Here is a 57,400-nt window from a genome sequence, read left to right on the forward strand (position 1 = left end):
TCTCCGGATTGCAGTTGACCATCAGGGTCTCGAAGCCGTCCTCCTTGAGGGCGAACGCGGCCTGCACGCAGCAGTAGTCGAACTCGATGCCCTGGCCGATGCGGTTGGGGCCGCCGCCCAGGATCATGATCTTCCTGCGGTCGCTGCGCCGGGACTCCTGGGTGCCCTCGTAGGTGGAGTAGTAGTACGGGGTGAAGGCCTCGAACTCCGCGCCGCAGGTGTCCACGGTACGGAACCCGGCGAGCACGCCGGCGTTCATGCGCAGAGTCCGGATGTCATCCTCCGGGCGGTCCGAGAGCTCCGCCAGCCGCTTGTCGGAAAAACCCATGTTCTTGACTTCGGCCCAGAACTCCCGGTCTGCCTCCTCGCTTTCACCCAACCGTTGCCGTATCTCACCTTCTTTCTCGATAATGGCCTGTATGTGGTGAAGAAACCAGGGGTCGATGCCGGTCAGCTCGTACAGCCGCGGTACCGTGAAGCCCGTGCGCAGAGCGGCGCCCAGGGTCCAGAGGCGGTCGGAGCGGGGTCGGTGGAGGCGCTCTTCGAGCAAAGCCTCCACGTCGGCTCCGGTCGCACCGGCGGTGCCGGGCAATCCGCCGTTCTGCGGAAGACTTGCCAGGAACTCGGGCTGCTCGAAGCCGTAGCTGTTGGTCTCGAGGGAGCGCATGGCCTTCTGCAGCGCCTCCTTGAAGGTACGCCCCATGGACATGGCCTCACCCACCGACTTCATCTGCGTGGTGAGCACGTCGCGGGTCTGCGGAAACTTTTCGAAGGTGAAGCGCGGCACTTTCACCACCACGTAGTCGATGGTGGGCTCGAAGGAGGCCGGAGTCTCCCGGGTCACGTCGTTGGGGATCTCGTCCAGGGTGTAGCCCACCGCCAGCTTGGCGGCGATCTTGGCGATGGGGAAACCCGTGGCCTTGCTGGCCAGGGCCGAGCTGCGCGACACCCGCGGGTTCATCTCGATGACCACGAGCCGGCCGTTGTCCGGGTTCACCGCGAACTGGATGTTGGAGCCGCCGGTATCCACGCCGATCTCGCGGATGATGCGCAGGGCGGCGTCGCGCATCACCTGGTACTCCTTGTCCGTGAGCGTCTGGGCGGGCGCCACCGTGATGGAATCGCCCGTGTGCACCCCCATGGGGTCGAAGTTCTCGATGGGACACACGATCACCACGTTGTCCTTGTGGTCGCGCATCACCTCAAGCTCGAACTCCTTCCAGCCCAGCACCGACTCTTCTACCAGCACCTCGTGCACCGGGGAGATCTGCAATCCGGAGCGCGCCATCTCGACGTACTCGTCCTCCGTGTACGCGATGTTGGCGCCGCTGCCCCCCAGCGTGCGCGACGGACGGATGATCAGCGGCAGGCTGGCCAACGCCCGCCGGGCCGCCAGGGCCTCGTCCAGCGAATGTACATAAACGCTACGCGGCAGGTCCAGGCCGATCCGCGCCATGGCCTCCTTGAAGCGGTCGCGGTCCTCGGCCTTCTTGATGGCCTCCAGGCGCGCGCCGATCATCTCCACGCCGTGGCGTTCCAGCACGCCCGTCTCCGCCAGCTCGATGGCGAGGTTCAGGGCGGTCTGGCCACCCAGGGTCGGCAACAGCGCGTCCGGACGCTCGGCTTCGATGATCTTGGTGACGACGCCCGCGTCCAGCGGCTCCACGTAGGTGCGGTCCGCGAACTCCGGATCGGTCATGATGGTGGCCGGGTTGGAGTTGACAAGGATGACCCGGTAGCCCTCCTCCCGGAGGGCCTTCAACGCCTGGGTACCGGAGTAGTCGAACTCGCACGCCTGGCCGATGACGATGGGGCCGGAGCCGATGAGCAGGATGGACTCGATGTCGGTGCGCTTGGGCATCTCAGGCTCCGGCCATGAGGCCGCGGAAGCGTTCGAACAGGTAGTCCGCGTCGTGAGGCCCGGGCGACGCCTCGGGATGGTACTGGACCGAGAAGATCGGGTGCTCGCGGTGCCGCAGCCCCTCGACGGTGCGGTCGTTGAGATTCACGTGGGTCACTTCCACCGCGTCCTCGAGGGAGTCGGCGTCCACCGCGAAGCCGTGGTTCTGCGTCGTGATCTCCACCTTTCCGGTGGTGAGGTCCATGACCGGCTGGTTGCCGCCGTGATGGCCGAACTTGAGCTTGAAGGTGCGCCCGCCCAGGGCCAGGCCGAGGATCTGGTGGCCCAGGCAGATGCCGAAGATGGGCCGGCGGCCGACGAGCTTGCGCACGTTCTCCGCGGCATACGCCACCGCCGCCGGGTCCCCGGGACCGTTGGAGAGAAAAATACCGTGGGGCTCCAGCGCCAGCACCTCCTCGGCGGAGGTCCATGCGGGCACCACCGTGACCGCGCAACCGGCCTCCACCAAGCCTCGCAGGATGTTGAACTTGATGCCGTAATCGTACGCCACCACGTGGAATTCCGGCGCGCCGGCGCGGGCGAAGCCGCTGCCCATGCGCCAGCCTCCCTGGTCCCACGTGTAGGGTTCGCGGCAGCTCACGTTCTTCACGAGGTCCCGGCCCTCAAGCCCTCCGAGTCGTTGTGCTTTCTCGGTCAACGCCGCTTGGTCCCGGCTCGCCGTGGAGATGATTCCCTCCTGGGCGCCGCGCTCGCGGATGTGGGTGACCAAGGCGCGCGTGTCCACCCCTTCGATACCGACGATGCCGTGCTCCCGCATGTACTCGTGCAACGCCTGGGTGGCGCGCCAGTTGCTGGGCACCGGGCAGTATTCCTTGACGATGAATCCCTTGACGAACGGCCGGCGCGATTCGTCGTCCTCCGGGTTGACGCCGACGTTGCCGATCTGGGGATAGGTCATGGTGACGAGCTGGCCCTCGTAGGAAGGATCGGTGAGGATCTCCTGGTATCCCGTCATGCTGGTGTTGAAGACGACCTCCCCGGCGGCCTCCCCTTCACTGCCGAAGGAGCGGCCGGTGAACGAGGTCCCGTCGGCCAGGGTGAGAGTGGCTTTCATGTTGCGAACAAAACCGGGTGAAATGTCAGTAGATGAGCATGCCGATGCGCCACCAGCGCAACCGCTCCCCCCAGCCCTTCTCGTCATCCGAGTCCCAGGACCAGTACTTGACGAAGGCCCGGCCGCGCACGTCGTCGATGGGCACGAAGCCCCAGAAGCGGCTGTCGAAGCTTCGGTCCCGGTTGTCGCCCATGACGAACACGTGGCCTTCCGGCACCTTGACGGGACCGAGGTTGTCACGCAGATGACCCGCGCCCAGGGTCATGCCCTGGTCCTCGAAGTGGGCGTGCGGATCCTTCACCGGCTCCCCGTTGATGAAGACCTTCTTGTCCCGGATCAGGACCTCGTCGCCGGGCACCCCCACCACCCGCTTGATGAAGTCCTTGCAGCGGTCCTGCGGGTAGATGAAGACGACCACGTCGCCGCGTTCCGGCGCGTCCCAGTTGACGGCGTGGGAACCTCGTGCCATATCGACGCACCCGGCAAAAGGCAGCCAGTTCAAGTCCGGAAGCCGGATGCCGTAGGACAGCTTGTTGACCAGGATATGGTCGCCGATGACCAGCGTGGGGATCATGGAACCCGAAGGGATCTTGAACGCCTGCACCACGAACGCGCGCAGGAACAGCGCCGCGATCAGGGCGATGACGATGGCTTCCGTGTACTCTCGGAACACGGATTTCCGACGCTTTGAGAATCTGGCCACTCGGGGGTCCTTGATGTCTTTCCGGTTTGGGATGGGTCTAGCGAACCGCTCCTGAATTTAACAGCTTAACCCGCAACTTTGAATCAAACCTTGAGGGCGGCGAGGAACGCCTCCTGCGGGATCTCCACCCGCCCCACCGACTTCATGCGCTTCTTGCCTTCCTTCTGCCGTTCCAGGAGCTTGCGCTTGCGCGTGATGTCGCCGCCGTAGCACTTGGCGGTGACGTTCTTGCGCAGCGCCTTCACCGACTCCCGTGCGATGACGCGGCTGCCGATAGCCGCCTGGATCACCACCTCGAAGAGCTGGCGCGGGATCAGCTCGCGCATGCGCTGGACCATGTCGCGACCGCGCACGTAGGCCTTGTCGCGGTGCACGATCAGCGACATGGCGTCCACGAGGTCGCCGTTGATGCGCACGTCCAGCTTCACCAGCTTGGACGCCCGCATGCCGGCCATCTCGTAGTCCATGGAGGCGTAGCCCCGGCTCAGGGACTTGAGGCGGTCGTAGAAGTCATACACGATCTCGTTCAGCGGCAGCTCGTAGGTGACCATGGCGCGGTTGAGGCCCGCGTAGCGCAACTCCTGCTGGACGCCGCGCTTTTCCTCGCACAGCTTCAGGACCGCTCCGAGGTAGTTCTGCGGCAGATGGATGGTGGCCCGGATGAAGGGCTCCTCGATGGTCTCGATGTCGGCCTCGTTGGGAAAGGCCACCGGGTTGTCGATGGCCAGCACCTCCCCGCCGTGCGTGGTCACCTGGTAGACCACCGTGGGGGCGGTGGTGATGAGGGAGAGGTCGAACTCCCGCTCCACCCGTTCGTGTACGATGTCGAGATGCAACAGGCCGAGGAAGCCGCAGCGAAAGCCGAATCCCAGGGCTTGGGAGGTCTCCGGCTCGTAGGTGAAGGAAGAATCGTTCAGACTGAGCTTCTCCAAGGCGGTCCTTAGGGCCTGGTACTGTCCGGAGTCGGTGGGGTAGAGCCCGCTGAACACCATGGGCTTGAGCGGCCGGAAACCCTCCAGGGGTTCGCCGGCGGAGCCCTTGTGGCTGGTGACGGTGTCGCCGATGCGCGCCTCGCGGATGTTCTTGATGGAGGCCATGAGGAAGCCCACCTCGCCTGGGCCGAGACTCTCCACCTCCACCGGACCCGGCGCGAAGACCCCCAGGCGGTTCACCTCGAAAACGCCGCCCGTGGACATGAGGCGGATGGAATCGCCGGTGCTCACCCTCCCGTCAAACACGCGCAGCAGGATCACCGCGCCGTGGTACGGATCGAACCAACTGTCGAAGATCAGGCCGCGCAACGGCGCCTGCTCCACGCCTTGGGGGGGCGGGAAATTGGCGACGATGCCTTCCAGCACCTCCTCCGTACCCAAACCTTGCTTGGCGCTGGCAAGAATCGCCTGCGAGCTGTCCAGCCCGATGATGTCCTCGATCTCGCCCTTGACCCGCTCCGGGTCCGCGCTCGGCAGGTCGATCTTGTTGATGACCGGGAAGACCTGGAGGTCGTGGTCCAGCGCCAGGTAGACGTTGGCCACGGTCTGGGCCTCGACTCCCTGGGCGGCATCCACCACCAGGATGGCTCCCTCGCAGGCCGCCAGGCTCCGGGAAACCTCGTAGGTGAAGTCCACGTGGCCGGGGGTGTCGATGAGGTTGAGGACGTAGTCCTCGCCGCTCCGGGAGCGGTACTCGAGGCGCACCGGGCTCGCCTTGATGGTGATGCCGCGCTCGCGCTCCAGCTCCATCTTGTCGAGGAACTGGTCGGTCTTCTCGCGCTCGCTCAAGGCGCCGGTGTGCTCCAGCAGCCGATCCGCGAGCGTGGACTTGCCGTGGTCGATGTGGGCGATGATGCAGAAGTTGCGTATGCGGCTGCTATCCACGGCCCCGTCCTATGGAGTAGTAGGTGAAGCCGTGCCGCCGCATCACGGCGGGGTCGTAGAGGTTGCGCCCGTCGAACAGCACGGGTTGGCGCAGCAGCGTCTTCAGGCGCGGGAAGTCGGGACTGCGGAACTCGTTCCATTCCGTCAGCACGAGCACGGCGTCGGCGCCGGCGGCCGCCTCGTAGTTGTTCTCACCGTAGGCGATGCGGTCGCCGTAGCGCTTGCGCGCCTCGGGCATGGCCTCGGGATCGAAGGCGCGCACGCCCGCGCCCGCGTCCAGCAGTCCGTCGATGACGCGGATGGAGGGAGCTTCGCGCATGTCGTCGGTGCGCGCCTTGAAGGCCAGACCCCACACCGCCAGCGTGCGATCCGCCAACGTGCCGTCGAAGTGCTCTGTCACCTTGTCCAGCAGGAGGCCCTTCTGGGTCTCGTTGACCAGGTCCACCGCCCGCAGGAGCGGCATCTCAAGCTCCTCGCCGCCCATGGCGATCATCGCGCGGATGTCCTTGGGCAGGCAGGAGCCGCCGAAGCCGATGCCGGGATAGATGAAGTGCGGGCCGATGCGGTGGTCGAGTCCGACGATGCGCCGCACCTGCTCGATGTCCGCGCCCTCCTTCTCGCACAGGCGCGCGGTCTCGTTGATGAAGGAGATCTTGGTGGCGAGGATGGCGTTGGCGGCGTACTTGCTCATCTCGGCGCTGCGCGAGTCCGTGCGGATGATGGGCTTGCCGGTGCGCACGAAGGGCTCGTAGAGCCGGCTGAGCAACTCCAAGGAGGCGGCGTCCTCGCCGCCCAGCACCACCCGGTCGGGCTTCATGAAGTCTTCCACCGCGGCGCCTTCCTTGAGGAACTCCGGGTTCGACACCACCGCCGCGGGATGTCCCGTGCGCGCTTCGATGATCTCCCGCACGCGTGCCGCCGTGCCCACGGGAACCGTGCTCTTGGTCACCACGATCTTGGCGCCGTTCATGGCCTCGGCGATGCTCTCGGCCACCGCGAACACCTGGCTCAGGTCCGCGCCCCCAGCGGACACCTGAGGGGTGCCCACCGCGATGAAGATGGTTTCCGCGCGCCGGACGGCCTCGGCCAGATCGGTGGAAAAGGAGAGACGGCCCTCCCGCGTGTTGCGTTGGATCAACTCCTCCAGCCCCAGCTCGTAAAACGGCACCCGCCCCTGCTTGAGCTGCGCGATCTTGGCCTCGTCGATGTCCACGCAGACCACGTCGTTCCCGGTCTCGGCGAAGCAGCTTCCCGTGACCAGTCCGACGTAGCCCGTACCGATCATTGCGATGTTCATGCGATCCCGATCGGCATCTCTAGTGAAAGCGGGTCAAGTCCACGAAACGCCGGAAACGCTCGTCGATCTCCGTGCGGTCCAGGGCGATCAGCCGCCGGGGACCGAAATCCTCCACCGTGAAGGAGGCGGTGACGTTGCCGTACACGATGGCCCGGCGCAACGCGTCCTCGCCCCCGGCGTCGGCCGCGGCCAGGCACCCCATGAAGCCGCCGGCGAAGGAATCGCCCGCGCCGGTGGGGTCCAGCACCTCTTCCAGCGGATAGGCCGGCACCACGAAGGTCGCCGCGTCGGAGAACTGGAACACGCCGTACTCGCCGCGCTTGATGAGCACCGCCCGCGGCCCCATCTTGAGAATGGCGCGGGCGGCGCGCACGATGTTGTGCTGCCCGCTGAGCATGCGCGCCTCGGAGTCGTTGATCACCACGGTCTCGACCCGCTCCAGGACCTTGCGCAGCTCCTCCGGCGTCTCGTGGATCCAGTGGTCCATGGTGTCCAGGGCCACCAGCCGGGGCTGCTTCAACCGGGACAGCACCTCCAACTGCGCCGACGGGTGCATGTTGCCAAGAAAGGCGTACTCCGTGTCCTCGTAACCCGCGGGGAGCCGCGGGACGAATTCCTCCAGCACGTTGAGTTGGACCTCCAGGGTGTCGCGCACGTTGAGGTCCTCGTGGTAGCGCCCGTGCCAGTAGAAGGTCTTGCCCGGAGCGCGCTGCAACCCCTCCAGGTCCACCCCGCTGCGCGACAGCGCGGTCAGGTGCTCGTCCGGGAAGTCCTCGCCCACCACGCCGACGATCCGCGCCGGCGCGAAAAAGGCGGCGGCCAGGGCGAAATAGGCCGCGGAGCCCCCCAGGACCCGGTCGGCACGGCCGTGCGGGGTTTCGATGGAATCGAAGGCCATGGAGCCCACCACCAGAACGTTCATGGTCGTCATCCTCGGATGTTCAGAGATACTTGTCCACCAACGGCCCCAGCCTCTTCCGGGCTTCGTCCGGGATCACCGAGCGGTCCGTGACGATGGCCATGGCCAGGGCCGTGGCGCACGGGCAGGCGCGCTCGGGCGACAGACGCTCCGCCGTGCCCCGGACGATACGCTTCGCCACGTCCGCGTTGCGCTGCAGCACCGCGATGACCTCCTCGATATCCACGTCGCCGGCGGCCTCGTTCCAGCAGTCGTAGTCCGTCGACATGGCCATGGTCGCGAAGCAGATCTCCGCTTCCCGCGCCAGCTTGGCTTCCTGCAGATTGGTCATGCCGATGACATCCGCGCCCCAGCTCCGGTGAAGCGCCGACTCCGCCCGGGTGGAGAACTGCGGCCCTTCCATGCACACATAAGTGCCGCGTCCGTGCACCCGGATGTCCTCGCCGGCCGCCGCGTCCGCCACCGTGCCGCGCAGTTCGTTGCAGAACGGGTCCGCGAACTGCACATGGGCCACGATGCCGTCACCGAAGAACGTGCTCGGGCGCCGGTAGGTGCGGTCGATGAACTGGTCCGGCAGCACCATGTGGCCCGGCTCGATCTCCTCCTTGAGGCTGCCCACCGCGCTTACGGAGAGGATGCGCGTCACTCCCAGCTTCTTCATGCCGAAGATGTTGGCGCGGTTGTTGACCTCGGTGGGCAGGAGCCGGTGCCCCTTGCCGTGACGCGGCAGAAAGACCAGGTCCACCCCGCCCAGGGAGCCGGTGACGAAGGAAGCGGAGGGCGCGCCAAACGGGGTCTCCAACTCCACCTCGCGCACCCCGCTCAGTCCCTCCATCTCGTAGAGGCCGGTGCCGCCGATGACGCCCATCTTGGTCTCGTGTTCCATTTCCTCGTCCCGCCTTCTGGGTGTCCCGTGTCACGCCGGGCCGCTTGGGCACCCGCGATCTGCCGTCAGGTCAACCCGGCCGCGGCGTCTGAACGCCCGGCCCTGCTCTCCGCGGCATGGTACAACTGCCCGCAGGCCGCCTGGATGTCCTCACCTCGGGGACGGCGCACGTGAGTCTGTATACCCTGGACCCTCAGCGTCTCCCCGAAACGCTCGATGACGTCCTCCGGCGGCCGGTCGAAACCGCTCCCCTCGTGGGGGTTGAAGGGTATCAGGTTCACCTTGCAGCGGATCCCGCGAAGCCGTTTCGCGAGCTCCGCCGCGTCCGCCGCCAGGTCGTTCACACCGCGCAGGAGCAGGTACTCGAACGTGATGCGCTTGCGCCGAGGCACCGGCAGGGAGCGGCAGCACTCCAACAATTGCGCCACCGGGTACTTCCGGTTGACCGGCATCAGTTCCGAGCGCACATCATCGCGTACGGAATGGAGCGAGATGGCCAGATTCACCCGGGTTTCCTCCATGAGCCGGCGCATTTGCGGCAGCAACCCCACCGTGGAGACCGTGATCTTGCGTGGCGAAATGGCCATGCCGCCGGCGGCATCCGTGATGGTTGCCAGTGCGCCGCGCGTGGCATCGTAGTTGGCCAGGGGCTCGCCCATGCCCATGAACACCAGGTTGGAGATTCGCCGGTCCTCCGGGCACTCGCGCTGCACTTCGAGGATCTGGTCCACGATTTCCGCCTGAGTGAGGTTGCGCTTGAGTCCCATGCGCGCGGTGGCGCAGAACGCGCACGCCAGACCGCATCCCGCCTGCGTCGACACGCACAGCGTCACCCGGTCCTCCTCCGGAATGTACACCGTCTCCACGACGTTGCCGTCGCGCAAGCGCAACAGATATTTGACGGTGCCGTCCTCGGAACGGCTCCGTTGCTGCACCGCCAGGCTGCCGATGACGAACGACCGCGCCAGCGCCTGGCGCAGCTCCCTTGGCACGTCGGTCATGCTCTCGAACGCGGTGGCGTGCTTCTGAAACAGCCAGCGCCGTATCTGGCCGGCGCGATAGGCCGGAAGCCCGCGGGCGTCCAGCCAAGCGCTCAACTCGGCATGGCCGAGGCCTTCGATGGGCGGCCGGGGCTCGTTTGACCCCTCCTCACCCCTGGATTCCCGCCCCCGATCGGGGTCGAGGGCAAGCTTCCGCGGGAATGACGATTCGAGGGGTCCGTGCCTCATAAGCCTTGACTCAGCCTTGAAAGTTTACCCGCGACCCCGTTCGAGGGCGGGAATGGCGGTTCGGGCGGCGGTGCGACTATTCGAATCAATGACGTGCTTGGCGCCTTGAATTGCGCGATGCCTCAGGCGGTGGAGGACTGGATCTCGTCGGCGGCGAAGAAGAATGCGATCTCCGCGGCGGCGGTCTCGGGTGCGTCGGAGCCGTGCACCGCGTTGGCCTCCACGTTGGTGCCCCAGTCTTTCCGGATGGTTCCCGGCGCGGCCTTGGCCGGGTCGGTGGCGCCCATGATCTCGCGGTTCCGGGCGATGGCTCCGTCCCCTTCCAGGACCGACACGAAGATGGGCCCGGTGGACATGTAATCGGTGAGGCTGTTGAAGAACGGGCGCTCCCGGTGCACGGCGTAGAAGGACTCCGCCCGCTGCTTGTCCAGGCGGGTCAGCTTCGCCGCCACCACCTTGAGCCCGGCGCCCTCGAAGCGGCTCAGGATGTCTCCGATGTGGCCGCCCTCCACGGCTTCCGGCTTGACGATCGACAGTGTTCGCTCCATACGGGTTATCCCAACCTCTCCTTCATGGTCCGGCCGATGTCCGCCGGGGTGGGCGCCATGCTGACGCCCGCGGCGCGCAACGCCTCGACCTTCTCCGCGGCGGTGCCCTTGCCGCCTGAAATGATGGCGCCGGCATGGCCCATGCGCTTTCCCGGTGGGGCCGTCTGGCCCACGATGAAGCCCACCACGGGCTTTTTCATGTGCGCCCGGATCCATTCCGCGGCGTCCTGCTCGGCGCTGCCGCCGATCTCGCCGATGAGCACCACCGCCTCGGTCTCGTCGTCCTCGTTGAACAGGGCGAGCACGTCCACGAAGTTGAGTCCCCGGATGGGGTCGCCGCCGATGCCGACGCAGGTGGACTGTCCCATGCCCAGGCGCGTGAGCTGGTCCACCGCCTCGTAGGTCAGGGTGCCGCTACGGGAAATGACGCCGATGCGGCCGCGCTTGTGGATGTGGCCGGGCATGATGCCGATCTTGCACTCGCCCGGCGTGATGACTCCGGGGCAGTTGGGTCCCACGAGCACCGTGCCGCGGTCGGCGAGGTAGCGCTTGACGCGCATCATGTCCTGGACCGGAACGCCCTCGGTGATGCAGATGACCAGCGGCACGCCGGCGGCCGAGGATTCCATCATGGCGTCCGCCGCAAAGGGCGGAGGCACGTAGATGACGCTGGCGTTGGCGCCGGTCTCCCGCACCGCCTCCTCCACGCTGTCGAAGACGGGAATGTCCTCGAAGTCGGTGCCGCCCTTGCCGGGGGTGACGCCGGCCACCATCCGGGTACCGTACTCCTTGCACGTGCGGGTGTGGAACTGGCCGGTGGCGCCGGTGATGCCCTGGGTGAGCACCCGTGTCTCGGCGTTGACGAGGATGCTCATGCGCCCCCCTCCTCCGCCCGCACCGCCTCGACGATCTTCTGAGCGGCGTCCGCGATGGTGTCCGCCGGAATGATGCTCAGGTCGGACTTGGACAGCAGCTCCCGGCCCTGCTCCACGTTGGTGCCCTGGAGGCGCACCACCAGGGGCACGCTGACGCCGATCTCCCGGGCGGCGTCGATGACTCCCGCAGCGATGACGTCGCAGCGCATGATGCCGCCGAAGATGTTCACCAGCACGCCGCGCACCTTGTCGTCGGAGAGCAGCAGGCGGAACGCCTGTCCCACCATCTCCTTGCTGGCGCCGCCGCCCACGTCGAGGAAGTTGGCCGGCATGCCGCCGTACTGCTGGATGATGTCCATGGTGCCCATGGCCAGACCGGCGCCGTTCACCATGCAGCCGATGTTGCCGTCCAGCGCCACGTACGAGATGCCCAGGTCCGAGGCCTTGACCTCCTTGGGGTCTTCCTCGGTGATGTCGCGCAGTTCCGCCACGTCGGCCTGGCGGAAAAGCGCGTTGCCGTCGAAGTTCATCTTGGCGTCGAGGACCAGCAGCCGTCCGTCGTCCAGTTGTGCCAGCGGGTTGATTTCCAGTTGCATGCAGTCGGACTTCAGAAAGGCGTCGTACAGGCTCCTGACAAGCGCTCCGAAGGCCGACACTTCCTTGCCGGTCAACCCCAACCCGGCGGCCACGCGACGGATCTGGAACGGCTGCACGCCCACCAGCGGGTCCACCACCTCGATGATGATGGCGTCGGGCGTCTCCTTGGCCACCTCCTCGATCTCCATGCCGCCTTCGCGGCACGCGATGATGGCGGGGCCGCCGGCGGCGGCGTCGAGCACGATGCTGCAATAGAGCTCACGGGCGATGCGAGAGGCCTCTTCCACCCACACGCGCCGGACGATGCGCCCCTCGGGGCCGGTCTGGTGTGTCACCAGCGGCTTGCCCAGAAGGCCTTCGGCGAATGCCGCCGCCTCGGCCTCGTTGTGGACCACCTTGACGCCACCGGCCTTGCCCCGGCCGCCGGCGTGGATCTGCGCCTTCACGACGCAGGGGAAGCCGATCTCCCGAGCCGTCGCCCGCGCCTCCTTGGCGGTGGCCGCCACCCGACCCTGGGGCACGGGCACGCCGAACCGCGCAAGCCACTGTTTCGCCTGGTATTCGTGGATGTTCATGCGGAGAGTTGGGATGGATGACGGACGGGTTCGAGTTCGCCCGGCATCCGTCCGGTATGAAACCTTAGGCCTGTGCCAGCACCCGGTCCATGGCGCCCACGATCTCCTGCACGTGGGACAGGGACTCGTCGAACTGGGCCTTCTCGCCGGACGAGAGGCCGATCTCGATGACCTGCTCCACGCCGCCGGCGCCGATCAACACCGGCACGCAGAAGTAGTAGCCCTGGACGCCGTACTCGCCTTCGAGCAGGGCGGCGCACGGCAGCACTTCCTTCTTGTCGAGCAGGTAGGCCTCGGCCATGCGCACCGCGGCCGACGCCGGTGCGTAGAACGCCGAGCCGGTCTTCAGGAGCGCGACGATCTCGCCTCCGGCCATGCGCACGCGCTGCTCGATCTCGTCCAGCCGCTCGGATGCGATGAGCCGTTCCACGGGCACGCCGCCCACCTGGCAGGCGCTCCGCACCGGCACCATGTCGTCGCCGTGGCCGCCCAGCACCATGGCGGAAACACTGTCCACCGAGCGGTTCAGTTCCTGGGCGAGAAAGGTGCGGTAGCGCGAGGAATCCAGGATTCCCGACTGCCCCACCACTTGGTTCTTGGGGAAGCCGGTGACCCGCTGGCACAGGGTCACCATGGCGTCCAGCGGGTTGGTGATGACGATGACGAAGGCGTCGGGAGCGTACTTCTTGATGTTCTCCGACACCGACGACATGATCTTGGCGTTGGTGCCCAGGAGGTCGTCCCGGCTCATGCCCGGCTTGCGCGCGATGCCGGCGGTGATGATGCACACGTCGGCGCCGACGATGTCCTCGTAGCTGGTGGTACCGACGATGTCGGCGTCAAAACCCTCCACGGGCGCGGACTGAAGCAGGTCCAGCGCCTTGCCCTGGGGCAGCCCGTCGATGACGTCGAAGAGCACCACGTCGCCCAGCTTCTTCATGGCGCACAGGTGCGCCATGGTGCCGCCGATGTTGCCGCCCCCGATGAGTGCGATCTTGCGTCTCGAAATGCTCATGGTCCGGTAGCGTTTCTCCCTGCGTTACATGTTCGCGACGATGGCGTCGCCGAACTCCGAGCACTTGAGCAGCTTGGCGCCGGTCATGAGGCGCTCGAAATCGTAGGTGACCGTCTTCTGGGCGATGGTTTCCTCGAGGCCCTGGATCACCAGGTCCGCGGCCTCGTCCCAGCCCAGGTGTCGCAGCATCATCTCGCCGGAGAGGATCACCGAACCCGGGTTGACCTTGTCCTGGCCGGCGTACTTGGGCGCTGTGCCGTGGGTGGCCTCGAACAGGGCGTGGCCGCTGTCGTAGTTGATGTTGCCGCCCGGGGCGATGCCGATGCCGCCCACCTGGGCCGCCAGCGCGTCGGAGATCAGGTCGCCGGTGAGGTTCATGGTGGGGATCACGTCGAACTCGTCGGGACGCGTGAGGATCTGCTGCAGGAAGGCGTCGGTGATGGCGTCCTTGATGAGGATCTGGCCTTCCGCGGGCTTGCCGCCGCACTCTTCCCACGACACCACCTTGTCGCCGAACTCGCGCTTGGCGAGGGCGTAGCCCCAGCGCATGAAGGCGCCCTCGGTGTACTTCTGGATATTGCCCTTGTGCACCAGCGTGACGTTGCGCCGGTTGTGCTCCACGGCGTAGCGGATGGCCGCGCGGATCAGCCGCTCCGAGCCCTCGATGGAGATGGGCTTGATGCCGATGCTGGCGGTAACCGGGAAGCGGATGCTCTTCACCCCCATCTCGTCGCGCAGGAACTTGACCATCTTCTCGGCCTCGGCCGTGCCCGTCTCCCACTCGATGCCGGCGTAGATGTCCTCGGTGTTCTCGCGGAAGATCACCATGTCCACCAGGTGAGGCCGCACCACCGGCGACGGCACGCCCTTGAAGTAGCGCACGGGCCGGAGGCAGACGTAGAGGTCGAGGACTTGGCGCAGGGTCACGTTGAGGCTCCGGAAACCCTCGCCCACCGGCGTGGTCAGCGGACCCTTGATGGCCACCAGGTACTCGCGGATGACGTCCACGGTCTCCTGCGGCAGCAGGCTCGGCGGGCAGTCGTCGCCGTAGACGGCCTCGGCCTTCTCACCGGCGTAGACCTCCATCCAGGAGATCTCCTTCTTGCCGCCGTAGGCCTTGGCCACGGCGCCGTCCAGCACCCGTACCGCCGCCGCCCAGATGTCCACCCCGATGCCGTCACCCTCGATGAACGGGATGACGGGATTGTCGGGAACCTGCAGCTTGCCGTCCGAAAGCGTAACCTTTTCGCCCTGTTCCGGCACCTTCACGTGTAGATAGTCTGCCATGGCTCTCCTCTGGTCGATTTATTCCTGACGTTGGATTCCGGTCTCGGAGGCCTGAATCCGGGCGGTGGCCTTGGATTCCGCGGTGCCACCCATCCGGGTCAGGTCATGGAGGGGTTGTGCGCGGGACCGGGTCCCAGCGCACCGACTTGGTAGTCATTAACGAATCTCCGGCGGTGAGTCAAGCAGGACGGGCGAGACATGCGATTTCGGCCTCGACCCGCTATATTCAGGAAGTCATCGGCGCGATTCGCCCCAGCCAGGGTCGGAGGGGCGGCCCTGAGCTGATCACGGAGACTGTATTGAGCGTGCGCATGGACAGCGTGTCGAAGGTTTACGGGTTTCTCTGGGCGCTCCGCGACGTGCGTCTGGAGATCGGCGCCGGGGAATGGGTCGGCCTCTTGGGCGCCAACGGCGCCGGCAAGACGACGCTGCTCAGACTCCTCGCCGCGCTCGCCTACCCCACCGCCGGCGCCGTGGAACTGTTCGGGCAAAACCTCCCCTACGGGAACTCCCCGTTGCGCCGCTCCATCGGGTTCATGGCCTCCGGTGCGCACCTCTACGACAGCCTCACCGTGAGCGAGAACCTCCGCTTCTTCGTCTCGCTTTACCGCAACGACGTCGGCGCCGACGAGAGGACCACGGTCCTGGACGAGGTGGGCCTGCACGCGAAGCGGGACGAGTACGTCTCGGCCCTGTCCCTGGGCATGCGCTGCCGGCTCGCCATCGCCAAGTGGCGCTTGGTGCGGCCACGGCTGCTGCTGGTGGACGAACCCTACGGCTCGCTGGACCCGTCCGGGGTGGACGTGCTCAACCGCTTCCTCGAATCCACCTGCGCGGCGGGCGGCATCGTCGTGCTTGCGACCCACGACGTGCCCCGGCTTCTCGAACGCTGCACCCGGGCGGTGATGCTCGACCAGGGACGGATCGTCTTCGACGAATCCCGGCGGGACCCCTGGGACAGCTTCCACCGCGCCTTCGACGCGCTTCAGTCGCAGGACTCCGGCGGCCCCCGTTGACCGGCGTGCTCCGACAGATCTACTGGCTCCTGTGGAAGGACCTCCTGCTGGAGGCGCGCCGCCGCGACAACCTGTTGTCGATGTTCTTCTTCGGCCTCTCGCTGCTGTTCCTGTTCTCCTTCGCCTTCGAGATCTCCAGCGAGAACGTATCGCGCATGGCCCCCGGCCTCCTGTGGCTGGCGTTCATGTTCAGCGGCACGCTGGCCTTGAACCAGCTCTTTCAGGGGGACCGCGAGAACGACTGCCTCGACGCGCTGCTGCTGGCGCCCCTGGACCGGGGCGCCTACTACCTGGCCAAGGTTTTCTTCAACTTCTCCCTCATGTTTCTCCTGGAACTCTGCATTCTGCCGCTCTTCGGCGTCCTGTTCCGGCTGGACTTCTGGCATCTCCTGCCGAACGTATTGCTCTACACTCTGTTGGGGACGCTGGGCTTCTCCGTGGTGGGGGTCCTGTTCGCCGCCGTGACGTTGCGTGCACGCGCCCGGGCGTTACTGCTGCCGGTGCTGCTCTTCCCGCTGATGATTCCGGTGATCCTCGGCACGGTCCGCACGCTGCAGATCATCCTCGGCGCGGGCGCCGCCGCGGAACTGGCGCCCTGGTTCCGGCTCCTGGTCGGCTTCGACCTGATCTTCATCACCGCCGGCTTCCTGCTGCTGGAGTGGGTGCTGGACGGTTGAGGTCGATTGGGAACCGTTGGGCGCGGGTGCTATCATTGGACACTGGACGCGAACGCCTCACACTATCGTTTTCGCCCCTGCCCCCCACATCGTCATTCCCGCGAAAGCGGGAATCCAGGAGTGGTTGGGGGTCGGGGCGCTCGGTCGCAATCCCCCACCCTGCCCCTGGATTCCCGCTTTCGCGGGAATGACGGTGTGAAGGACGGGGACTACGGTGTGAAGGGTGGTGTGGATGGGAACGACGGAGTAGAGGTGGGCGCGGCACCGTACTCAACTCGATCAGTCCATGGCTCGACGAATACTCGGTACTCTGACACTCATACTCATCCTCACCGGCCTGTATTGGGGCTTGGTGGAGGCCCCGCCCGACGCGCGCCAGGGCGAGACCCAGCGCATCATGTACCTCCACATCCCCAGCATCCTGGTGGCGTACCTGGCGTTCTTCATCGTGTTCGTGGGTAGCTGCCTCTACCTGTGGAAGGGCGAGCGCCGGGACGACAACCTGGCGCACTCGGCGGCGGAGATCGGTGTGCTGTTCACGGCGCTGACCATCATCGAGGGCTCCATCTGGGGCAAGCCCACCTGGGGCGTGTGGTGGACCTGGGACGCGCGCCTCACGCTCACCGCCATCCTGCTGCTGATCTTCTCGGCCTACCTGCTGCTGCGCTCGCTCATCGAGGATCCGCGGCGAGGCGCGGTATCCGGCGCCATCCTGGGCATCATCGGCTTCCTCGACATCCCGCTCATCCACATGTCGGTGTACTGGTGGCGCACCCTGCACCAGCCGCCCTCCATCCTGCGCCCGGACAAGGCGCCGTGGGAGAACATCGACCCGGCGATGCTGTGGCCCCTGGGGATCAACTTCCTGGCGTTTCTCGTGCTGTTCTTCTACCTGCTGTCGCTGCGCATCCACCTGGGGGAGGTGGAGGACCGGGCGCGTCGGAGCCGGCTCTACGCGGCCGGCTGAAAGGCGCTTCGCGGAGGTTTGACATATGGGACAATGGGGCTTCGTCTTCTTGGCCTACGGCATCGTGTGGGGCGCCATCCTGCTCTACGTGGTGCTGCTGAAGCGGCGCATTCGCGCCGCCGTGGCCATGGAGACGCAACACACCGGCAAGGAGGCGCACGGCCATGAAGCGTAGGCGGTTTCTCATCGGCGGCCTGATCATCGTCGGCGCCCTCGCCTATCTCATCTACGGCGCCATGCAGAACGCCGTGGTCTACTTCGTCACGCCGAGCGAGCTCCACGCCGAGACCGGAGCGCCGGACCGCTTCCTGCGAGTGGGCGGCATGGTGCTGCCCGGGTCACTGGAAAAGGACCTGGGGCGACGCACCTTCCGCTTCAGGATCTCCGATGGCCAGGAGTCCATCCCCGTGTTCTTCCAGGGAGTGCCCCCGGACCTCTTCTCGGAGGGCAAGGGCGCCGTGGTGGAAGGACGACTCGGCAAGGATGGAGTGTTCCAGGCCTCCACCGTCATGGCCAAGCACGCCGAGGAGTACAGCCCGCACAAGGAGGGGGAAGATCCCTCCAAGGTGCGCAGCTTCGTGCCCGCCCGGCCCACGGGCGGTTCGTGACCGCGAGCCTGGGACATACCTGCGTCCTGCTGGCCTTCGCGCTGGCGCTCTGGGGCATCGCCGCCCCGGTCCTGCACGCGCGCACCGGCGACGAACGTTTCCACGCCTCCGCCCGCTACGCCATCGCCGGCCAGTTCCTTTTCGTCACCGCCGCCGCCGGGGCGCTGATCTACGCGCTGGTGGCCACCGACTTCTCCATCCGCTACGTGGCCTTCAACACCACCCGGGCGACGCCCGTCTACTACCGCGTCACCGGCCTCTGGGGCGCCCTCGAAGGCTCGCTGCTCCTGTGGGAGTGGATCCTCATCATCTTCTCGGCGCTGGTGGCGTGGTGCTACCGCGCGCGCATGCGCGAATTCATGCCCTGGGTGCTGATGGTCTTCTCCATCGTCTCGGCGTTCTTCCTGGCGGTCATCGCCTTCGCCTCCAACCCCTTCGAGCCCCTGTCGCCGGTACCCGCCGACGGCCGCGGCCTCAACCCGTTGCTGGAAGACGCCAACATGCTGAGCCATCCGCCGCTCCTGTACACGGGGTTCGTGGGGCTCACCGTACCCTTCGCCTTCGCCATCGCCGCGCTCATCCGCGGCCGGCTCGACCAGTCGTGGATCGTCGCCACCCGGCGCTGGACCATCACCGCGTGGTTCTTCCTCACCCTCGGCAACATCGTGGGCGCGTGGTGGTCGTACCACGTGCTCGGCTGGGGCGGCTACTGGGCCTGGGACCCGGTGGAGAACGCCGCTTTCATGCCCTGGCTGCCGGCGACGGCGTTCCTGCACTCGGTGCAGGTGCAGGAACGCCGCGGCATGCTCAAGACCTGGAACCTGCTGTTGATCATCATCGCTTTCAGCCTGACCATCTTCGGCACCTTCCTGACGCGCTCCGGCGTGCTGTCGTCCATCCACGCGTTCTCGTCGGGACCGGTAGGATTCTATTTTCTGGCGGTTCTCGCGTTCGTGCTGATCTCGTCGCTGGGACTGCTGGCTTGGCGCAGCGACCAGCTTCGCGGGCAGCCCGAGCTGGACTCGGTGGTGAGCCGCGAGTCGGCCTTCGTCCTGAACAACGTGGTGTTCGTCTCCGCCCTGTTCACCATCTTCCTGGGCACGGTGTTCCCGCTGCTGTCCGAGGCCGTGGCCGGCGTCCAGGTGAGCGTGGGGGCGCCCTACTTCAATGCCGTCACCGCGCCTCTCTTCCTGCTGCTGGTCTTTCTCATGGGCGTGGGGCCGCTCATTGCCTGGCGCCGGGCTTCCTGGGACAACCTCAAGCGGAACTTCACTTGGCCGGTGGTGGCGTCCCTGGCCGTGGCCGCGGGCCTCTTCGCCGGCGGCATCCGCTCGTTTTTCTCGCTGCTGGGCTTCACGCTGTGCGCCTTCACGGTCTGGACCATGGTGTGCGACACGTGGCTTTCGCTGCGGGCGCGCCGGCGCCAGGCGGGCGAGGGGCCGCTCCGCGGCTTCGCCACTCTGGTGCGGCGCAACCAGCGGCGCTACGGTGGATTCGTGGTGCACCTGGGTGTGGTGCTGGTGGTGCTGGGCATCGCCGGCTCCATGGCCTACAGCATCGAGCGGGAGGCGACCCTGAGCGTCGGCGAGACCCTCACGGCGGGACCCTACCGGGTCTCCTTCGAGGGCCTGCGCGGGTCGCAGCAACCCACCCACTACCGGGTGGAGGGCGCCTTCCAGGTGTCGCGCAACGGTCATGAGCTGGGACGCCTGTCGCCAGCGCTCAAGTTCTTTCCCATCCAGGATTCGCCCATCGGCCGGGCGGTGTTCTACAGCTCGCTCAAGGAGGACGTCTACCTGATCCTCTCGGGATTCAGCGAGGTGGGCCAGAACCGGGCCACGCTCAAGGTGCTGATCCGCCCCCTGGTGCTGTGGATCTGGCTCGGCGGCGTGGTCATGGCCCTGGGCACGCTCCTGGCCATCCTGCCCATGGGTCCGGCCCGGCGGAAGGAAGCATGACTCCGGCGGCGCGCAGACTGCTGCTCACCCTCATGGCGGTGGGCGCCCTGGTGATCCTGCTGGGTTACGGCTTCTACCGCGACCCGCGCTACATCCCCTCGCCGCTGGTGGGAAACACCGCCCCGGATTTCTCCCTGACTTTGTTCGACGGCCGGGAGGTGCACCTGTCGGAGCTGCGCGGCAAGACCGTGATGCTGGATTTCTGGGCCTCGTGGTGCCTGCCCTGCCGGGCGGAAGCGCGGGACCTGGAGGCGGCCTGGAAGCGGCAGGGAGACGACGTGGTCTTCCTCGGCATCAACATCCAGGACAAGGAGGCGGCCGCGCGGAAGTTCATCGAGGAATTCGGCATCACCTTCGCCAACGGGCAGGACCCGGACGGCAAGATCGCGGTGGACTACGGCGTCTGGGGCATTCCCGAAGCCTTCTTCGTAAGCCCCACGGGCAGGATCACCTACAAGCACGTGGGCGCCATTCCGCCGGCGGTGCTGGCGGCCAAGCTGGAGGAAGCCCGCCGCGACCGCGCCAGCGCTGAGAGCGGGCGCGGCGAGCATCAGACGATACGATGAGATTCCTGGGCAAGGACAGGAAGGCTCGGTTGGGAAAACCGGGAGGCCGCCGTGTCCGCGGCGCGGTCGCGGTCATCGGTGCACTGTTGGTTGCGCTCTCGTCGCATGCACGCGCGGACCAGGCGCTAGAGGACCGCGTGCGCGCCATCGCGTCGGAGCTGCGCTGCGTAGTGTGCCAGAACCTGTCCGTGGCCGACTCTCCGGCGGAGATGGCGGTGCAGATGCGCGGCATCGTGCGCGAACAGCTCCAGGCCGGCAAGACCCCGGACGAGGTGCGCGCCTATTTCGTCTCCAAGTACGGAGAGTGGGTGTTGCTGGCGCCCCCCGCCCATGGCTTCAATCTGATGGTATGGATACTCCCCTTCGCCGTCCTCCTTGCCGGTCTCGCCTTCGCGATCTGGTACTTGCGCCGCTGGAGCCGCCGTCGCGCCCGCGAGCCGGAGGACGTCCCGGAACCGGAGCTCCTGGAGCGGGTACGGGCGGCGGTCGCCGCCGGCGAGGAGACCCCCGACTCGCCGGAGCGCGCCAACCTGCCCATCTACCAGGACCTTCGTGAGTTGGAGTTCGACCACCAGGCGGGCAAGCTGTCGGACGCCGATTACGAGGCCCTGAAACAGCGCTACGAACGGCAGGCCGTGGAACTGCTGCGGGACGAGGGTGAAGCCGCCGCCGTGGTCCGGGAGCCGGATGCGCGGGAGCCGGAGATGACGGAGCCGACACCTTCCAGGTGGAGCAAACGGTCGTGGATGATGGCCGGCGGGGCGGCCCTGCTGCTTGCGGGGGGCGTCACCCTGGGGCTCCTGCTGGGTCAGTCGGTGCGACCGCGCACGTCTCCGGAGGACAGCATGACCGGGGACTTCCTCACGGGAACCGGTCCCGGCGGCATCGGGCAGCCCGGCGCAAGCAATCCGGCCGCCGCGCTGCGCCAGGGACAAGAGGCCTTCCAACGCAAGGACTTCAAGGCCGCCATCCCGGCCTTCCGGACCGTGTTGCGCCACGACCCCGGCCACCCCGCGGCCAACGCCTACATGGGCATGATCCTGGCCCAGGCCGGGCATGTGGACGCCGCCCTCGAGGCGCTGGACCGCGCGCTCGCGCGCACTCCCAACTTCCCCCTCGCGCTGTGGGCCAAGGGGATGGTGTTGTTCCAGGATGGGCGTGACCCGGCCGGCGCGCGCCGGCACCTGGAGCGGCTGGAAGGCCTTCTGCCCGAGGGAGAGCAACGCAAGGCCGTGCGCGACATCATCGCGCGGATCGGTGAGCGGCCACGGGAACCGGCCGGTGCGCCCGCCGGCCCACGGATCGAAGGCATCGTCGAGTTGGAAGCCGGAAAGGCCCCCGACGCCGGCGCACGGTCCGTCCTGTACATCATCGCCCGGCCCGCCGGAGCCCAGGGCGGCCCGCCCCTGGCGGTCAAGCGCATCGTCGCCCCTGCCTTTCCGGTGTCCTTTTCGCTGGGTCCCGGGGACGTGATGATTCAGGGAACAGCCTTTGAAGGCCCGCTGAACCTGACGGCGCGGTTGGACCGCGACGGCGACCCCCTCACGCGGGAGCCCGGCGAACCGGCCGGAGCCTACGACGGGAACCCCGTCTCACCCGGCGCGCGGAATGTCGTCGTGAAGCTGCGCTGACCGCGGCGGCTGCCTGCCGTGGCCCCGCGAAGCCTGAATCCAGGCTCTCCGCGACTCACCCCTCTTGGGGAAGCCTCTGGTACTTGCCCTTGTAGAACAGCAGCGGGCGGTCGCCCGCTGCCTCGGCATGGATTATCTCGCCCAGGTAGATGGTGTGGTCGCCGCCGTCATAGCCCTGAGTGACGCTGCATTCGATGTAGCCGATGGTCTGGTCGAGAAGCGGGATGCCGTGGTCGCTCATGTGCCAGGCGGTGTCCTGGAACTTCTCGATTCCTTTGGTGGCGAAGCGGTTGGCCAGTTGCTCCTGGTGCTCACCCAGCAGGTTGACGGCGAACACGCCGGAGTCCTCGAAGCACTCGTAGCAGTTGGCCTTCTTGTCGATGCATACCAGCACCAGCGGCGGGTTCAGGGAGAGGGATGAGAAGGCGTTGGCGGTGATCCCCGTGGGAACTCCGGCCTTGTCCTTGGTGGTCACGATGGTCACTCCTGTGGCGAAGTGTCCCATCACGTGCCGGATCTCGCGCGGGTCCATGGTGCACGGGGTAACAGACGGGGCCGCGCGTTGTCAATCACCGTCAGGGGTTCATGCACACCGGCGCCCGACAGCGGACCGCGGCCGAACAAATAAGGTCGGCGAGGCGTGAAACGGGCGGTTTCAGCCGTCCAGCTCCGGCTTCGGCAGCATCATGTATGGGACGCTGTCGTCGTCGAGGGCCTCCCGTTCCTCGGTGGTGGCGGTGCCGTGGATGGGGCGTTCCTCGGCCTCGCCGGCGTGGATGCGGCGGGCCTCGCCGGCGAAGTGGCGGCCGACGTTCTCGAAGTTGTTCTCGATGTAGTGGTGCACCCGGATCAGCGCTTCCTTGAGCTGCTCCGGCGTGGGCACGGCCTGCGGCTGACGTTGCTTGGACGGGGCCGGCGACTCCTCCTGCTTCGTGTGCACGGCGCAGGCGTGCGGGAGCTTGGTGACCGCGGTGGAGTTGCACACCGGGCAGGCGATCAGACCCTGGGAGAGCTGCTCCTGAAAGTTCTCCGGCCCCGAGAACCACCCCTCGAAGCCGTGGTCGTTGTCGCAGGTGAGATCGTAAATGACCATGTCGTCAAACCGGACCGGGCCGTGCCTCCTGTCTCGAAGGTAAATCCGGCCCTGAGCCGTGTCAAGACAGCAGGAAGTCCGTCACCACCTCGATGAACGTGTCCTGCTCCTCGATCTGCGGCTCGTGCGCCGAGTCGTGGAAGCGGTACGCCGTGGAGCCCGGCACGATGCCGCGCAGCCGCTCGTCCCAGTCGGGCTGGTTGAGGGGGTCGTGGTCACAGGCGATGATGAGCAGCGGCACGGTGACGGTGGACAGTTGCTTCACGAAGGCGTCGATGGTGGAGCCGCGCTCGTACCCTGGGCGCTTCAGGCGGGCCGCGGACAGGGCCTCCCAGGCGCCCGGCGCGATGGAATCGTTGTAGCGGGACTCGACGCACTCCGGGGTGAGCCACTTCTCGTCGTGAAACAGCAGCTTGAGGAGCTTGCGCATGTTCTCCGGGCTCGGGGTGTAGTCCTCCAGGTCTGCCTGGAAGTCGCTCTTGAACACCCCGGCGTTGCCGCAGATGGTCACCATCTTCTTCATCTTCAAGGGCGAAGGTTTCCGCACCGAGCTTCTCAGCAGCGTGCCGCCGCCGGCGGAATTGCCCACGAAGAACGCTTCACCCACGCCCACGACATCCAGCCACTGTGCGAGGTGCGTCAAGCGGAACCCCGAGGGGTCGGAGAAGCTGTAGATCTTGGCGGTGCGGCCATAGCCCAGCATGTCCGGGGCGAGGACGTGGAAAGTCCGCCCGAGCTTCGCCATGGCGGTCCCCCACGTGGCCTCGGCCGAGGCGCCGTACTCCCCGCCGTGAAGCAGCACCAGGTCGGGCCCCTCCCCCGCTTCCAGGTAGTGCGTTTCGATGCCCCCGACCCGAAGTGTCTGGTGATGAATCGCGTCGCTCATGATCCCCTACCACCCCACGGCGTAGCCGTCCCGGCGCGGGTCGGCGGCGGCCATGAGCGTGCCGTTGCGCGGGTCCCTGGCGATGAGCGCCGCGCCGCCGAAGGACCAGGGCTCCACCACCGTCACCGGGTGGCCCTTGGCTGCCAGGCCCTCGACCACCTCCCTGGGGAATCCCTGCTCCAGGCGCAGGCTCTGGGGATAGCCGACGTTGGGCGGCGTACCCGGCACGTGGCTCCAGCGGGGCGCTTCCAGCGCGCACTGGGGATCCATCTTGAGGTCCAGGAAGTTGTGCAGCACCTGCACGTTGGTCTGGGGCTGGTCGTCCGCCCCCGGGGTGCCGCCCACGGCCAGGAACTCGCCGTCGCGGAACACCATGTAGGAGTTGAGGGTGTGCGCGGGGCGCTTGCCCGGTTGCAGGGAATTGGCGCTGTCGGGATCGAGCCGGGCGCTGCACAGGCGGTTGTTCATGACCAGGCCGGTGTCCCCCGCCACCACGCGCGAGCCGAACACCGAGAACACGCTCTCGATGAGCGAGATGACGTTGCCGTGGCCGTCGGCGGCGCACAGGTACGTGGTATCGCTCCCGGTCATGGCACTGGACGACGACACCGGCCCGGCGGAATCGCCGATGTCGGCGCGGCGCGCGTCCGCGTATTCCTTGCTGATGAGGCGCTCCACCTCGGGGTCGCCGAAGCGCGGGTCGTCGAGGTGGCGGATGCGGTCCTCGAAGGCGATCTTCTTGGCCTCCACCATCACGTGGACCAGTTCCGTACGGCTCATCTTCGAGCAGTCGTAGCCCGCCAGCAGGTTCATCATGGTGAGGATCACGAACCCCTGGGACACCGGCGGCTGCTCCAGGATCTGGTAGCCGCGGTAGTCGGTGCTCAAGGGTTCGAGCCACTCGGCGAACTCGCCGTCCAGGTCCCGCTCCTCGAACAGGCCGCCCTGGGCGCGAATGCCGGCGCACAGCCGCGCGGCCACGTCGCCGCGATAAAAACCGTCCCGGCCGTCGCGCACAATGGCTTCCAGCACCGCCGCCAGCTCGGGCTGCCGTAGCATCCGCCCCGGCGTCAGGTCTTCCAAGGGGGCACGGAAATAGCGATGGATGTCGGGACTGGAAGGCGCCCACTCCGCGATGGAACCGGCCAGTGACAGGTACAGGGGAAAACCGTCGCGGGCCAGCGTCAGGGCGTCGGCGCAGACCTCGGCGCGGTCCATGGTGCCGTAGCGGCGGTGCAGTTCCAGCCATCCCTCCACCGCCCCGGGCACGGCGATGCTCAAGGGCCCGGAGGTGGGGATGGCGTCGAGACCGCGGCTCTTGAAGGCGTCGATGGTGGCGTTGCCGGGCGCCGGGCCGCTGGCGTTGAGTGCCCGAACCTTGCCTTCGTCCTTCATGTAGACCAGCGAGAACAGGTCGCCGCCGAGCCCGCAGGCCTCGTGCTTGACCACCGCCAGGACGAACCCGGCGGCGACGGCCGCGTCCACGGCGTTGCCGCCCCGCTGCATCATCTTGAGCCCGGCGACGGACGCCAGCGGATGGCCCGCCGCCACCACGCCGTTTTGCCCCATGACGAGCGTGCGCGCGGCCTTGCCGTAACGAATTTCATGTGTAGCTTGAGACATGAGGACATTCTCCCGAGTTTTCGGATCCCGCCATGCGGAGCGTGATCAGATGTGCAGGATCCGGGCGGCGTTGCCTCCGAGGATCCGTTCCCTGGGCTCCGGCGCGAGACCCAGGTCGTCGATGGCCTTGAGGCTGTTGCGGATGAAGCCGCAGCCGTCGTCCGGCCCGTAGGGATAGTTGGTGCCGAACACCAATTGCTCGGGGCCGAAGAAGTCCATGACGCACCTGAGGGTGTTGGCCGGATGGTCCGCGGTGTCCACGAAGAAGCGCCGGAACGAGTCCAGCGGATTCTCCTGAAGGCCGTAGCGTTGGCGCATCTCGTCGGTGCGGCCGGTGTAGATGTTGATGGCGCGCTGCCCGAAGAAGGCCAGCACCCCGCCCACGTCCGCCACGACGAACGGCAGGGTCGGAAACCTCTCGATGACCCGGCCGTACACCAGACGTGTCATGGCCACCGTGCTGTCGAAGGCCCAGCCGTAGATGAGGATCGGCATGATGTCGAGGCCCACGGCCTCGGTGGCGAGAGGCGCGGTGGGATGGAGGTAGACTGGCAGCTCGTACTCCGCGAGCTTCTCGTACAGGGGGAAAAAGACCTCGTCGTCCAGGGGTCGGCCGTTGAGGTTGGTGAAGCACCCGAACCCGCGCAGGCCCAACTCCTGGACCGCCCGCTCAAGCTCCTGCAGCGATGCCTCGATGGACGCGGTGGGCAGCGTCGCCAGGCCGACGAAGCGGTCCGGATGGCGGTTGCACATTTCCGCCAGCTCGTCGTTGGCCACCCGCGCCAGCGCCACCGCGTCGTCCGGGTCGTAGCGGTCGGCGCCGGGAGCGGGGATACTCACCACCTGCACGTCCACGCCCTGACGGTCCATGTGCTCCAGCCGCTGCTCGACGTTACGGCCCTTGAAGATGGCGGTGTTGATGCGGCACTTGAGGTTCTTGTCGTAAAGGTATGCCATGCCGCTGTAAGGGTCCGGCTCCTCCAGCACGACGGCGCCGTCCCGATCGCGCATCGCCTCCATGTAATGTTCGGGGAAGATGTGGCTTTGGAAGTCGATGATCATGGCGCGCATCCAGAGTCCTGCGTTCAGAGTCCCCGCACCAGGCGCGGGAACCCGTCGGGTACCTGCGGCTCGGATTTGACCGTCCTGGAACCCACCGAGCTGCCGCAGCGCTGGCAACTGTAGTCGTAGAGGTCGCCGTCGGGCAGCACCAGCAGCAGGCGCTCGCGCACGGGCATGGCCTGACCGCACTTGCTGCAGTAGAGCAACGACGCCGACAACTGTTCGAAGCTCTTCTCCATGCAACCTCGCGCCTCTGCCTCCGAAAGGAGACGCGGGACGCTACACTAGTCGCCTTCCGCCTCCGCCTTGGCTTCAGCCTGGACCTTCTCCATGAGGTGCGCCGGCAGCTCGTCGTAGTGCGAGAACTCCGACTGGAACTCGCCGCGTCCGCTGGTCATGGAACGCAGGTCCGAGGCGTAGCGCAGCACTTCGGACATGGGCACCTGCGCCTTGATGATCTGGCTGTGCCCCTTGGCGTCCACGCCGAGGACCTTGCCGCGGCGGCTGTTGAGGTCCCCGATCACGTCGCCCATGCACTCGTCGGGCACCGACACCTCCATGGACATGACCGGTTCCAGTATCACCGGCTTGGCGGCCTCCATGGCGTTCTTGAAGCCCATCGACGCCGCGATCTTGAAGGCCATGTCGGACGAGTCCACGGAATGGAACGATCCGTCGTAGAGGGTCGCGCGCACGTCCATGATGGGGAATCCGGCCACGTAGCCGCCCGACATGGTCTCGACGATGCCCTTCTCCACCGCGGGGATGTAGTTCCGCGGGATGGCGCCGCCGACGATCTTGTCGACGAACTCGAAGCCCTTGCCGCGCGGCAGCGGCTCGATCTTGAGCCACGTATCGCCGTACTGGCCGCGGCCGCCGGACTGTTTCTTGTATTTTCCCTGAGCGCTGGCGCTGGCGCGGATGGTTTCCCGGTAGGGCACCTTGGGCGCCTTCAATTCCACTTCGGCGCCGTACTTGCGCTTGAGCTTGTCCACCACCACTTCAATGTGGAGCTGGCCCGTGCCCGACAGGATGAACTCGCGCGTCTGCTCGTCGCGGTGCATGGTGATGGAGGGGTCCTCCTCCATCATGCGCTGGAGCGCCTGCGGCACCTTGTCCTCGTCGGCCCGGGTCTTGGGCGAGAGGGCAAAGGAGATGGACGGGTTGAAATGCATCGGCCTGGGGTACTCGATGGGCGCGGACTCGTCGCACAAGGTGTCGCCGGAGGCCACGTCCTTGAGCTTGGCCGCGGCGACGATCTCGCCCACGCCCGCCTCCGGAACCTCCTCCTGTTTGCCCCCCTCGGGTCGGAATATGTGGGTGATCCGCTCCTTGGCGTCCTTGCCCGGGTTGTACACCGTGCTGTCGGCCTTGAGCGTTCCCGAGAGCACGCGCATGATGGACAGCCGGCCCGCGAAAGGGTCCACGATGGTCTTGAAGACGAACGCCGAGAACGGGGGGTCGGCGCTCTTGCCGCGCGCATCCTCCTCTCCCGTCACCGGATTCCTGCCATTGGCGGCAGCCTCCTCCAGCGGCGACGGAAGCCATGCGACGATGCCGTCCAACAGCGCCGCGACGCCCATGCCCCGGGTCGCGGAACCGTACAGCACCGGGAACAAGGTCCCCGCCATGACGCCGGCGCGCAGTCCTTCGGAGATCTCCTCCGAGGTCAGCTCCTGCCCTTCCAGGTACTTCTCCAGCAGCTCGTCCTGGGTCTCGGCCACGTTCTCCATCAGGTTGACGCGCATCTCCTCGGCGCGTTCCCGAAGCTCCGCGGGGACGTCTTCCTCGGTTTCCCTGCCGTCCCCCTCCTTGCACACCGCCTTCATGCGGATCAGGTCCACGACCCCCCGGAAACCTTCCCCGTGGCCGATGGGAACCTGCACGTGGATCGCCTTGCCTCCCAACTCCCCGGCGATGGCGTCCACCGCCTCCACCGGGTCCGCCTCCTCGCGGTCCATGCGGTTGACGAAGAACATCCGGGGAAGGCCCCGCTCCGCGGCGTAGCCCCAGAGCCGCTCCGCTTCCACCCGCAGGCCGGCGCCGGCATGGAGGACGAAGACCGCGCCGCCGCAGGCGGGCAACGAATGGACCGTCTCCGGAAGAAAGGTGGCGAAACCCGGCGTGTCCACCAGGACGCACGTGGTCTTCTGCCACTCCAGGGAGTGAAACGCGGTGGAAATGGAAACCTGCCTCTGGATCTCCTCGGGTTCGTAGTCGAAAGCGGAGCTGCCGTCCTCTACCCGCCCCAGGCGGTTCGTGCTGCCGGCGGCGAAAAGCAACGCCTCGCCCAGGGAGGTCTTGCCAGCCCCCCGGTGTCCCAGCAATCCGACGTTGCGTAACCGGCCAGCTTCAATTGCCATGTATCGTCCTCCCTTGAACCATCGATCAGGGTCTGCGCTTGCGCTGCGACGGAGTCGCGTTCTTTTCGTAAATAAGACGTAACCCTTCCAAGGTCAAGAATTCGTCCACGTCCTCGATCACCGTCGATTCGCGGGCGATGAGCGACGCGACCCCGCCCGTGGCCACCACCTTCGCCTTGATGCGGTTCTCCCGCTCGATGCGCTGGACGATGCCGTCCACTAGGCCGACGTAGCCGTAGTAGATGCCCGACTGGATGGAGTGCACCGTGGACTTGCCGATGACGGAGCCCGGGCGCAGCACTTCCACCCGGGGCAGTTTCGATGCCCGCTGGAACAATGCCTCCACGGCGATGACCAGGCCCGGCGCGATCAGTCCTCCGAGATACTCGCCGTCGTCGGAGACGCAGTCGAAGGTGGTGGCGGTGCCGAAATCGATGACCACGCAGGCGGCGCCGAAGCGCTCGTAGGCGGCGACGCCGTTGGCGATGCGGTCGGCGCCGACGTCCTGCGGGCTGTCGTAGAGAATCGGCATGCCGGTCTTGAGGCCCGGCCCCACGAGCAGCGGCTTGACGCCGAAGAACTTCCGCCCCAACTCGTCGATCATGCCCACCATGGGCGGCACCACGCAGGAGACGATGATAGCGTCGATGTCGCCGGCGCCGATCCCCTGGGCCGCCGCCAGCGGCGCGATCAGGGCGCCGTACTCGTCCACCGTGCGTTGCGGCTCCGTCAGCAGGCGCCAGTGGGTCACCAGCTCCCGGTCGCGGTACACACCCAGCACCGTGTTGCTGTTCCCGATGTCCACGGCCAGCAGCATCTAGTACCCTTCCGCTCCATCCAGCAGGACCACGTCCCCGCTCACCACGCGCTCGGTCCGGCCGCCCTCGCAATCCAGCACCAGGAAGCCGCTTCCGTCCAATTCCCGGACCCGTCCGGCGCGCTCGCCGTCCGGCGTGTGCGCGCGCACCCGGCGCCCTTCCATGCGCGCGTAGCCGTTCCAGCAGCGCGCGATGGGCACGAAGCCCTGCTCCTCGAACTCGATGTAGCGGTTCTCCATGTGCCGCACCAGGGAACGGGTCACGCGCACCCGATCCACCGCGGCGCCGGCCTCCTCCATCACCGAGGTGGCGCGCTCGCGGATTTCCCGCGGCATGAGCGCCCGCGGGTAGTTCAGGTTCACGCCGATGCCGACGATCACGAAGAGCGTGCGTTCGGACTCGCACGCCAGCTCGCTCAGGACCCCCGCCACCTTGAGTCCTCCCAGCAGGATGTCGTTGGGCCACTTGATCCGGGGCGCGCGGGGAACGTGTTCCTTCAGGGTGTCCGCCAGCGCCACCGCGGTCAGCAGCGTGATCTTCGCCGATTCGGCGGGAGCGAGCCGCGGGCGCAGGATGAACGAGATGTAGAGGTTGACACCCGGCGGCGAAACCCACCGCCGGCCCATCCTCCCCTGCCCCCGGGTCTGCGCCTCCGCGATGACGACGGCGCCCTCGGGCTCGCCGGCCTCGGCCAGCGCGTGGGCGGTGCGGTTGGTGGAGGCCAACTCCGGGTGCACGTCGACGCGGCGCCCGAGGCGCCGGGTGCCCAACCCGCGCAGGATCGCGGCCGCGGTCAATTCCCCGCTCACTGTGCCTGAAGCTCCCGTATCCTTTCCAGGCTGCGGTTCAGTGCCTCGATCTTCTCCTCCATCTCGCGCGCCTTCTCGCGCTCCCGCTCCACCACGTCCGGCCGGGCCTTGGCCGTGAAATTCTCGTTGGCGAGCTTGTTGTGCACGCGCCCGATCTCGGTTTCGAGCTTTTCCAGGGAGCGGTGCAGGCGACTGCTTTCCTCCTCCAGGTCCACGGCCCCGTCCAGGGGTACGTAGACCTGGGTGGTCTCGACGATGGCCGTGGCCATCCGCTGGGGCCGCACGCCTTGGGCAAGGTACTCCGGCGGCTCCGTCCGCGCCAGCGCGCACAACAGCGGTTCATGAGCGCGCACGAGGGCCAGGCGTTCCTCGGAGTCGGAGAGCATGACCCGGACCTTCCTGGAGGGCGGCACGTTCATCTCGGTGCGGAGGTTCCGCACCGCGCGGATGATGCCGCTGAGAAACGCCACCTCTTCCTCCGCGTCCGCATCCACGGGAAACTCCTCGGCCGTCGGGTAGGGCTGGACCATGATGTCGCCGTTCCGAGCCGACGAGGCGTCCCGGGCGGTGACCGCGCCCCACAGTTCCTCGGTCACGAACGGCATCAAGGGGTGGAGCATCAGCAGGATGTTCCGGAGAACGGCGTGCAGCACTCGCTGGGTGGTGCCGGAACCGTCCGCGCCGTTGAGGCGGAGCTTGCTCATCTCGATGTACCAGTCGCAGAACTCGTGCCACGTGAACTGGTAGAGATGGTGTGCGAAGTCGTTGAAACGGTACGTGCGAATGGCTTCGCGGGCGCGCTCGACGGTGGCCCTGAGGCGCGACAGGATCCAGCGGTCGGCCAGGTCGAGATCGGCCCCGGCGAGATCGGCCGGCGCGCGGCGGGGTTCGGCGAGCACGTCGTCGTCGAGGTTCATGAGCGTGAAGCGCGCGGCGTTCCACAGCTTGTTGACGAAGTGCTGGTAGCCCGCGATGCGGTCCTCCGCGAGCTTCACGTCCCGCCCCATGGCGGTCATGGCCACCAGGGTGAAGCGGAACGGATCGGCGCCGTAGCGGTTCACCATGATGAGCGGGTCGATGACGTTGCCCTTGGACTTGGACATCTTCTGTCCTTCCTGGTCCCGCACCAGGGCGTGGATGTAGACGTCCCGGAACGGCACCTCGTCCATGAACCTGAGCCCCATCATCATCATCCGCGCGACCCAGAAGAACAGGATGTCGAACCCCGTCACCAGCGTGGAAGTGGGATAGTGGGCCTTGAGATCCGCGGTCCCGTCGGGCCAGCCCAGGGTCGAGAACGGCCACAGGGCGGAGGAGAACCAGGTGTCCAGGACGTCGGGGTCCTGCACGAACCGGTTGCCGCCGCAGGTGTCGCACCGCTCCGGCGCGCTCCTCCCCACCACCGGGACGCACCCGGGCGGGACCCGCTCGACGCCGGCGTCCAGGGACTCGTTGCAGCCGGCGCAATACCAGGCCGGTATCTGGTGTCCCCACCAGATCTGCCGCGACACGCACCAGTCCTTGATGTTCTCCATCCACGCGAAATACGAGTTCTTCCACGCTTCCGGGATGATGCGGGTGCGGCCGTCACGCACCGCCTCCATGGCGGGGTCGGCCAACGGCTTGATCTTCACGAACCACTGCGGGGTCAGATAGGGTTCGATGACCGTCTGGCAACGGTAGCACTTGCCCACCGCGTGGCGGTACGGCTGGACCTCGGCCAGCAGTCCCTGCTCCTCCAGCTCGCGCACGACGCGCTCCCGCGCCGCCAGGCGGTCCTGGCCACGGTAAGGGCCGGCCCAGGCCGGCGCCTCGCCGTCCTCGCCGGCGAAGGCCTCGGGCCGGATCGCGGCATCGTCGTCAAAGATATTGATAACTTCAAGACCGTTTCTCAGGCCGATCTCGAAGTCGTTGAAGTCGTGCCCGGGAGTGATCTTCACCGCGCCGGTGCCGAACTCCGGATCCACGAAATCGTCGGCCACCACAGGGATCTCGCGGCCCACGATGGGCAGCCGCGCGCGCCGGCCGATATGGCCCGAGTGCCGCGCGTCCTCCGGATGGACCGCGACCCCCGTATCGCCGAGCATGGTCTCGGGGCGCGTTGTCGCGACCACCACCTCGCCTCCCTCCACCAGCGGATAGCGGACGTGCCACAGGTGGCCGTCCACCTCCTCGTGCACCACCTCGATGTCGGCCAGCGCCGTCTTGCAGCGCGGGCACCAGTTGATGAGCCGTTCCGCGCGGTAGAGCAGCCCCTCCTCCCAGAGGCGGACGAAGGCTTCGCGCACCGCCCGGGAGAGGCCCTCGTCCATGGTGAAGCGCTCGCGGCTCCAGTCGCAGGAGACCCCCAGGGCGCGCAATTGCCGCAGGATGGTGTGGCCGGTCTCCTCGCGCCAGCTCCAGACCTTCTCGATGAACGCCTCCCGGCCCAGCTCATTCCGATCCCGGCCCTCGGCGGCAAGCTGGCGCTCCACCACGTTCTGGGTGGCGATGCCCGCGTGATCCGTTCCGGGCACCCACAGCACGTCGTGGCCGTCCATGCGCCGGAAGCGGCACAGCACGTCCTGGAGGGTGTTGTTCAGCGCATGCCCCATGTGGAGGGAGCCGGTGACGTTGGGCGGCGGAATCACCATGGAGAAAGACGGCGCGCCGGAGCCGGCCGGCGCGAAGTGGTCGGCTCCCTCCCAGCGGGCGTACCACTCGCCCTCCACTTCCAGATGACTGTACGACTTGGCGATTTCTCGTGGCATGCGACTCCTATCTGTGCTCTGTTTTCCGCGCTGTGCCGCCCCGCATTCGCGGGACGCGGGCAGGAGCGGGTTTGAAACCCGCCCCTACGTGTTACCGGAGGGCTTTTCGGAGCCCGGTTCCTCCACGACCTCCGTCAACTCGATGATCTCGCCGTCCGCGGGATCGGATCCCGGGACGTCGTCTGCCGGCGGCTCCTCCGTCGCCGGCCGCCGCGTTCCCAATGGCGACGTATTTTCCAGCAACGACCGCATTGCGGCTTCAAGGGCGGGGCCTTCCAATGGCTTGGCCACGGCCGCGGTCAGCCGGGCCGGCTTGAGCGAAGGCGGCGATCCCTGGTGAAGCCATACGCTGGGAATCTTGAGACGCTGAAGCGACCGCAGCAGCTCGCCGGCGACGCGGCCATCCTCGACGCTCTCGCGGTCGACGATGACGAGGTCGTGACCCTCGAGATCCGCCGGGACGGACCAACCCTCCCGCACCACGGTCTGATGCTCCGGAAACAGAAACTGGCGCAGGGCCTCGCGCAGGATCGGATGGCTCTCGATGATGAGGATGCTGGCCATTTCACCGACGTTTCATGGTAGCAGACAATATTCGGTCCTACGAACTTGACAAGGCCGGAGCCACTGATACATATAGAATCTTTCCCCGGCGTGCGAAAGTGGCGGAATTTGGTAGACGCGCAGGATTCAGGATCCTGTGGGAGCAATCCCGTGGGGGTTCAATTCCCCCCTTTCGCACCACCATCCCCAGGAAACGGAGTCCCCTCTGCCACAGCAAGACCATGAGAGTGACCTTCAGGTTTTTCTGACGGATATCGCTGAAGAATCCCTGGAAACCCGCGACTCGGTGGACCCCTACGGCTTTGTCGCCGACCAGTTGGCGCTGGTGGAGCAAAGGCTGGCGGAGTGCACCCGTTCGAAGGAGCCGGAGCTGACCCGGATCGCCTCCCACCTGATCGGGGGCGGCGGCAAACGCATCCGGCCCGTCATCACCCTCCTTGCCTTCAAGGCGTTCCACGGCCGGCGTGTGGACGACGCCGTGGACATCGCCACGGCCATGGAGTTGATCCATGCGGCGACCCTGCTGCACGACGACATCATCGACGGCGCGGAGTTCAGGCGCGGCAAGGAATCGGCCTTCAAGCGTTACGGCCTCACGCGCACGCTCGTGACCGGGGATTTCCTGTTCATCAAGGCGTTCGAGTTCGCCGGCAAGTTCGATGAGCAGGTGGTGCAGTGGACCGCGGACGCGTGCACGAGCCTGACCGAGGGCGAGATCCTGCAGGGCTCCTTCAACCGCAGCCGCACGGTCACCGCGCACGACTATCTCGAGATCGTCGAGCGCAAGACCGCCTCGCTCTTTCAGACGGGCGCCAGGCTCGGGGCCTACATCGCGGACGCGCCGTGCCAACAGGTCGAGGTGGCCGCGAGCTTCGGGCTCAACCTGGGCATCGCCTTCCAGATGATGGACGACGTCCTCGACGTCGTGGGCCGGCGCGACCTGTTGGGCAAATCCACCGGCATGGACCTGCGCGACGGCAACCCGTCGCTGCCCATCGTGCTCTCCCTTCTCGACGGACACAAGGCCGTCACCCAGGTGTTCCAGTCGCGGGAGCCCACGGAAAACGACATCCAGCGCGCTCTCGACGCCATGGGCAACGGCAGCGTCATCGAGCGTGCGCGGGATTTCGCCCGCAAGTACGCGCTCAAGGCGTGCCGCGAGGTCGACCGGTTGCCGGACTCGGTGGAGCGGGACGCCCTCAAGGGGCTGGCGCACCTGCTCACGGACCGCGATCGTTAATGCCCGCGCGCGCCCGGCTTGCCTCCCGCGATACCCAGGTCCGGAACATCTTCGATCGCATCGCCGGACGCTACGACCTGCTCAACCGGATCATCAGCTTCCGGCTCGATTCGCTGTGGCGCCGCAAGCTCATCCGCGTCCTGGGCCTGGCCGGCCGCCCGGCATCGGTCCTGGACATGGGCACGGGCACGGGAGCGCTGGCCCTGGACGCCTGCCGGGTGCTCGCGCCCGGGGCGCGGGTGGTCGGCGTCGATTTCTCGCGGGCCATGCTCCGGCGCGCCCGCGAGCAGGCCGTGCGGACGGGTGCGGCATCCCGGGTCGACTACGTGCTGGCGCACGCGCTCGCCGCGCCGGTGCGAAGCGCGGCGTTCGACGCGGTCATGAGCGCTTTCGTCCTGCGCAACGTGGGCGACCTGGAGTCGTTTTTCCGCGAGTCGTACCGCGTGCTCAAGCCCGGCGGACAGGTGGCGTCGCTGGACATGTTTCCGCCGCCCCATGGGCTTTTCGCGCACCTCTACTGGCTCTATTTCGGGAAGCTCATGCCGCGCATCGGCGCCATGGTGAGCGGCGACCCCACGGCCTACCGTTACCTGTCGGATTCCGTGCGGTCGTTCGTGTCGCCGGAGACGGTGGCGGAGACGCTTGTCTCGGCCGGCTTCGCGGAGACCCGCATCCGCCGGTACCTGCTGGGAGCGGTCTGTCTTCACGTCGCCACCAAGCCCGGGGGAAGCCCGAGGGAGGAAGCAACCGAGCCATGAACCCATACGGCGCGGCGTTCGTGATGTTTCTCTACCAGGTGGCCGTGGGCGGGCTGGTGGGCTTGTCGGCGACGCCCTTCAACGACCTGGAGCGAGGCTTCTACAAGTCCACCGCCGGCGTGCTCGTGGTCGCCGCGGTGCTGGCACTGTGGGGGCAGATCGACATCCTCCCCGAAGAGAGCGGGGTTCGCGCTGTCCTGGGAGTGCTCCTCCTGGCGGTCTTCACCCTCTTTCTGCTCCTGTACTTCGTGTCGCTGTGGGGGGAGCGGGGCTTTCTGCGGGCTCGTTTCTTTTCCACCGCCATCCTGACCGGGCTCGCGGGCCTGATGGTGGCGTCCTACGGCTTCTCCGGCCCTTCCCTGGGTCCGGTCGAAGCGGTGTTTCTGCCGCTGAGCTTTGTCGTATCGGCCTTGCTGCTGGGCGCCGTGACGGTGGGCATGCTGATCGGCCACTGGTACCTGATCGAAACGGGTCAGAGCCTCGATCCGTTCTTCCGCGTGTTCCGTTTCTTCGTCGTCATGCTGGTCATTCAGACCGGCTTGGAGATGATCGGGACGGCCCTCCTCTACCTGTTTGGAACCGCCGCCACCGAGGCGACCGTGGAACGGCTCTTCAGCCACCACCTGGTCCTGCTGTCATCGCGCTTCCTGGTGGCGCAGGCCGCGCCGCTGGCGCTTTCCTGGATGATCTGGAAGACCCTGACGGACTTCAAGAACACCATGGCGGCGACGGGGCTGTTCTACATCGCCCTGCTGGGGGTATTCGTGGGAGAACTTCTGTCGAGCCACATCCTCGTCCTCGCGGGCGGGACGGCGCCCTAGGGACGAAGTTCTAGTTTGGTGTCGTGTCCGTCGTGTCCTGTTCTTCAGGCGCCGGCGCCTTGATCTCGCGTTCCGGCCGCGGATAGGTCTTGATCCTGGTGACCCGCAGCCCGTGTCCGGTCCAGCCGAGGTCGTAACCCACGACCATGCCTTCCCTGAGACCCTTGGGGGAGGTCACCGGGCCGGACATGCGCACCATCTGATAGGAAAACCTCACATCCCGGCCGCTGGCGGTACGTACCACGCCGTTGTTCTTGCGGTGGGAGAGGCGCCGGATGATCCCATGATAGTAGAAATCCGGCCGTTCTTCGTCCGTCGCGTCTTCGTGGACCACACCCTCCAGGCCGTCCTCGGCATCGTCTTCGCCCATGGCGGACCCTCCTTGCTCTCCTCCATCGTATCCTTACGGGTGTCGGACTGCAATGCGTCGGGCGACAAACGCGTCAGCCATGCCCTCGACCGGCCGACATAAACGTCGAATCCCATAACCTGTTGAATATAAAAGATATTTCTATGTACCACCGGTTTGGGTCGACAATTTTGTCGACCCACGTCCGGAAAGAATCGTCGCAAATTCGCCTACTTACCGATGGCACGAAAAGTGCGTTAGGTACTGCCATAGGCGACCCAAGGCGATGGCCGACCCTGAAACGCTGTTGCGCACGGGTTCTCGAGGCGTGTTGTTGATAGCTTGTTGATAAGTTTATTGACAAGTAGTCTCCAATTGAATAATATAGGGGCCATATGTTATCCACGGATACGAAACCATCGGAACGACATATTCTAGCTGACGTATTCTCCCAGCCCGACGCCCGGGAATTGGCGGATATCGCCGAGGAATTCTCCCTCGGCGAGCCTTTCTCCGCCGCGGGACTCCATCGTGAATCCGCCGAGGCCTTCTTCATTCTCGAAACCAAGCGAGGCAAGTTTCTCGTCTCCATCGAAGGATTCAAGAGCGAGAACGAGGTCAAGCATGACATCGAGCTCCTCCTGTTCCTGCGGCGCCATGGCTTCCAGTGCCTGCAGCCCCTGAAGAGCCGGGGCGGGCAGCACTACCTTCAGGCCGACGGCCGGTTCATTTCGGCCAGCCGCAACATCGATGGGGCCGAGGTACCCGTGGCGGATCTCACACGGGGACAGATTTCCGCCGCTGGACGCGTGCTCGCCGACCTTCATCTGATCGGCAGAGGGTACAAGAAGGGCGTGGAGAACCGCTTCTCCTTCCCGAGGGTCGCGGCGTTGTACCAGGACGTGCGCAAGATCCTGCCCGCGCACCTCAAGACCATCGTGCGGGTGCTGGATGACGAGGTCAACTACCTTGAATCCTATCTCGACAACAACCTCCCCAAGGGCATCATCCACGGCAATCTGTCCTGGGAGAGCATGAAGTTCAAGGGCTCGCGCCTGGTCGGGATCATGGACTTCGACAAGGCGTGCCGCGGGAAATTCATCTGCGACCTTGCCACGACCGTCAATGCCGTGTGCTACCACGAAGGACGTTACCGGCTGGACCGGTTCGAGGAACTGATCATGGGCTACGAAGGGCTGCGCCCCCTGTCGCTGCCCGAGTGGGACTCGTTCCCCAACGAGTTGCGGTTCTCGGCCCTGCGCACCGCCGTCACCAGCCTGCACGATTTCTACCTGCGGGATAACGGGGAGCGGCAGCGGCTCCAGAAGACCTTTCGCGATTTCTTCGAGCGGTTGCTGATTCTCAGGCGGGAAAAGGACGGGGGCATGGAAGACCTGCTGCTGTCCATGGCAACCGGTTACGACTACCGGAAGTACCAGAAGTCCAAGCCTTCCCGCTGAGGTATCCGCGGTCAGTTCCGCGACTCCGCCGAGCGCATCGCCGCGGACGACCTGAAAAGAGCAAAGCCGGCCAGCGCGAGGCCGGCCAGAAAGAGTATCAGGCCCCCGGTCAGCACGACGTAGAAGAAGTCCATCTTCACCCTGGCGGCGTCGTACTGCTCCCTCTCCTCATGGATGCGACCGAGGGTCTCCCTGTTTTCCCGCGGCGTCCGTCTGCCAAACCCGCCGTCCGCTCCGAAATCGGCTCCAGCCGCCACTACCGCCCGGTAGTGGTTCACCTGCACGGAACCGACGATCCAGTTGCCGGCTCCCAACAGCACGAGCACCACACCGGTCACGAAACCGGGCTTCAGGTACAGGTCCTTGAGACTCATGGCGCATCGGACGGTACCGAAGCCGCAAGGGAAGTGCAAGAGAACGATGAAATGTTACGTGATCGGTGACGTGCACGGATGCGTGGACGAACTGTCGGCCCTCGTCGCGAGCCTTCCCCTTGAAAGGGACGACACCCTCGTCTTCCTGGGCGACTACATCGACCGCGGCCCCGACTCGAAAGGGGTCGTCGACTATCTCACCGAGTTGAGCCGGCACGGCGAGCAGAAGACCGTGTTCCTGCGCGGCAACCATGAAGACATGATGCTGTCGTACATGGACTTGTCGGGCCGCCACGGCGACGCCTTTCTCCTGAACGGCGGACTGGCCACCCTCGCCAGCTATGGCGTGAGGGCCCCGGCCGGCTCACCGACCGCGGAGGACGGCCGGCGTCTTCTGGCCGCACTGCCGCCGGAGCACGTCGAGTTCTTCATGCGGCTCGAGCCGTGGTACTTCGTCGACGGTTTCCTGTGCGTGCACGCGGGCATCAACCCGCGGCGCACGTGGGACGAGCAGGTGGGCGAGGAACTCATCTGGATACGGCACGAGTTCATCATGAACCCGCATCCCTTGTCCCACACCGTCCTCTTCGGCCACACGCCGATGCAGGAAGTCTTCTTCGACCTGCCCTACAAGATCGGCCTCGACACCGGCCTCGTCTACGGCAACGCCCTGAGCTGCCTGGAGATCACCCGCCGGACGCTCTACCAGATCCGCCACGGCAGCCGCGCGGTACGGGTGACCGACGTGGCCGGTCGCTGGGAGCATCAATCGGGCTGATGCCTTGAAACCCTGATTCCTGACCGCCGGTGGGAGCCCGCCCGAGTGCGCTGCATTTCGCACCCCGACCCGCCATCACGCCCTCGCACCGGTTACGGGTGCACCGACTCCAGGAACCACTCCGTCGGGATCTCCCGCCCTACCCCCTTGGCCCTGGCGTCCGCGTAGACCGCGCCGCCCACGGCCGCGAACTGCAGCCCCAGGCCGATGGTGTTGATGAAACAGGTGGACTCGTCCGGGCTCGTGCGACCCGCCACTCTTCCGGACACCACGTCCTTGAGCTCCGGCGCGTCGACCCAGGGCGGTTCCTTGGGCCGTTCCACCGCGTCCTTGTCCGCCGCGTTGAGGAACTCCAGCGGGTCGTGGGCCACTACCCTTTCATCGCCCATGCCGGCGATGTAGTTCTCCGGGGCCGCCTTGCGCGTGTGCAGGACCACGCGGTCTGCGCGCGCCACGGTTTCGTCGCCCAATTCCGACGGCTTGACGCAGGTGAAATGGAGGCCGGGCCGCACCCATTCCGGCGGAATCACCCGCGTAATCGCGTTGGTGGCCGCCACCAGCACCTCGGACTGCGCCGCCACCACCGCGGCGTCCGCGCACGGTTCCACCGGAACCCCGGCCTTGGCCGCCATTTCCGCGCAGAACGATTCGCGGTTCGCCTGGGTCGGGCTGAACACCAGCACCTTCTCGAACGAACGCACCTTGCAGAAAGCCTCCACGTGGGCGCGGGCCTGCCAGCCGGAGCCGAGCATCCCGAGACAGGTGACGTTCTCTTGCGCCATGTACCGGGCCGCCACCGCGCTGGAAGCCGCCACGCGGTAGGCCTGGATCACCCCGTCCGGAAAGATGGCCAGAGGCTCGCCGGTCTCGGCCGAGAACAGCAGCACGAGCCCGACCCACTTGCCCCCCGGCGCCTTGGGAATCTTGTCCTTGACGATGCGATCGCCGCGGTCCTCCCAGCGGATCACGTCGGAGTTGAGCCGCAGGGCCACCACCTTGGGATCGAACAGCCCCGCCTCCATGGACTTGAAGGCGTACACGCCCGCGGTCTCGGGAAAGGGTAGGTAGAGGTCCGTGCGCGGGCGGTTGACGGCATGGCCGTCGGCGAGCTGCTGGTAGGCCTTGTTCAGCACTTCGATGCAGGAGTCCATCGACAACAGCGTCTCGATCTCGTCGTTGTTGAGAATCAACATCTCACGATCCTTTCCGTACAGACGGAGCGTGCCTTCGCCCACGTGTCGTGATGGCGGGTGAGGGCCACGGGGGATGTTGGGTCCGCCCTCCAGCCCCCGTGGCCCTCACCCGCCATCACCGATTCGACTACCTGGACAGGCTCCCTACTAATCCCGTATGTCCTGCAGCAGCCACTCCGTAGGGATCTCCTTGCCGAGTCCCCGTTCCCTGGCCAGCTCGTAGACCTTGCCGGCCACCGAATAGAACTGGGCTCCCTGGACATTGCCCCGTTCCGAATACGTGATCTGGTCCGCCGAGGTGCGCCCCGGGTGCCGCCCCGCCACAAGGTCCGCGAGCATCACGTTCTTGTCGCCGCCCTGCACCCCGTGGGCGCGGCGGCGCTTGCGCTTCATCTTGAAACCGGCGTCGTGTTCGGGCCGCGCCGCATAGGTGATGTACTCGTCCGGCAGCTCGAACTCATCCAGGCCCCAGGGCGCCGGCGCGGTGCCCAGCCGCAACGAGACCTCGATGCGCTCGAAGGTCTCGGCGTCCGGCCGGCCGCCGATGGAGGTGATGTGAGTGCCCGGCTCCACCATCGCCCCGGTAATGATGTCCACGGCCGAATCGGTGCAGCCTGCAATGATGTCGGCCCCCTTGTACAGCGCGTCCGGATCGCTCAGGGGCACGGCCTCGACGTCGAACTGCTCGGTCATTTCCCGCGCATACGCCTCCCGGTTCGCCTTGGTGGGACTGTAGACCTGCACCCGCTCGATGCGCCGCACCTTCATAAACGCTTCCAGGTGCGAGCGCGCCATGCCGCCCGAGCCCACCATGCCCACCACCGCGGCGTCCTCGCGCGCCATGTACTTCGCGCCGATGCCGGAGTCGGCGCCCACGCGCATGTGTTGCAGGTGGCCGTCGTTCAGCAGCGCCAGTGGCTCGCCGTTCTCGATGCTCGTGAGCAGGATCAGGCCGCAGAAGCGGCCCGGCCGGACACAGTACTTCTCCTGCGTGACGGCGCCATTGTACTCCTGCTCGTAGATGATGTCCGACTTCATGCGGATGGCGAAGTAGCCGGACGTGGAGCCGCCCTCCATGGTGCCCCACTGGTACATCTTCTCGGGGTCCGAGGTGGGCACCTGCAGGTCGATACGCGGACGGCAGACGGCCTCCTTGTCCACCAGTTCGACGTAGGCCTTCTCGAGGGCCGCCATGGTGACGTCCATGGTGAGCACCTGCTTCACGTCGTCGTTGTTCAGGATCAGGGTCATGACCGCATCCTTTCCGATCCCGGCACTAGAGCGGCTCGCGCCATTCGGCGCCGTCGATGGGCAGCTCGATGCCCAGGCCGCGTTCGCGCGCCAACTGGTACAGCTTGCCGCCGATGGCCACGTCCGAGATCCCCACCCCGCCGGTGTTCTTGAACAGGGTGATCTGGCTATCGTCCGTGCGCCCCGGCTTGACGCCGTTCAGGATCTCGCCCGCTTCGACGATTTTGTCCCAGGAGATGATGCCCTTTTCGAGCCGCTCCATGAAGTCGCCGGGCTGGTCCACCTCGATGGTCTGGCGGGAGTTGACGCCGATGACGTCCGCGCGCCGCATGCTTTCGTCGTCCAGTTCCTGGCGCATCTTGGGGACGAAACCGCCGCGCATCAGGCCGATGTTGCTGAGCACGATGGAGGTCAGGTGAACGCCGGGCTCCAGCCAGCGGCCGTCCAGCACCGGGACGTTGGAACTGGTGGCGGCGATGACCATGTCGACGTCCTTGACCGCCTCCCGGGCGCTGTCCACCGGGCGGATCTCCAGTCCCGTGAGGTCGCCCATCTCATCGGCGAATTCCTTGCGGTGCTCCGGGTTAGGGCTGAACACCTTGACGCTGCTGATGTTGCGTATTTCGCGCAACGCGAGCAGGTGGTACTTGGCCTGATTCTGCGATCCCAGCATGCCGATGGTGCCGGCGTCCTTGCGCGCCAGAAGGTCCGTGCCCACCGCGCTGTTGGCGGCGGTGCGCAAGGCGGAAACCCCGCTCAGGGACAGCTCGCGCGGCCTGGGCTCGCCGATGATGAGGCAGCGCAACTCTCCGGTCTCGGAATCGAAAAGCACCTGCGTGGGACGACCGCGCACGGGAAACGCCTCGATGGAATGCGCTCCGCGGACCGGATTCTTGGTCCACTCGCAGTGGGTCATGAGGCCGGTGACCCCGACCTCGGGCAGACCCCCCTGATGGACGCTGACGCGCACGTTGGACGGCATGTGCGTGCGACGGCGCACCATGCTGATGTCGGGATTCCGATCCCACTGCGCGAACCCCTCCCTCACCAGGTCGACGGCTTCCTTCATGGTGATCAGGCCGTCGATGTCTTCCGGACGCAATACCAGGATCATGTCGACTCCTCTCTCCGTTCCGGCACGAGCCCGCCGCCGGACAAGGCTTGTACCAGCGGCAGGTCTCCTTCCAAAAAGTCTACGTCTTGCAGCTCGCCCGCGGCCACCCACGCGATACGCTCGAACACCCGATTACGCGGGGTTCCGCGGTAGGCGCGCACATCGAAGAAAACCAGCTCCACGCGCGTGCCGTCGGCATAGGCGTGGGTGTGTCGAAAAACCTCGCTGGCCTGTTCCACCGTGATGTCCAGTTCCTCCTTGAGCTCCCTCCGGAGAGCCTCCCGTGCCCCCTCCCCCGACTCGATCTTGCCGCCCGGAAACTCCCACTTGTGCGGGAACGGGCCGTCGCCGCGCCGCTGGCACACGAGGAACCGGTCATCTTGGTGGAGAATTCCGGCAACGACCTTGAGCATCGCCCGCGCTCAGGCGTCGCCGCGGACCCGGTCGGCCGTCGCGCGTGATTCCTCCCGCTTGGCCGGAGGTTTCAGCTTGTGCGCGACGTTGTCCCGAATCCATTTCGCGTCCCACCATTCCAACGGCAGCACCGCCACCCCGTGGATGTAGACGCCGTAGTGCAGGTGGTCCCCGACGGCGAGCCCGGTCTCACCGGTGCGGCCGATCCTCGTGCCCTTCTTCACCGTCTGCCCGGACGCGACGGCAATGGAACTCAGATGGGAGTAGAGGCTGCACAGTCCCAAGCCGTGGTCGATGATTACGGTGTTGCCGTAGATCCCCAGCGGCCCGGCGAACACGACGGCGCCGCTGTTGGCCGCTCCCACGGGATAGCGCCGGGTGACCGCCAAGTCGTATCCCAGGTGGCGCGCCTCGTCAATCTTCTCGTCGCGGTAGTAGTAGGAGCGGCGATCGGCGAAGTTGGCCTGGACCGAGGAATTGGCGAGCTGCGCGAAACGTCCGTTCCAGAGCTTTTTCGGCGCGGAGCGCTGGCACGTTTCGCGAATCGTGTCCTCGTTTACCTGCCGCAGGTGGCGGTTCACGCTCACGAACTGTTCCCGGGCGCCGCCACCCGAGCCGCCGGTATCGCCCATCAGCGGCACGATCTTGCGCTGGATGAAGTCGTCGGACACCGGCACCCTCACCGACCGGTACTTGAGAGCCCGGGCATTGTACCTGAGCGGCGACTCCCACCTGTTGCCGGCATGGTCCTCGGCCACGACCAACGCGCGCGCCCCCACCGGGACGTCGTAGGGGTGCGAGAAGAAGGCCAGGTACTCACCGTCATCCGCGAGTGGGTTCTTGTAGGCCGGGAAGAAGTACCCCGCGACCCTGACCCCGGTTCGTTTCGTGTCGCGCGACGCCGTGTAGGTCACCAGGCCGGTGCCGCCCTGGGTGACGTACCGGTCGTTGCCGGTGATCTCCACGGTGGGAGGCTTGAAGTCCAGAGTGACCTGTTTCTCCAGGATGGTCTCGTTGCCGCGCAGGAAACGCCAGTACGAACGGTCCGCGGCGGTCACTTTCAAGACGCCGGGGCCGTCTTTCAACTTGTACGTGCCCGGATCGAGCTGCACGGGGATATCGGTGGAGTGCACGGCGGTCGAGAACTGTCGGGAGTGGATGGGGGTGGACACGCCGGCGGAGACCACGTCGATGGAGACGTGGGAGAGGCCGGTGCCGCGGTCGCCCACCTTCACCGCGAAGGCCCGGCGGCCGAGGGTCTCCCGTTCGAGATGGACGTCGATCCGTGGCGCGTACCATTCCAGTTGTCGGACCAGCAGGATGCCCCCCAGGATCACCAGCACCAGCACGGCAACGGCCCCCAGAAGGCCCATGTTTCTTCTCGGCAGGGACATCCAACCTCTTCGCCTTCGAGCCATGCCTTGAGCCACGTCAACCGGTATTTTCCGGAACAAGCCGAAGCCTCATTCCGCCAGTTCCCAGGTCGTGCCGGAGGGACCGTCCCTCAGCAGAACGCCCTTCTCCTTCAACGCGTCACGGATGCCGTCGGCCTGCCCCCAGTCCTTCACGCGTCGGGCGGCGTTGCGCTCTTCGATCATCCGCGAGATCTCGTCCTCCGACAGGTCCAGCCGCGTGAGCCCGCTCCGGCGCCGTTCTTCCAGAAAACGCTCGGGCGGCGCCTGCATGAGTCCGAGGGCTTCGGTCATGGCCCGGAGCCCGTTGCGCCTTCCGTCCAGCGCGCGCGTGTGGCCCTGGTCCAGCAGCCGGTTCACCGCCCGAAGCTCCTCGAACACCACCGCCAGGGCCCGAGGCGTGTTGAAGTCGTCGTCCATCTCGCCGCGGAAGTCGTCCAGGGGGCCGGACTCGGCCGCGCCGTCGGCAGACGGGCCGATGAGGCGCTCCGCCCGGCTCGCGGTCTCGTACAACCGCGCCACCGTGCGCTGGGCCTCGGTCAGGCCTTCCTCGGAGAACTCGATGGGGTTGCGGTAGTGGGTTGTCAGCATGTAGAGGCGCAGCGCCACGGGATCGAAGCGCTCCAGCACCTCCTTGATACTGAGGATGTTGCCCACCGACTTGGACATCTTCTCCTTGGCCAACTGGACGAAACCGTTGTGGATCCAGTAGCGCGCGAAAGGCTTGCCGGTGCCGCATTCGGATTGGGCGATCTCGTTCTCGTGGTGGGGGAAGACGAGGTCCTGTCCGCCTCCGTGAATGTCGAAGGGTTGACCCAGGTACCGCGTGCTCATGACCGAGCACTCGATGTGCCAGCCCGGCCGTCCCCTGCCCCACGGGCTGTCCCAAAAGGGCTCGCCCTTCTTGCTCGCCTTCCACAGGGCGAAGTCCATGGGATGGCGCTTGCGGTCGTCCACCTCGACACGCGCGCCCGCGGTCATCTCGTCGAGGCTCCGGCTCGACAGCCGGCCGTATTCCGGGAAGCTCTCCACCGCGAAATAGACGTCGCCGGCCACCGCATAGGCGTGACCGCGTTCCACGAGCGCGGCGATGAGCGCGATCATCCCGTCGATATGCTCCGTGGCGCGGGGCTCCACGGTCGGTTCCGCGAGGCCCAGGGCGGCCGCGTCCCGGTGGAACTCGTCGATGTAGCGCTGCGCCAGCGCCTCGGGCGCGATCCCCTCCTCGTTCGCCCGGTTGATGATCTTGTCGTCGACGTCGGTGAAGTTGCGCACGAAACGGCAGTCGAAGCCCAGGAAGCGCAGGTAGCGGTGGATGACGTCGAAGGTCAGGAGGGCGCGGGCGTGGCCGATGTGGCACTGGTCGTAGACGGTGACGCCGCACACGTACATGTTCACCGTGCCCGGCGTGAGCGGTACGAACGGCTCTTTTTTCCCGCTCATGGTGTTGGTGATGCAAAGAGCCATTTCAGGTCATCTTACGTCACGCCGGGGAATTTGCAAAATGAACCGGTCTCCGGGCACCGTTTTCCCGCCTCAGGGTTGCGGAAGTAGGCAAAAATGCTTACATCGTCACCCCATGACCAACCAAACACCCTACGAGGATTTGCGGGAGTTCATCGGCGTGCTGGAGGAGGCCGGCAAGCTCATTCGCATCACCCGGGAAGTCAACAAGGACACCGAGTTGCAGCCGCTGGTGCGCCTGCAGTTCCGCGGACTGCCCGACGAGCAGCGCAGGGCGTTCCTGTTCGAGAACGTGACGGATTCGAAGGGCCGCCGCTACGACGCCTCGGTGCTGGTGGGCGGGCTTTCGGGCTCCACCGCCATCTACAGCCTGGGCCTCCAGTGCCGGCCGGAAGAGGTGCCGGACCGGTGGATCGAGGCCATGGAGAACCCGATCCCGCCGGTAATGGTGCCCCACGGCCCGGTCCAGGAGGTGATCCACAAGGGCGGCGACCTGGCCGCCAGCGGCGGCTTCGCCCGCTTCCCCATCCCCATCTCCACACCGGGATTCGACAACGGCCCGTACATCACCGCGGGCCACTGGATCACCAAGGACCCGGAGACAGGCGCGCGCAACGTCGGCAACTACCGTGGGCTGGTGAAATCGCCGCTCCGCTGCGGCGCCAATTCGGGCACGCCTCAGGACCTGTCGGCCCACTGGGAGAAGTGCCGGCAGCGGGGCATCCCGCTGGAGGTGGCCATCGCCGTGGGCACGGTGCCGGCGGCCTCGTACACCGCCACCCAGAAAGTGCCCCCCGACATGGACGAGTTGGCCCTGGCCGGCGGCTTGGCCCGCTCCCCCGTCCAACTCGTCAAGTGCCAGACCGTGGACCTGGAGGTGCCGGCCACCTCGGAAGTGGTGTTGGAAGGCATCATCCCCACCAGCTACCTGGAAGAGGAAGGCCCCTTCGGCGAGTCCATGGGCTACGTCGACCCCCGGACCATCGGCCCGGTGATGGAACTGACCTGCGTCACGCACCGGAAGAATCCCATCTGGGTGTCCATCATCAGCCAGGTGACGCCCAGCGAGAGCTCCAAGATCAAGGCCATGGGCATGAGCACCCTGGTGCACCGCTACCTCACGGGCAAAGGCTTCGAGTCCGTGAAGGAAGTCTACATGATGGAGGAACTGGTCAACATGCGGCCCTACGTCGCCGTGCGCATGGACAAGAAGGACGACGGCGAGCCCCGGCGTGTCATGGACGCCGTATTGCAGTACGGCGACCGGGTGGGCAAGTTCATCGTGGCGGTGGACGAGGACATCAACGTCAACGACCCCGTGGCCGTGACCTGGGCCATCACGCACCGCTGCCAGCCGCACAAGGACGTGACCATCGTCCCCGACCGCCCCTTCGGCGCTACTCCCATCGGCATGGTGGTGAGCCACCCGTCGAGCCGCTACGACGGCACCGACTCGGCGCTTCTGATCGACGCTACCCGCAAGGCCGACCTGCCGCCGCTGTCGCTGCCCAAGAAGCCCTACATGGAGCGGGCGGTGGAGCTGTGGAAGGAGCTCGATTTGCCCGAACTGCAGCTCAAGGAGCCGTGGCACGGCTACCTCATGGGGCTTTGGCCCGACGAGCTGGACGAGGAAGCGCGCATGGCGGCCGAGGGCGATTACGAGAAGGTGGGCGAAAAGCTCGAGAGCACGCGCGTCAGCGTCGGCGAGGGACAGACCCTCAAGTCCATCCGGCTGGAATGGGGCAAAACGCACGCGGGGCGGTCGGTGTAAGGGAAACGCCGCGCCGATCCATCCCGGAGCACTACGGCCGGGGCGGAGACGGGCTTCCAACGCGCCCGCGAACGCAGGCCCGCAAATTCGAGGTCAACGATGAAAAGAGAAATGGTACTGAACGTCAACGGCGAGGAGCACGATGTCGAGATCGAGCCCAACCGCCTGCTGCTGGACGCGTTGCGCGAGGAGGTGGGCCTCACCGGCACCAAGGAGGGCTGCAGCATCGGCGTGTGCGGCGCGTGCAGCGTCATCGTGGACGGGCGGCTGGTGAGTGCGTGCCTGACGCTGGCCGCGGCCTGCGAAGGCAAGAAGATCGAGACCATCGAAGGGCTGGCCCGGGACGGCGAGCTGCACCCGCTCCAACGCGCCTTCGTGCAGTACGGCGGCTTCCAGTGCGGCATCTGCACGCCGGGGCAGATCATGGCCGCCAAGGCACTGCTCGACCACAATCCGAACCCGACCACCGATCAGGTGAAGGAGTGGATGTCGGCCAACCTTTGCCGCTGCACCGGCTATTACAAGATCCTGGAGTCGGTCATGGCGGTGGTGGAAGGGAGAGTGGACGAAGGCCGCCGCGACGAAGCCGTACGCCAGGCCAGGATCCAGAGCCTCTACCAGTCGGACACCTACAAGAGCGACACGTCCGACTAGCGGCCGGTCACGCGGTTTTTCGGGATAACGGCCGCCGTCCTTTTGGGGGGAACATGAGCAAGGCAGAAAACTTCGCGGTACTCGGGCAGAACGTGGACCGCTTCGAGGGCCATGACAAGGTGACCGGCAGCGCGGCTTACGTCGCCGACGTTTTCCTGCCGGGGATGCTGACGGGCCGGATCCTGAGGAGCCCCCTGCCCCATGCCCGCATCCGCAACATCGACACCAGCCGGGCGGAGAAGCTCCGCGGCGTGAAGGCCGTGGTCACCGCCGAGGACACCATCAAGAAGGGATGGGGCGTCTTCTTTCCCGACCAGTATCCCCTGTCCGTGGGCAAGGCGCGGTACGTGGGCGAGGAGGTGGCCGCGGTGGCCGCCATCGACCGCGACACCGCGGAGGAGGCGCTGGAGCTCATCGACATCGACTGGGAGGAGCTGCCCGCGGTGTTCGACGCCGCGGAGGCCATGCAGCCGGACGCGCCCCTGATCCACGAGGAGAAGGAGAACAACATCGCCCTCACCATCGACGTGGTGCGGGGCGACATCGACGCCGCCTTCAAGGACTCGGACCTGGTCATCGAGGACAGCTTCGAGAGCGTGCCCCAGTGGCACTCGGCCATCGAGACCATCGGCAGCGTCGCGGACTACTCGGCCAACGGCAAGTACACGGTCTACATGAACACCCAGACCCTGTTCATGGCGCGCATGCGCCTGGCCACGGCCCTGGGCGTGCGCGAGGCCGACGTGCGCGTCATCCAGACCGCGGTGGGCGGCGGCTTCGGCGGCAAGTCCTGCGACGACAACAACGCCATGGTGGCCGCCATCCTGGCGCGCAAGGCGCGCCGCCCGGTGAAGATCATCAACACACGGGAGGAGGAGTTCCTCGCCGGAAGCCGTCCCCGGGTGAACATGAAGGTGTGGATGCGCATGGGCTTCAAGAAGGACGGCCGCATCCGCGCCAAGCACATGCGCATCATCGCCGACAACGGCGCCTACAGCGGCAAGGCGCCGGCCATCACCGGCGTGGCGGCGCTGCGCCACGACACCTGCTACAAGTACTCCGACGTCCGCTCCGAGGCCTACCTGGTCTACACCAACAAGATTCCCACCGGCGCCTTCCGGGGCTTCGGCAACCCGTCGGCGGAGTTCTCGGTGGAGCAGATGATGGACATCGCCGCCGACGAGCTGGGCATGGACCCGTTCGAGATGGCGCGCCTCAACGCCGCCGACGAAGGCTATGTCTCGCCCCACGGCAACCGGGTCATAAGCTGCGAGCTCAAGCAGTGCATCGACCGCACCGAGCGCATGATCGGCTGGAAGGAGAAGCGCGCCGCCCGCAAGCCCAACCGCGGGCTGGGCATGGGCTGCACCGTGCACGTGAGCGGCAAGCGACACTTCGGCGACTACGACGGCAGTTCCGCCACCATCAAGATGAACGAGGACGGCAAGGCCTTCATCCTGAGCGGCGAGGGGGAGACCGGGCAGGGGCACTGGACCGCCATGTGCCAGATCGCCGCAGAGGAGCTGGGCATCCCCTTCTCCGACGTGGCCATCTCCGAGGCCGACACCGACCTCACCACCTTCTGCCTCGGCAACTACGCCAGCCGGCTCACCTACGTCGCCGGCAACGCGGTGAAGAACGCCGCCACCGCGGTCAAGGAGATCCTGTTCGACACCGCGTCCGAGATGCTGGAATGCGACCCTTCCGACCTGGTGTCGCGGGACGGCTTCATCTTCGTCAGGGGCGCCGAGCAGCGCTCCATCAGCGTGGCGGACGTGGTGCGGGGACGGCAGTTCCGGCGCGGCGGCGCGCCCGTGGTGGCATCGGGCAGCTTCGACGCCGACTCGGTCACCCAGGACGCCCTGCGCTACGGCAACGAGTCCGGCGCCTACAATTTCGGCTGCCAGGCGGCGGAGGTGGAGGTGGACCCGGACACCGGCCACGTCAAGGTGATCCAGTACGCGGTGGCATCGGACTGCGGCACGGTGATCTACCCCATCGGCGCCGAAGGCCAGGTGGAAGGCTCCATCGCCCAGGGGCTGGGCTACGCGCTCATCGAAGGCATCCGCATGGAAGAAGGCCGCCCCATCAACCCCAACTTCAGCGACTACCGGCTCGCGTCCATGCGCGACATGCCCGACCTGGTGCACGAGTTCGCCGATTCCTACGAGCCCACGGGCCCGTTCGGGGCCAAGGGCCTCGGCGAGCTGGGCATGGACCCGGTGGCGGCCATCATCAGCAACGCCATCTACGACGCCGTGGGGGTGCGCATCAAGACGCTCCCCATCACCGCGGAAAAGGTGCTGCGCGCCCTGCAGGAAAAGAAGAACGGGAGCTGAACAGATGCGAGCCAAGTTCGAATACCTTGCGCCCACGAGCCTCGACGAGGCCTGCGCGCTGCTTCACGAGCACGAGGGCGATGCCAAGCTCCTGGCGGGCGGCACCGCCCTGGTGATGTGGCTGCGCATGGGCCTGTTGAGCCCCGGGTACGTCATCGACCTGGAGAACGTGCCCGGACTCGACGGCATCAGCTACGACCCGGCCGGCGGCCTGCGCATCGGCGCCGGCGTGAAGCACCGGGACCTGGAACTGTGCCCGGAGGTTCAGGAGCACTATCCTCTGCTGCGGGAGACCTTCTACAAGGTGGCGCAGCCGCGCATCCGCCTGATGGCCACGGTGGGCGGCAACCTCAGCCACGGCGATCCCATGACCGACCCCGGCGCAAGCTTCATGGCCCTGGACGCCGAGGTGACGCTGCACAGCAGCCGCGGCGAGCGCACGCTGTCGGTGGAGGACTTCTTCGTCGACTACTACGAGACCGCGCTGGAGCCCGACGAGATCCTCACCTCCATCCACGTACCGCCGCCGGCCGGACCGGTATGGTCCCACATCAAGTTCACCCCGCGCAGCGAAGAGGACTTCGCCACCGTGGGCGTGGCCGTCACCATGACCGGCGAGGGCAGCCGTTGCGACGACGTGCGCATCGCCTTGAACTCCGTGGCCCCCACCATCTTCCGCGCCCGCGCCGCCGAGGACATGCTGCGCGGCCGAGACATCACCCCAGCGCGGCTTGAGGAAGCCGGCGCCGCGGCCGCCGACGCAGCCGACCCCATCGAGGACGTGCGCGGCTCGTCCGACTACAAGCGCGAGCTGGCGGCGGTGTTCGTGCGCCGAGCGCTGGAACAGGCGGCGGCCAAATTGGTCTGAGGACGGGGAGGATTCATGTTGCAGAGGAATGACGACCAAGTGGGTCCGAGCACACCAAGAAAATATCGAGGATCTCATTCATGGCCGTAGACGAAAACTGGGACGTCATCCTCATCGGCGCAGGGCAGAACAACTTCGCGCTGGGCACCTACCTGGGCATGGCCGGCCTTGAGACGGTCATCTGCGAGAGCCGGCTGGAGAACGGCGGGCGGCTCTTCTCCGAGGAGATCACCCTGCCCGGCTACTGGCACAACAGCCTTGCCTACTTCCAGGACAACCGCGAGGTCTCGCCGGTGTGGCGGGAGCTCGACTGGGAGAACGGCCACCACGCGGAGTTCGTGACCCCGCCGGTCATCAGCACCCTGCTGCTGCCGGGCGGCGCCTCGGTCTCCCACCACCAGGATCTGGACGGTACGCTGGCGTCGCTGGCTCACCACTCCGCCGCGGATCGCGCCGCGTGGAAGGACGCGCGCGAGAGGTTTGGCGGCATCGTCCGGGACATCGTGATCCCGTCGTACTATGCTCCGCCCGAGGCGCCGGGCGCACTGGAGGAGCGCATCGCCGCGGACCCCGCGGGAGCCGACTTCCTGCGCCTCGCGCCCATGAGCGCCGCGGAAGCGGCGGAACAGCTCTTCGAGAACGAGGCCGTGCGCACCCTGGTGCTGTCGCAGATGGCGATCCCGCGCGGCTGGGCGCTGGACTACGCGGGCGGCGGGCGCGAGGTGCTGGCTCTTATCGCCGGCGACGAGCGGCCGCAGCTTGCGCGCGGCGGCTCCCACTCCATCGCCCAAGTGCTGCAGCGCGCCTACGTGATGCACGGCGGGCAGATCCGCGCGCTGCACCACGTGGACAAGATCCTGGTGGAGAACGGCCGCGCGGTGGGCGTACGGTTGCGCGACGGGCGCGAGTGGAAGGCGCGCCGGGCGGTGGTGTCCAACGTGGACCCGTATGGCACCTTGATCGACATGGTGGGCGAAGAGCACCTGGACGGCGGTTTCTCGCAGGCCGTGCGCGCCATCGAGCCCGACGAGTTCTCCTACTTCCAGGTGCATTTCGCGCTCAAGGCGCCCTTGCGCTTCGCCGTGCACGAGGCCGCGGACGGGTTCGTGGGCCAGGCCATGAACGTCAACTACGGCCCGCGCTCCGTCGAGGACCTCCGGGCCATGTGGCGCGAGATCCGCGCCGGCGAGTTCCCGGAACACCCATGCCTGCACATCACCTGCCCCACCTGGTTTGACGCACTGCAGGCGCCGCCGGCCAAGCACACGGCGTCCGTGTTCATGCCGGTCCCCTACCAGATCAAGGGCCACCAGCCCGAGGACTGGGTCCGTCTCAAGAACGGTTTCATGGAGCAGGTGTTGTCGACGCTGCGCGAAGTCGCCACCAACCTCACCGACGACAACATCGTGATGAAGGTGCCCATGGACCCGTGCTACCTGGCGGGGCGCTGGCAAAACATGCGCCGTGGCTCGGTGTGGGTGGCCCGGAAGACGCCGGACCAGATGGGCCTGAATCGTCCCATTCCACAACTGGCGCAATACCGCACCCCCATCCAGGGCCTCTACCAGGTGGGCGCGGCCACGCATCCCGCGGACGCTGTCATCGCCGGCTCCGGCCGGGCCGCCTGGAGCGTGCTGCGCGAGGACCTGGGCCTGGGGAATTGAAGGAAGGGTAGCACGAAGGCGGGTGAACCATGGCGAAGGTAATGCACTACGATGGCGTGGTGATCGGCGCGGGCCATAACGGCATGATCTGCGCCGGCTACCTGGGCAAGTCCGGGCAGAAGATCCTCGTGGTCGAGAAGAACATGGAGGTGGGCGGCGGACTCGACTCCCACGAGGACCGCAACTACCCCGGGTTCTGGCACAACATCCACTCGGTGTTCCACCGCGGGCTGATGATGCTGCCGTGGTTCCAGGACCTGGAGATGGAACGCATGGGCATCCACTACTACAAGCCCGACCCGGGCGTGGTGCAGCACTTCCTCGACCGCACCTACCTGGGCTGGTTCGCCGACGTGGAGCGCACCATCGCCACCATCGAGCAATTTTCCCCGAAGGACGCCGCGAGCTTCCGGGATATCTGGAGCCGCTGGCAGCCGGTGGTGAAGAACATCGTGTTCCCGGAGACCTACTGCCCGCCCATCCCCATCAGCGAGAAGCGGCCGCTGCTGGAAGGACTGCCCGAGGGGCGCGAGTACCTGCGCTACTTCGACACCACGCCCGAGCAGTTCATCCTGGAGCACTTCGAGCACACCCGGGTGCGGGCCTTCATCGGCTTCCTGGCGGTAATGCGCGGCTACGAGCTGGACGCGCCCAACACCGGGTACCTGGTACCGGCCATGATCGCCTGGGGGGTCAACCCCCAGCTCTGCCGCGGCACCTCCCACGCCCTGGGCGACAACCTCGCCCACATGCTGTCGCACAACGGCGTGGACTACATCGAGGCCGTGGGCGTCGAGCGCATCCTGGTGGACGGCGGGCGCGCCACCGGCGTGGTGCTGGAGGACGGCACGGTGGTGCACGCCGGGAGCTTCGTCGCCTCCAACGTGAACCCGGTGGAGACCTTCATCAAGCTGGTGGGGGCGGAGAACCTGGACGCCGAGTTCAGCGCCAAGGCCGCGGCCTTCAAGTTCTCCAAGACCACCCCCATCTTCGCCACCAACCTCGCCCTCAACGAGCGGCCCCGCTACATCACCGAGGACGAGCATCCCGAGGTGGCCGACAGCTTCATGCACATCGTCGGGCTGGAGACCTACGAGGACCTGCGCAACCTGTTCGACGACTGCCGCACCGGCCAGCTTCCGCGCAAGCCGTTCATGAACGGCGCCACCCCGTCCCACCACGACCCGACCCAGGCGCCGCCGGGCAAGGCCACCGCGTTCATGTGGCAACTCTCCCCCTACAACCTGTGGGGCAATCCGCTCAACTGGGACAAGGTCCGGGCCGAATGGTTCGAGCGGCAGCTCGGCGTGTGGCGCCAGTACGCGCCCAACCTCACCGACGACAACATCCTGTCGCGCGACTCCACCACCCCGCTGGACATCGAGCGCCACGACCGCAACATGTACGAGGGCGACTGGATGGTGGGCGAGTATACGGGCGACCAAGCCCTGGAGAACCGCCCCTTCCCCGGCTGGGGCCACTACCGCACTCCGATCTCCGGGCTTTACCTGTGCGGCAGCTCCTGCCACCCCGGCGGCAACATCACCGGCGCGCCGGGGTACAACGCCGCCCAGACCATCGCCCGGGACCTGGGCCTGAAGCTCTGGTGGGAGCCGCTGGACCTGCGCCGGCAACTCCGGGAGATGAACGAGCGTGTGGCGGCCAGCAGCGCGGCGGGATAGGGCTGTACCATGAGCCAACTTGACGGAAAGGTCGCGATCGTAACGGGTGGCGCGCGCAACATCGGCGCGGTGTATGCCACGACGCTGGCGGCGGAAGGTGCGCGCGTGGTCGTCGCCGATGTGCTCGATGGCGCGGCGACCGCGCAGGCCATCCGCGACGCCGGCGGCGAGGCCGTGCACGTCGAGGTGGACGTCTCCCGGGAGGACGACACCCTGCGCATGGCCAGGACGGCCATGGACGCCTTCGGGCGCATCGACGTGCTGGTGAACAACGCCGCCATCTACGTGAGCATCCAGCGGCGGCCTTTCCACGAGATCTCCGCGGAGGAATGGGACCGGGTCACGGCGGTGAACATCAAGGGCGTGTTCCTGTGCGCCAAGGCCGTATTCCCGCATATGCGCGACCAGGGCGGCGGCCGCATCATCAACATCTCCTCCAACACGGTGATGGCCGGCACGCCCAACTTCCTGCACTACGTCGCGTCCAAGTCCGCGCTTATCGGCATGACCCGTTCCATGGCGCGGGAGATGGGTGCCCACGGCATCAGCGTCAACGCCATCGCCCCCGGCCTGGTGGAACACGAGGGCCAGACCGTGCCCCCGGAGCTGTCCGCCAGCCGCGTAAGCGCCCGCTCCATCCAGCGCCGGCAGACGCCCGAAGACCTCACCGGCGCCGTCCTCTACCTCGCCGCCTCCGACAGCGACTTCGTCACCGGCCAGACGCTGGTGGTGGACGGCGGCGACATCCTGTACTGAGACCGATGGCGACCTCGGCTGCACGGCGCCATACCAGCGAACCCCTGCCGTCCGGCCACGCGGCGCGCGCAAGCGGTTCCGAAACTGGCTGCCGCAACCTCGTGATCGCTCGACACGGGCCGGTCCCCGGACGAAGGCGACAAGGCCTCGCCATCGCAGGGGGCAGCCCCGCCGGCGGATGCCATCGCTGACGAACCCCCAACACGCCCATGCCCAAGAGCCTGCGCACTTTCCTCGACGACCTGCGGCGCCAGCGCCCCGGGGAACTCGTGCACGTCACCCGACCCGTGAACCCCGCGCGCCACGACGTTTCCGCCCTCATCGCCCAGTTGGCCGAGCGCAAGCAGTTCCCGGTGCTGCTCTTCGAGCGTCCGAAAGACCTTCACGGGAACACATCCGAAGTACGGCTCGCCATGAACTGCGAAGTCTCCATGGGCAAGTTCCAGACCGCCCTGGGGGTGCCGCCGGAGACCACCCGGGCGGACCTGGCCCTGGAGTGTCTGCACCGGGAAGCCAACCCCATCGCGCCCGTGGTCGTGGAACCGTCTGAAGCACCGGTCAAGGAAATCGTCCAACGAGGCCCGCAAGTGGACCTGTTCGAGTTGCCGGTGATGCGCCACCACGCCCTGGACGGCGGCCCCTACATCGATATGCCGAGCCTCGGAATCGACCGCCGCTCGGGAGTGTACAACGTCTCCTACCACCGCATGGAGGTGAAGGACCGGAACCACACCGGCTTCTACCTGTCCCTCCAGCACCTGTGGCGCATCTTCCGCGACTACGAGGACAACGGTCAGGAGTGCCCGGTGGCCGCGGTGACCGGCCACCACCCCGCATTCAACATCGGCGCCTGCTACCGCGGCC

Annotated in this window: 52 protein-coding genes, 1 tRNA gene and 1 pseudogene (2 of these 54 only partly in view); 22 read left to right on the forward strand and 32 right to left on the reverse strand. The window is 66.7% G+C overall.

The window, feature by feature from the left end:
• The 13 genes from carB to icd all read right to left on the reverse strand — a co-directional run.
• On the reverse strand, positions 1-1,861 hold the 5' portion of the coding sequence (gene carB, locus OXU42_10060) for a carbamoyl-phosphate synthase large subunit (protein MDE0029729.1). The gene continues 1,403 nt to the left of window position 1, outside the view; only the first 1,861 of its 3,264 coding nucleotides appear in the window; it begins with the start codon at positions 1,859-1,861; its stop codon lies beyond the left edge, outside the window.
• A gap of 1 nt (position 1,862) precedes the next feature.
• Positions 1,863-2,975: a glutamine-hydrolyzing carbamoyl-phosphate synthase small subunit gene (gene carA / locus OXU42_10065; protein ID MDE0029730.1), complete on the reverse strand. Its 1,113-nt coding sequence runs from the start codon at positions 2,973-2,975 to the stop codon at positions 1,863-1,865.
• Positions 2,976-3,000: 25 nt separating this feature from the next.
• A complete protein-coding gene (lepB, locus tag OXU42_10070) occupies positions 3,001-3,648 on the reverse strand; it encodes a signal peptidase I (GenBank protein ID MDE0029731.1) in 648 nt (215 codons plus the stop codon).
• Positions 3,649-3,761: 113 nt separating this feature from the next.
• Positions 3,762-5,555: a translation elongation factor 4 gene (gene lepA / locus OXU42_10075; protein ID MDE0029732.1), complete on the reverse strand. Its 1,794-nt coding sequence runs from the start codon at positions 5,553-5,555 to the stop codon at positions 3,762-3,764.
• The gene (locus OXU42_10080) at positions 5,548-6,852 is read right to left on the reverse strand and encodes a UDP-glucose/GDP-mannose dehydrogenase family protein (GenBank protein ID MDE0029733.1); all 1,305 of its coding nucleotides are present in this window, start codon (positions 6,850-6,852) and stop codon (positions 5,548-5,550) included. The genes lepA and OXU42_10080 overlap by 8 nt, the downstream gene beginning before the upstream one ends.
• A 19-nt stretch (positions 6,853-6,871) precedes the next feature.
• The gene (locus tag OXU42_10085; protein MDE0029734.1) at positions 6,872-7,774 is read right to left on the reverse strand and encodes a PfkB family carbohydrate kinase; all 903 of its coding nucleotides are present in this window, start codon (positions 7,772-7,774) and stop codon (positions 6,872-6,874) included.
• Between the two features lie 19 nt (positions 7,775-7,793).
• Entirely contained in the window at positions 7,794-8,657 is an 864-nt protein-coding gene (mtnP, locus tag OXU42_10090; GenBank protein ID MDE0029735.1) for an S-methyl-5'-thioadenosine phosphorylase, read from the reverse strand.
• A 65-nt stretch (positions 8,658-8,722) separates the two neighbouring features.
• A complete protein-coding gene (gene rlmN / locus OXU42_10095) occupies positions 8,723-9,886 on the reverse strand; it encodes a 23S rRNA (adenine(2503)-C(2))-methyltransferase RlmN (protein MDE0029736.1) in 1,164 nt (387 codons plus the stop codon).
• Positions 9,887-10,008: 122 nt separating this feature from the next.
• The gene (gene ndk, locus OXU42_10100; GenBank protein ID MDE0029737.1) at positions 10,009-10,434 is read right to left on the reverse strand and encodes a nucleoside-diphosphate kinase; all 426 of its coding nucleotides are present in this window, start codon (positions 10,432-10,434) and stop codon (positions 10,009-10,011) included.
• A gap of 5 nt (positions 10,435-10,439) precedes the next feature.
• On the reverse strand, positions 10,440-11,309 hold the full coding sequence (sucD, locus tag OXU42_10105; protein MDE0029738.1) for a succinate--CoA ligase subunit alpha: 870 nt from the start codon (positions 11,307-11,309) through the stop codon (positions 10,440-10,442).
• On the reverse strand, positions 11,306-12,481 hold the full coding sequence (gene sucC / locus OXU42_10110) for an ADP-forming succinate--CoA ligase subunit beta (protein ID MDE0029739.1): 1,176 nt from the start codon (positions 12,479-12,481) through the stop codon (positions 11,306-11,308). The genes sucD and sucC overlap by 4 nt, the downstream gene beginning before the upstream one ends.
• A gap of 64 nt (positions 12,482-12,545) precedes the next feature.
• Positions 12,546-13,490, reverse strand: a complete 945-nt coding sequence (mdh, locus tag OXU42_10115) for a malate dehydrogenase (protein MDE0029740.1) — start codon at positions 13,488-13,490, stop codon at positions 12,546-12,548.
• Between the two features lie 30 nt (positions 13,491-13,520).
• Positions 13,521-14,783, reverse strand: a complete 1,263-nt coding sequence (gene icd, locus OXU42_10120; protein ID MDE0029741.1) for an NADP-dependent isocitrate dehydrogenase — start codon at positions 14,781-14,783, stop codon at positions 13,521-13,523.
• 305 nt (positions 14,784-15,088) lie between these two features.
• Here icd and ccmA point away from each other — a divergent pair, with 305 nt between their 5' ends.
• The 8 genes from ccmA (at position 15,089) to OXU42_10160 (ending at position 22,206) form a co-directional block, all read left to right on the forward strand.
• Positions 15,089-15,799 (forward strand): heme ABC exporter ATP-binding protein CcmA, encoded by a 711-nt coding sequence (gene ccmA / locus OXU42_10125; protein MDE0029742.1) that lies wholly within the window; start codon positions 15,089-15,091, stop codon positions 15,797-15,799.
• 5 nt (positions 15,800-15,804) lie between these two features.
• Positions 15,805-16,476 (forward strand): heme exporter protein CcmB, encoded by a 672-nt coding sequence (locus OXU42_10130; protein MDE0029743.1) that lies wholly within the window; start codon positions 15,805-15,807, stop codon positions 16,474-16,476.
• A gap of 286 nt (positions 16,477-16,762) precedes the next feature.
• Complete coding sequence (gene ccsA / locus OXU42_10135; protein ID MDE0029744.1) at positions 16,763-17,443, forward strand: cytochrome c biogenesis protein CcsA; 681 nt, start codon at positions 16,763-16,765, stop codon at positions 17,441-17,443.
• A gap of 25 nt (positions 17,444-17,468) precedes the next feature.
• Positions 17,469-17,618, forward strand: a complete 150-nt coding sequence (locus OXU42_10140) for a hypothetical protein (GenBank protein ID MDE0029745.1) — start codon at positions 17,469-17,471, stop codon at positions 17,616-17,618.
• Positions 17,608-18,051, forward strand: a complete 444-nt coding sequence (gene ccmE, locus OXU42_10145; protein MDE0029746.1) for a cytochrome c maturation protein CcmE — start codon at positions 17,608-17,610, stop codon at positions 18,049-18,051. The genes OXU42_10140 and ccmE overlap by 11 nt, the downstream gene beginning before the upstream one ends.
• Positions 18,048-20,009: a heme lyase CcmF/NrfE family subunit gene (locus tag OXU42_10150; GenBank protein MDE0029747.1), complete on the forward strand. Its 1,962-nt coding sequence runs from the start codon at positions 18,048-18,050 to the stop codon at positions 20,007-20,009. The genes ccmE and OXU42_10150 overlap by 4 nt, the downstream gene beginning before the upstream one ends.
• Positions 20,006-20,575 (forward strand): redoxin domain-containing protein, encoded by a 570-nt coding sequence (locus OXU42_10155; protein MDE0029748.1) that lies wholly within the window; start codon positions 20,006-20,008, stop codon positions 20,573-20,575. Before OXU42_10150 ends, OXU42_10155 begins: the two co-directional genes overlap by 4 nt.
• Before the next feature lie 29 nt (positions 20,576-20,604).
• Positions 20,605-22,206: a cytochrome c-type biogenesis protein CcmH gene (locus tag OXU42_10160; GenBank protein MDE0029749.1), complete on the forward strand. Its 1,602-nt coding sequence runs from the start codon at positions 20,605-20,607 to the stop codon at positions 22,204-22,206.
• Positions 22,207-22,261: 55 nt separating this feature from the next.
• On the opposite strand, the gene OXU42_10165 is transcribed toward OXU42_10160, so the two are convergent.
• The 11 genes from OXU42_10165 to OXU42_10215 all read right to left on the reverse strand — a co-directional run bounded on the left by OXU42_10165 (position 22,262) and on the right by OXU42_10215 (position 34,174).
• A complete protein-coding gene (locus tag OXU42_10165) occupies positions 22,262-22,711 on the reverse strand; it encodes a flavin reductase family protein (protein MDE0029750.1) in 450 nt (149 codons plus the stop codon).
• 150 nt (positions 22,712-22,861) lie between these two features.
• Positions 22,862-23,299: a DUF1178 family protein gene (locus tag OXU42_10170; GenBank protein ID MDE0029751.1), complete on the reverse strand. Its 438-nt coding sequence runs from the start codon at positions 23,297-23,299 to the stop codon at positions 22,862-22,864.
• 61 nt (positions 23,300-23,360) lie between these two features.
• Entirely contained in the window at positions 23,361-24,185 is an 825-nt protein-coding gene (locus OXU42_10175) for an alpha/beta hydrolase (protein ID MDE0029752.1), read from the reverse strand.
• A gap of 6 nt (positions 24,186-24,191) precedes the next feature.
• Positions 24,192-25,808, reverse strand: a complete 1,617-nt coding sequence (gene ggt, locus OXU42_10180) for a gamma-glutamyltransferase (GenBank protein ID MDE0029753.1) — start codon at positions 25,806-25,808, stop codon at positions 24,192-24,194.
• Positions 25,809-25,853: 45 nt separating this feature from the next.
• A complete protein-coding gene (locus OXU42_10185; GenBank protein ID MDE0029754.1) occupies positions 25,854-26,870 on the reverse strand; it encodes an amidohydrolase family protein in 1,017 nt (338 codons plus the stop codon).
• A 23-nt stretch (positions 26,871-26,893) separates the two neighbouring features.
• Entirely contained in the window at positions 26,894-27,109 is a 216-nt protein-coding gene (locus OXU42_10190) for a hypothetical protein (protein MDE0029755.1), read from the reverse strand.
• Between the two features lie 45 nt (positions 27,110-27,154).
• On the reverse strand, positions 27,155-29,233 hold the full coding sequence (gene fusA, locus OXU42_10195; protein MDE0029756.1) for an elongation factor G: 2,079 nt from the start codon (positions 29,231-29,233) through the stop codon (positions 27,155-27,157).
• A 25-nt stretch (positions 29,234-29,258) separates the two neighbouring features.
• Entirely contained in the window at positions 29,259-30,050 is a 792-nt protein-coding gene (locus OXU42_10200) for a type III pantothenate kinase (protein MDE0029757.1), read from the reverse strand.
• Positions 30,051-30,860, reverse strand: a complete 810-nt coding sequence (locus tag OXU42_10205) for a biotin--[acetyl-CoA-carboxylase] ligase (protein ID MDE0029758.1) — start codon at positions 30,858-30,860, stop codon at positions 30,051-30,053.
• Positions 30,857-33,610: a valine--tRNA ligase gene (locus tag OXU42_10210; GenBank protein MDE0029759.1), complete on the reverse strand. Its 2,754-nt coding sequence runs from the start codon at positions 33,608-33,610 to the stop codon at positions 30,857-30,859. The genes OXU42_10205 and OXU42_10210 overlap by 4 nt, the downstream gene beginning before the upstream one ends.
• Before the next feature lie 84 nt (positions 33,611-33,694).
• Positions 33,695-34,174 carry a hypothetical protein gene (locus OXU42_10215; protein MDE0029760.1) on the reverse strand — a complete coding sequence of 160 codons (480 nt, stop codon included), beginning with the start codon at positions 34,172-34,174 and terminating at the stop codon, positions 33,695-33,697.
• A gap of 92 nt (positions 34,175-34,266) precedes the next feature.
• Here OXU42_10215 and OXU42_10220 point away from each other — a divergent pair.
• From OXU42_10220 to OXU42_10235, 4 genes are all read left to right on the forward strand, one after another.
• Positions 34,267-34,354: transfer RNA gene (locus OXU42_10220), tRNA-Leu, on the forward strand.
• Between the two features lie 106 nt (positions 34,355-34,460).
• Positions 34,461-35,414 carry a polyprenyl synthetase family protein gene (locus OXU42_10225; protein ID MDE0029761.1) on the forward strand — a complete coding sequence of 318 codons (954 nt, stop codon included), beginning with the start codon at positions 34,461-34,463 and terminating at the stop codon, positions 35,412-35,414.
• Positions 35,414-36,172, forward strand: a complete 759-nt coding sequence (locus OXU42_10230) for a ubiquinone/menaquinone biosynthesis methyltransferase (GenBank protein ID MDE0029762.1) — start codon at positions 35,414-35,416, stop codon at positions 36,170-36,172. The genes OXU42_10225 and OXU42_10230 overlap by 1 nt, the downstream gene beginning before the upstream one ends.
• Positions 36,169-36,993 carry a hypothetical protein gene (locus OXU42_10235; protein ID MDE0029763.1) on the forward strand — a complete coding sequence of 275 codons (825 nt, stop codon included), beginning with the start codon at positions 36,169-36,171 and terminating at the stop codon, positions 36,991-36,993. The genes OXU42_10230 and OXU42_10235 overlap by 4 nt, the downstream gene beginning before the upstream one ends.
• A gap of 10 nt (positions 36,994-37,003) precedes the next feature.
• Here the strand turns inward: OXU42_10235 and OXU42_10240 are convergent, their stop codons facing one another.
• Positions 37,004-37,363, reverse strand: coding sequence for a hypothetical protein (locus tag OXU42_10240; protein ID MDE0029764.1), 360 nt, complete (start codon positions 37,361-37,363; stop codon positions 37,004-37,006).
• Positions 37,364-37,812: 449 nt separating this feature from the next.
• Here OXU42_10240 and OXU42_10245 point away from each other — a divergent pair, with 449 nt between their 5' ends.
• The gene (locus tag OXU42_10245; protein ID MDE0029765.1) at positions 37,813-38,802 is read left to right on the forward strand and encodes a phosphotransferase; all 990 of its coding nucleotides are present in this window, start codon (positions 37,813-37,815) and stop codon (positions 38,800-38,802) included.
• Between the two features lie 11 nt (positions 38,803-38,813).
• Here the strand turns inward: OXU42_10245 and OXU42_10250 are convergent, their stop codons facing one another.
• The gene (locus OXU42_10250) at positions 38,814-39,176 is read right to left on the reverse strand and encodes a hypothetical protein (GenBank protein ID MDE0029766.1); all 363 of its coding nucleotides are present in this window, start codon (positions 39,174-39,176) and stop codon (positions 38,814-38,816) included.
• A gap of 46 nt (positions 39,177-39,222) precedes the next feature.
• Between OXU42_10250 and OXU42_10255 the strand changes: the two genes are divergently transcribed.
• Positions 39,223-39,954, forward strand: a complete 732-nt coding sequence (locus tag OXU42_10255) for a metallophosphoesterase family protein (GenBank protein MDE0029767.1) — start codon at positions 39,223-39,225, stop codon at positions 39,952-39,954.
• A 92-nt stretch (positions 39,955-40,046) separates the two neighbouring features.
• Here the strand turns inward: OXU42_10255 and OXU42_10260 are convergent, their stop codons facing one another.
• The 6 genes from OXU42_10260 to cysS all read right to left on the reverse strand — a co-directional run bounded on the left by OXU42_10260 (position 40,047) and on the right by cysS (position 46,805).
• A complete protein-coding gene (locus OXU42_10260; protein MDE0029768.1) occupies positions 40,047-41,147 on the reverse strand; it encodes an ornithine cyclodeaminase family protein in 1,101 nt (366 codons plus the stop codon).
• Between the two features lie 147 nt (positions 41,148-41,294).
• Complete coding sequence (locus tag OXU42_10265; protein MDE0029769.1) at positions 41,295-42,398, reverse strand: ornithine cyclodeaminase family protein; 1,104 nt, start codon at positions 42,396-42,398, stop codon at positions 41,295-41,297.
• A 25-nt stretch (positions 42,399-42,423) separates the two neighbouring features.
• A complete protein-coding gene (locus tag OXU42_10270) occupies positions 42,424-43,512 on the reverse strand; it encodes an ornithine cyclodeaminase family protein (GenBank protein ID MDE0029770.1) in 1,089 nt (362 codons plus the stop codon).
• Positions 43,509-43,925 (reverse strand): (deoxy)nucleoside triphosphate pyrophosphohydrolase, encoded by a 417-nt coding sequence (locus tag OXU42_10275; protein ID MDE0029771.1) that lies wholly within the window; start codon positions 43,923-43,925, stop codon positions 43,509-43,511. Before OXU42_10275 ends, OXU42_10270 begins: the two co-directional genes overlap by 4 nt.
• Positions 43,926-43,934: 9 nt before the next feature.
• Positions 43,935-45,299, reverse strand: a complete 1,365-nt coding sequence (locus OXU42_10280; protein MDE0029772.1) for a M23 family metallopeptidase — start codon at positions 45,297-45,299, stop codon at positions 43,935-43,937.
• A 90-nt stretch (positions 45,300-45,389) separates the two neighbouring features.
• Positions 45,390-46,805: a cysteine--tRNA ligase gene (gene cysS, locus OXU42_10285; protein MDE0029773.1), complete on the reverse strand. Its 1,416-nt coding sequence runs from the start codon at positions 46,803-46,805 to the stop codon at positions 45,390-45,392.
• Positions 46,806-46,917: 112 nt separating this feature from the next.
• Here cysS and OXU42_10290 point away from each other — a divergent pair, with 112 nt between their 5' ends.
• The 8 genes and pseudogenes from OXU42_10290 to OXU42_10325 form a co-directional block, all read left to right on the forward strand.
• A complete protein-coding gene (locus OXU42_10290; GenBank protein ID MDE0029774.1) occupies positions 46,918-48,573 on the forward strand; it encodes a UbiD family decarboxylase in 1,656 nt (551 codons plus the stop codon).
• Positions 48,574-48,672: 99 nt separating this feature from the next.
• Positions 48,673-49,119: pseudogene (locus OXU42_10295) on the forward strand ((2Fe-2S)-binding protein).
• 161 nt (positions 49,120-49,280) lie between these two features.
• The gene (locus tag OXU42_10300) at positions 49,281-51,566 is read left to right on the forward strand and encodes a xanthine dehydrogenase family protein molybdopterin-binding subunit (protein ID MDE0029775.1); all 2,286 of its coding nucleotides are present in this window, start codon (positions 49,281-49,283) and stop codon (positions 51,564-51,566) included.
• A 4-nt stretch (positions 51,567-51,570) separates the two neighbouring features.
• Positions 51,571-52,434 carry a xanthine dehydrogenase family protein subunit M gene (locus OXU42_10305; protein ID MDE0029776.1) on the forward strand — a complete coding sequence of 288 codons (864 nt, stop codon included), beginning with the start codon at positions 51,571-51,573 and terminating at the stop codon, positions 52,432-52,434.
• An 80-nt stretch (positions 52,435-52,514) separates the two neighbouring features.
• Positions 52,515-54,098, forward strand: coding sequence for an NAD(P)/FAD-dependent oxidoreductase (locus OXU42_10310; GenBank protein ID MDE0029777.1), 1,584 nt, complete (start codon positions 52,515-52,517; stop codon positions 54,096-54,098).
• Positions 54,099-54,127: 29 nt separating this feature from the next.
• Positions 54,128-55,780, forward strand: a complete 1,653-nt coding sequence (locus OXU42_10315) for an NAD(P)/FAD-dependent oxidoreductase (GenBank protein ID MDE0029778.1) — start codon at positions 54,128-54,130, stop codon at positions 55,778-55,780.
• 9 nt (positions 55,781-55,789) lie between these two features.
• Positions 55,790-56,536, forward strand: a complete 747-nt coding sequence (locus OXU42_10320) for an SDR family oxidoreductase (protein ID MDE0029779.1) — start codon at positions 55,790-55,792, stop codon at positions 56,534-56,536.
• Between the two features lie 209 nt (positions 56,537-56,745).
• A protein-coding gene (locus tag OXU42_10325; GenBank protein ID MDE0029780.1) for a UbiD family decarboxylase crosses the window boundary here: on the forward strand, positions 56,746-57,400 show its beginning. The gene runs 791 nt beyond the window's last position; the window shows 655 of its 1,446 coding nt (coding positions 1-655); it begins with the start codon at positions 56,746-56,748; the stop codon falls past the right edge of the window.

Source organism: Deltaproteobacteria bacterium (assembly GCA_028818775.1).
Classification (GTDB): Bacteria; Desulfobacterota; Binatia; order UBA9968; family JAJDTQ01; genus JAJDTQ01.

Excerpts from the sequence above, each read along its gene's own strand:
- OXU42_10265 (MDE0029769.1), bottom strand. The coding sequence starts at position 42,398 with ATGACCCTGATCCTGAACAACGACGACGTGAAGCAGGTGCTCACCATG.
- OXU42_10240 (MDE0029764.1), bottom strand. The coding sequence starts at position 37,363 with ATGGGCGAAGACGATGCCGAGGACGGCCTGGAGGGTGTGGTCCACGAA.
- rlmN (MDE0029736.1), bottom strand. The coding sequence starts at position 9,886 with ATGAGGCACGGACCCCTCGAATCGTCATTCCCGCGGAAGCTTGCCCTC.
- OXU42_10165 (MDE0029750.1), bottom strand. The coding sequence starts at position 22,711 with ATGGGACACTTCGCCACAGGAGTGACCATCGTGACCACCAAGGACAAG.
- OXU42_10255 (MDE0029767.1), top strand. The coding sequence starts at position 39,223 with ATGAAATGTTACGTGATCGGTGACGTGCACGGATGCGTGGACGAACTG.
- OXU42_10275 (MDE0029771.1), bottom strand. The coding sequence starts at position 43,925 with ATGCTCAAGGTCGTTGCCGGAATTCTCCACCAAGATGACCGGTTCCTC.
- sucC (MDE0029739.1), bottom strand. The coding sequence starts at position 12,481 with ATGAACATCCACGAATACCAGGCGAAACAGTGGCTTGCGCGGTTCGGC.
- OXU42_10320 (MDE0029779.1), top strand. The coding sequence starts at position 55,790 with ATGAGCCAACTTGACGGAAAGGTCGCGATCGTAACGGGTGGCGCGCGC.
- OXU42_10190 (MDE0029755.1), bottom strand. The coding sequence starts at position 27,109 with ATGGAGAAGAGCTTCGAACAGTTGTCGGCGTCGTTGCTCTACTGCAGC.
- OXU42_10085 (MDE0029734.1), bottom strand. The coding sequence starts at position 7,774 with ATGAACGTTCTGGTGGTGGGCTCCATGGCCTTCGATTCCATCGAAACC.
- OXU42_10175 (MDE0029752.1), bottom strand. The coding sequence starts at position 24,185 with ATGAGCGACGCGATTCATCACCAGACACTTCGGGTCGGGGGCATCGAA.
- OXU42_10290 (MDE0029774.1), top strand. The coding sequence starts at position 46,918 with ATGACCAACCAAACACCCTACGAGGATTTGCGGGAGTTCATCGGCGTG.
- fusA (MDE0029756.1), bottom strand. The coding sequence starts at position 29,233 with ATGGCAATTGAAGCTGGCCGGTTACGCAACGTCGGATTGCTGGGACAC.
- ccmE (MDE0029746.1), top strand. The coding sequence starts at position 17,608 with ATGAAGCGTAGGCGGTTTCTCATCGGCGGCCTGATCATCGTCGGCGCC.
- mtnP (MDE0029735.1), bottom strand. The coding sequence starts at position 8,657 with ATGGAACACGAGACCAAGATGGGCGTCATCGGCGGCACCGGCCTCTAC.
- OXU42_10300 (MDE0029775.1), top strand. The coding sequence starts at position 49,281 with ATGAGCAAGGCAGAAAACTTCGCGGTACTCGGGCAGAACGTGGACCGC.
- OXU42_10170 (MDE0029751.1), bottom strand. The coding sequence starts at position 23,299 with ATGGTCATTTACGATCTCACCTGCGACAACGACCACGGCTTCGAGGGG.
- ndk (MDE0029737.1), bottom strand. The coding sequence starts at position 10,434 with ATGGAGCGAACACTGTCGATCGTCAAGCCGGAAGCCGTGGAGGGCGGC.
- OXU42_10270 (MDE0029770.1), bottom strand. The coding sequence starts at position 43,512 with ATGATCCTGGTATTGCGTCCGGAAGACATCGACGGCCTGATCACCATG.
- OXU42_10315 (MDE0029778.1), top strand. The coding sequence starts at position 54,128 with ATGGCGAAGGTAATGCACTACGATGGCGTGGTGATCGGCGCGGGCCAT.
- OXU42_10230 (MDE0029762.1), top strand. The coding sequence starts at position 35,414 with ATGCCCGCGCGCGCCCGGCTTGCCTCCCGCGATACCCAGGTCCGGAAC.
- OXU42_10155 (MDE0029748.1), top strand. The coding sequence starts at position 20,006 with ATGACTCCGGCGGCGCGCAGACTGCTGCTCACCCTCATGGCGGTGGGC.
- OXU42_10215 (MDE0029760.1), bottom strand. The coding sequence starts at position 34,174 with ATGGCCAGCATCCTCATCATCGAGAGCCATCCGATCCTGCGCGAGGCC.
- OXU42_10280 (MDE0029772.1), bottom strand. The coding sequence starts at position 45,299 with ATGGGCCTTCTGGGGGCCGTTGCCGTGCTGGTGCTGGTGATCCTGGGG.
- OXU42_10080 (MDE0029733.1), bottom strand. The coding sequence starts at position 6,852 with ATGAACATCGCAATGATCGGTACGGGCTACGTCGGACTGGTCACGGGA.
- ggt (MDE0029753.1), bottom strand. The coding sequence starts at position 25,808 with ATGTCTCAAGCTACACATGAAATTCGTTACGGCAAGGCCGCGCGCACG.
- OXU42_10260 (MDE0029768.1), bottom strand. The coding sequence starts at position 41,147 with ATGTTGATTCTCAACAACGACGAGATCGAGACGCTGTTGTCGATGGAC.
- OXU42_10140 (MDE0029745.1), top strand. The coding sequence starts at position 17,469 with ATGGGACAATGGGGCTTCGTCTTCTTGGCCTACGGCATCGTGTGGGGC.
- OXU42_10235 (MDE0029763.1), top strand. The coding sequence starts at position 36,169 with ATGAACCCATACGGCGCGGCGTTCGTGATGTTTCTCTACCAGGTGGCC.
- OXU42_10200 (MDE0029757.1), bottom strand. The coding sequence starts at position 30,050 with ATGCTGCTGGCCGTGGACATCGGGAACAGCAACACGGTGCTGGGTGTG.
- OXU42_10210 (MDE0029759.1), bottom strand. The coding sequence starts at position 33,610 with ATGCCACGAGAAATCGCCAAGTCGTACAGTCATCTGGAAGTGGAGGGC.
- carA (MDE0029730.1), bottom strand. The coding sequence starts at position 2,975 with ATGAAAGCCACTCTCACCCTGGCCGACGGGACCTCGTTCACCGGCCGC.
- sucD (MDE0029738.1), bottom strand. The coding sequence starts at position 11,309 with ATGAGCATCCTCGTCAACGCCGAGACACGGGTGCTCACCCAGGGCATC.
- icd (MDE0029741.1), bottom strand. The coding sequence starts at position 14,783 with ATGGCAGACTATCTACACGTGAAGGTGCCGGAACAGGGCGAAAAGGTT.
- OXU42_10185 (MDE0029754.1), bottom strand. The coding sequence starts at position 26,870 with ATGATCATCGACTTCCAAAGCCACATCTTCCCCGAACATTACATGGAG.
- OXU42_10250 (MDE0029766.1), bottom strand. The coding sequence starts at position 39,176 with ATGAGTCTCAAGGACCTGTACCTGAAGCCCGGTTTCGTGACCGGTGTG.
- OXU42_10305 (MDE0029776.1), top strand. The coding sequence starts at position 51,571 with ATGCGAGCCAAGTTCGAATACCTTGCGCCCACGAGCCTCGACGAGGCC.
- OXU42_10310 (MDE0029777.1), top strand. The coding sequence starts at position 52,515 with ATGGCCGTAGACGAAAACTGGGACGTCATCCTCATCGGCGCAGGGCAG.
- ccsA (MDE0029744.1), top strand. The coding sequence starts at position 16,763 with ATGGCTCGACGAATACTCGGTACTCTGACACTCATACTCATCCTCACC.
- cysS (MDE0029773.1), bottom strand. The coding sequence starts at position 46,805 with ATGGCTCTTTGCATCACCAACACCATGAGCGGGAAAAAAGAGCCGTTC.